Origin of the sequence: Allobosea lupini, from assembly GCF_900109525.1 — a bacterium.
Taxonomy (GTDB): Bacteria; Pseudomonadota; Alphaproteobacteria; order Rhizobiales; family Beijerinckiaceae; genus Allobosea; species Allobosea lupini.
Window position 1 is genome coordinate 1 of record NZ_FOAN01000017.1, and the last position, 53,322, is coordinate 53,322.

General features: G+C 67.3%; 57 protein-coding genes (1 of these 57 only partly in view). 25 read left to right on the top strand and 32 right to left on the bottom strand.

Translation table 11 applies throughout. From position 1 onward, the window contains the following. Positions 1 to 1,716 (bottom strand): DNA translocase FtsK 4TM domain-containing protein (locus BMZ21_RS28540; protein ID WP_208862396.1); only part of this gene is annotated, 1,716 nt, incomplete at its 3' end. Between the two features lie 176 nt (positions 1,717 to 1,892). Between BMZ21_RS28540 and BMZ21_RS28545 the strand changes: the two genes are divergently transcribed. Next, on the top strand, positions 1,893 to 2,234 hold the full coding sequence (locus BMZ21_RS28545; protein ID WP_091842989.1) for an antibiotic biosynthesis monooxygenase family protein: 342 nt from the start codon (positions 1,893 to 1,895) through the stop codon (positions 2,232 to 2,234). 67 nt (positions 2,235 to 2,301) lie between these two features. Here the strand turns inward: BMZ21_RS28545 and BMZ21_RS28550 are convergent, their stop codons facing one another. The 3 genes from BMZ21_RS28550 to tesB all read right to left on the bottom strand — a co-directional run bounded on the left by BMZ21_RS28550 (position 2,302) and on the right by tesB (position 5,246). After that, complete coding sequence (locus BMZ21_RS28550; protein ID WP_244544075.1) at positions 2,302 to 3,726, bottom strand: ammonium transporter; 1,425 nt, start codon at positions 3,724 to 3,726, stop codon at positions 2,302 to 2,304. An 80-nt stretch (positions 3,727 to 3,806) separates the two neighbouring features. Beyond that, positions 3,807 to 4,145: a P-II family nitrogen regulator gene (locus BMZ21_RS28555; protein WP_091842997.1), complete on the bottom strand. Its 339-nt coding sequence runs from the start codon at positions 4,143 to 4,145 to the stop codon at positions 3,807 to 3,809. Between the two features lie 234 nt (positions 4,146 to 4,379). After that, positions 4,380 to 5,246, bottom strand: a complete 867-nt coding sequence (gene tesB, locus BMZ21_RS28560; protein ID WP_091843001.1) for an acyl-CoA thioesterase II — start codon at positions 5,244 to 5,246, stop codon at positions 4,380 to 4,382. Between the two features lie 107 nt (positions 5,247 to 5,353). On the opposite strand from tesB, the gene BMZ21_RS28565 reads away from it, so the two are divergent. Then, positions 5,354 to 6,610, top strand: a complete 1,257-nt coding sequence (locus tag BMZ21_RS28565; protein WP_091843004.1) for a ubiquinone biosynthesis hydroxylase — start codon at positions 5,354 to 5,356, stop codon at positions 6,608 to 6,610. A 129-nt stretch (positions 6,611 to 6,739) separates the two neighbouring features. On the opposite strand, the gene BMZ21_RS28570 is transcribed toward BMZ21_RS28565, so the two are convergent. Together BMZ21_RS28570 and BMZ21_RS28575 are read right to left on the bottom strand one after the other, a co-directional pair. After that, positions 6,740 to 6,949, bottom strand: coding sequence for a Trm112 family protein (locus BMZ21_RS28570; protein ID WP_091843007.1), 210 nt, complete (start codon positions 6,947 to 6,949; stop codon positions 6,740 to 6,742). 19 nt (positions 6,950 to 6,968) lie between these two features. Next, positions 6,969 to 11,807 carry an NAD-glutamate dehydrogenase gene (locus BMZ21_RS28575; protein WP_091843010.1) on the bottom strand — a complete coding sequence of 1,613 codons (4,839 nt, stop codon included), beginning with the start codon at positions 11,805 to 11,807 and terminating at the stop codon, positions 6,969 to 6,971. Between the two features lie 178 nt (positions 11,808 to 11,985). Between BMZ21_RS28575 and BMZ21_RS28580 the strand changes: the two genes are divergently transcribed. Next, positions 11,986 to 12,579 carry a peroxidase-related enzyme gene (locus tag BMZ21_RS28580; RefSeq protein ID WP_091843167.1) on the top strand — a complete coding sequence of 198 codons (594 nt, stop codon included), beginning with the start codon at positions 11,986 to 11,988 and terminating at the stop codon, positions 12,577 to 12,579. Positions 12,580 to 13,007: 428 nt separating this feature from the next. After that, the gene (locus tag BMZ21_RS28585) at positions 13,008 to 13,376 is read left to right on the top strand and encodes a DUF2794 domain-containing protein (protein WP_091843013.1); all 369 of its coding nucleotides are present in this window, start codon (positions 13,008 to 13,010) and stop codon (positions 13,374 to 13,376) included. Between the two features lie 181 nt (positions 13,377 to 13,557). On the opposite strand, the gene BMZ21_RS28590 is transcribed toward BMZ21_RS28585, so the two are convergent. The 3 genes from BMZ21_RS28590 to BMZ21_RS28600 form a co-directional block, all read right to left on the bottom strand. Then, positions 13,558 to 14,334, bottom strand: coding sequence for a Bax inhibitor-1/YccA family protein (locus BMZ21_RS28590; protein WP_091843016.1), 777 nt, complete (start codon positions 14,332 to 14,334; stop codon positions 13,558 to 13,560). A gap of 217 nt (positions 14,335 to 14,551) precedes the next feature. After that, positions 14,552 to 17,146 carry an ABC transporter permease gene (locus tag BMZ21_RS28595; RefSeq protein WP_091843019.1) on the bottom strand — a complete coding sequence of 865 codons (2,595 nt, stop codon included), beginning with the start codon at positions 17,144 to 17,146 and terminating at the stop codon, positions 14,552 to 14,554. Position 17,147: 1 nt separating this feature from the next. Beyond that, complete coding sequence (locus tag BMZ21_RS28600) at positions 17,148 to 17,855, bottom strand: ABC transporter ATP-binding protein (protein ID WP_244544071.1); 708 nt, start codon at positions 17,853 to 17,855, stop codon at positions 17,148 to 17,150. Positions 17,856 to 18,039: 184 nt separating this feature from the next. On the opposite strand from BMZ21_RS28600, the gene BMZ21_RS28605 reads away from it, so the two are divergent. The 4 genes from BMZ21_RS28605 to BMZ21_RS28620 all read left to right on the top strand — a co-directional run bounded on the left by BMZ21_RS28605 (position 18,040) and on the right by BMZ21_RS28620 (position 20,734). Further along, positions 18,040 to 18,633, top strand: coding sequence for an arylesterase (locus BMZ21_RS28605; RefSeq protein ID WP_244544072.1), 594 nt, complete (start codon positions 18,040 to 18,042; stop codon positions 18,631 to 18,633). A 73-nt stretch (positions 18,634 to 18,706) separates the two neighbouring features. After that, entirely contained in the window at positions 18,707 to 19,762 is a 1,056-nt protein-coding gene (locus BMZ21_RS28610) for an aldo/keto reductase (RefSeq protein WP_091843031.1), read from the top strand. Positions 19,763 to 19,850: 88 nt separating this feature from the next. Further along, the gene (gene thpR / locus BMZ21_RS28615) at positions 19,851 to 20,429 is read left to right on the top strand and encodes an RNA 2',3'-cyclic phosphodiesterase (RefSeq protein WP_091843034.1); all 579 of its coding nucleotides are present in this window, start codon (positions 19,851 to 19,853) and stop codon (positions 20,427 to 20,429) included. Between the two features lie 2 nt (positions 20,430 to 20,431). Next, a complete protein-coding gene (locus tag BMZ21_RS28620) occupies positions 20,432 to 20,734 on the top strand; it encodes a 4a-hydroxytetrahydrobiopterin dehydratase (RefSeq protein ID WP_091843037.1) in 303 nt (100 codons plus the stop codon). A 98-nt stretch (positions 20,735 to 20,832) separates the two neighbouring features. Here BMZ21_RS28620 and BMZ21_RS28625 read toward each other — a convergent pair whose 3' ends face one another. The 3 genes from BMZ21_RS28625 to BMZ21_RS28635 form a co-directional block, all read right to left on the bottom strand. Next, a complete protein-coding gene (locus BMZ21_RS28625) occupies positions 20,833 to 22,020 on the bottom strand; it encodes a GNAT family N-acetyltransferase (RefSeq protein WP_167561797.1) in 1,188 nt (395 codons plus the stop codon). 2 nt (positions 22,021 to 22,022) lie between these two features. Continuing rightward, positions 22,023 to 22,676 carry a DUF6875 domain-containing protein gene (locus BMZ21_RS28630; protein WP_091843043.1) on the bottom strand — a complete coding sequence of 218 codons (654 nt, stop codon included), beginning with the start codon at positions 22,674 to 22,676 and terminating at the stop codon, positions 22,023 to 22,025. A gap of 93 nt (positions 22,677 to 22,769) precedes the next feature. Further along, a complete protein-coding gene (locus BMZ21_RS28635) occupies positions 22,770 to 23,513 on the bottom strand; it encodes an RluA family pseudouridine synthase (protein WP_091843048.1) in 744 nt (247 codons plus the stop codon). Between the two features lie 71 nt (positions 23,514 to 23,584). On the opposite strand from BMZ21_RS28635, the gene ftsY reads away from it, so the two are divergent. Both ftsY and BMZ21_RS28645 read left to right on the top strand, forming a co-directional pair. Then, positions 23,585 to 24,757 carry a signal recognition particle-docking protein FtsY gene (gene ftsY, locus BMZ21_RS28640; RefSeq protein ID WP_091843052.1) on the top strand — a complete coding sequence of 391 codons (1,173 nt, stop codon included), beginning with the start codon at positions 23,585 to 23,587 and terminating at the stop codon, positions 24,755 to 24,757. Further along, positions 24,754 to 25,377, top strand: coding sequence for a septation protein A (locus BMZ21_RS28645; protein ID WP_091843055.1), 624 nt, complete (start codon positions 24,754 to 24,756; stop codon positions 25,375 to 25,377). The genes ftsY and BMZ21_RS28645 overlap by 4 nt, the downstream gene beginning before the upstream one ends. Before the next feature lie 68 nt (positions 25,378 to 25,445). Here the strand turns inward: BMZ21_RS28645 and BMZ21_RS28650 are convergent, their stop codons facing one another. Then, positions 25,446 to 26,231, bottom strand: a complete 786-nt coding sequence (locus tag BMZ21_RS28650) for an SDR family NAD(P)-dependent oxidoreductase (protein WP_091843058.1) — start codon at positions 26,229 to 26,231, stop codon at positions 25,446 to 25,448. A 172-nt stretch (positions 26,232 to 26,403) separates the two neighbouring features. On the opposite strand from BMZ21_RS28650, the gene BMZ21_RS28655 reads away from it, so the two are divergent. Beyond that, complete coding sequence (locus BMZ21_RS28655; protein WP_091843062.1) at positions 26,404 to 26,784, top strand: YkvA family protein; 381 nt, start codon at positions 26,404 to 26,406, stop codon at positions 26,782 to 26,784. A 136-nt stretch (positions 26,785 to 26,920) separates the two neighbouring features. Here the strand turns inward: BMZ21_RS28655 and BMZ21_RS28660 are convergent, their stop codons facing one another. Then, on the bottom strand, positions 26,921 to 27,892 hold the full coding sequence (locus tag BMZ21_RS28660; RefSeq protein ID WP_091843066.1) for an NADPH:quinone oxidoreductase family protein: 972 nt from the start codon (positions 27,890 to 27,892) through the stop codon (positions 26,921 to 26,923). A gap of 253 nt (positions 27,893 to 28,145) precedes the next feature. Here BMZ21_RS28660 and BMZ21_RS28665 point away from each other — a divergent pair, with 253 nt between their 5' ends. The 3 genes from BMZ21_RS28665 to BMZ21_RS28675 all read left to right on the top strand — a co-directional run bounded on the left by BMZ21_RS28665 (position 28,146) and on the right by BMZ21_RS28675 (position 30,542). Then, positions 28,146 to 28,742: a hypothetical protein gene (locus BMZ21_RS28665; protein ID WP_091843069.1), complete on the top strand. Its 597-nt coding sequence runs from the start codon at positions 28,146 to 28,148 to the stop codon at positions 28,740 to 28,742. A gap of 80 nt (positions 28,743 to 28,822) precedes the next feature. Beyond that, the gene (gene rlmN / locus BMZ21_RS28670) at positions 28,823 to 30,052 is read left to right on the top strand and encodes a dual-specificity RNA methyltransferase RlmN (protein ID WP_091843072.1); all 1,230 of its coding nucleotides are present in this window, start codon (positions 28,823 to 28,825) and stop codon (positions 30,050 to 30,052) included. 1 nt (position 30,053) lies between these two features. Continuing rightward, positions 30,054 to 30,542 (top strand): hypothetical protein, encoded by a 489-nt coding sequence (locus BMZ21_RS28675; protein ID WP_091843075.1) that lies wholly within the window; start codon positions 30,054 to 30,056, stop codon positions 30,540 to 30,542. Between the two features lie 119 nt (positions 30,543 to 30,661). Here BMZ21_RS28675 and ggt read toward each other — a convergent pair whose 3' ends face one another. Further along, a complete protein-coding gene (gene ggt, locus BMZ21_RS28680) occupies positions 30,662 to 32,422 on the bottom strand; it encodes a gamma-glutamyltransferase (RefSeq protein WP_091843170.1) in 1,761 nt (586 codons plus the stop codon). A gap of 182 nt (positions 32,423 to 32,604) precedes the next feature. On the opposite strand from ggt, the gene BMZ21_RS28685 reads away from it, so the two are divergent. From BMZ21_RS28685 to BMZ21_RS28695, 3 genes are all read left to right on the top strand, one after another. Then, positions 32,605 to 33,171 (top strand): LemA family protein, encoded by a 567-nt coding sequence (locus tag BMZ21_RS28685; RefSeq protein ID WP_244544077.1) that lies wholly within the window; start codon positions 32,605 to 32,607, stop codon positions 33,169 to 33,171. A 116-nt stretch (positions 33,172 to 33,287) separates the two neighbouring features. Further along, on the top strand, positions 33,288 to 34,097 hold the full coding sequence (locus tag BMZ21_RS28690; RefSeq protein ID WP_091843082.1) for a TPM domain-containing protein: 810 nt from the start codon (positions 33,288 to 33,290) through the stop codon (positions 34,095 to 34,097). 1 nt (position 34,098) lies between these two features. Next, the gene (locus BMZ21_RS28695; RefSeq protein WP_091843085.1) at positions 34,099 to 34,707 is read left to right on the top strand and encodes a TPM domain-containing protein; all 609 of its coding nucleotides are present in this window, start codon (positions 34,099 to 34,101) and stop codon (positions 34,705 to 34,707) included. A 19-nt stretch (positions 34,708 to 34,726) separates the two neighbouring features. Here the strand turns inward: BMZ21_RS28695 and BMZ21_RS28700 are convergent, their stop codons facing one another. The 11 genes from BMZ21_RS28700 to acnA form a co-directional block, all read right to left on the bottom strand. Beyond that, positions 34,727 to 35,479 carry a DUF1223 domain-containing protein gene (locus tag BMZ21_RS28700; RefSeq protein WP_091843174.1) on the bottom strand — a complete coding sequence of 251 codons (753 nt, stop codon included), beginning with the start codon at positions 35,477 to 35,479 and terminating at the stop codon, positions 34,727 to 34,729. Positions 35,480 to 35,547: 68 nt separating this feature from the next. After that, positions 35,548 to 36,576 (bottom strand): lipid A biosynthesis lauroyl acyltransferase, encoded by a 1,029-nt coding sequence (locus BMZ21_RS28705; RefSeq protein ID WP_208862397.1) that lies wholly within the window; start codon positions 36,574 to 36,576, stop codon positions 35,548 to 35,550. A 60-nt stretch (positions 36,577 to 36,636) separates the two neighbouring features. Then, entirely contained in the window at positions 36,637 to 37,659 is a 1,023-nt protein-coding gene (locus tag BMZ21_RS28710) for a zinc-binding dehydrogenase (RefSeq protein WP_091843088.1), read from the bottom strand. Positions 37,660 to 37,672: 13 nt separating this feature from the next. Then, the gene (locus BMZ21_RS28715; RefSeq protein ID WP_091843092.1) at positions 37,673 to 37,957 is read right to left on the bottom strand and encodes a type II toxin-antitoxin system RelE/ParE family toxin; all 285 of its coding nucleotides are present in this window, start codon (positions 37,955 to 37,957) and stop codon (positions 37,673 to 37,675) included. Continuing rightward, entirely contained in the window at positions 37,954 to 38,205 is a 252-nt protein-coding gene (locus tag BMZ21_RS28720; protein ID WP_091843096.1) for a CopG family ribbon-helix-helix protein, read from the bottom strand. The genes BMZ21_RS28715 and BMZ21_RS28720 overlap by 4 nt, the downstream gene beginning before the upstream one ends. Positions 38,206 to 38,302: 97 nt before the next feature. Further along, a complete protein-coding gene (locus BMZ21_RS28725) occupies positions 38,303 to 39,049 on the bottom strand; it encodes an SDR family NAD(P)-dependent oxidoreductase (protein ID WP_091843100.1) in 747 nt (248 codons plus the stop codon). Then, the gene (locus tag BMZ21_RS28730; protein ID WP_091843104.1) at positions 39,046 to 40,329 is read right to left on the bottom strand and encodes a beta-ketoacyl-ACP synthase; all 1,284 of its coding nucleotides are present in this window, start codon (positions 40,327 to 40,329) and stop codon (positions 39,046 to 39,048) included. Before BMZ21_RS28730 ends, BMZ21_RS28725 begins: the two co-directional genes overlap by 4 nt. Positions 40,330 to 40,340: 11 nt before the next feature. Further along, positions 40,341 to 41,471 carry a beta-ketoacyl-ACP synthase gene (locus tag BMZ21_RS28735; RefSeq protein WP_091843107.1) on the bottom strand — a complete coding sequence of 377 codons (1,131 nt, stop codon included), beginning with the start codon at positions 41,469 to 41,471 and terminating at the stop codon, positions 40,341 to 40,343. 1 nt (position 41,472) lies between these two features. After that, complete coding sequence (locus tag BMZ21_RS28740) at positions 41,473 to 41,934, bottom strand: 3-hydroxyacyl-ACP dehydratase FabZ family protein (protein ID WP_091843110.1); 462 nt, start codon at positions 41,932 to 41,934, stop codon at positions 41,473 to 41,475. Positions 41,935 to 42,041: 107 nt separating this feature from the next. Then, positions 42,042 to 42,323 (bottom strand): acyl carrier protein, encoded by a 282-nt coding sequence (locus BMZ21_RS28745; protein WP_066473700.1) that lies wholly within the window; start codon positions 42,321 to 42,323, stop codon positions 42,042 to 42,044. A gap of 192 nt (positions 42,324 to 42,515) precedes the next feature. Further along, complete coding sequence (gene acnA / locus BMZ21_RS28750; RefSeq protein ID WP_091843113.1) at positions 42,516 to 45,227, bottom strand: aconitate hydratase AcnA; 2,712 nt, start codon at positions 45,225 to 45,227, stop codon at positions 42,516 to 42,518. A gap of 236 nt (positions 45,228 to 45,463) precedes the next feature. On the opposite strand from acnA, the gene ccmA reads away from it, so the two are divergent. Together ccmA and ccmB are read left to right on the top strand one after the other, a co-directional pair. Beyond that, positions 45,464 to 46,084 carry a heme ABC exporter ATP-binding protein CcmA gene (gene ccmA / locus BMZ21_RS28755; RefSeq protein ID WP_244544073.1) on the top strand — a complete coding sequence of 207 codons (621 nt, stop codon included), beginning with the start codon at positions 45,464 to 45,466 and terminating at the stop codon, positions 46,082 to 46,084. After that, on the top strand, positions 46,081 to 46,746 hold the full coding sequence (ccmB, locus tag BMZ21_RS28760) for a heme exporter protein CcmB (RefSeq protein WP_091843117.1): 666 nt from the start codon (positions 46,081 to 46,083) through the stop codon (positions 46,744 to 46,746). Before ccmA ends, ccmB begins: the two co-directional genes overlap by 4 nt. Positions 46,747 to 46,750: 4 nt before the next feature. Here the strand turns inward: ccmB and BMZ21_RS28765 are convergent, their stop codons facing one another. Continuing rightward, the gene (locus tag BMZ21_RS28765) at positions 46,751 to 46,954 is read right to left on the bottom strand and encodes a hypothetical protein (protein WP_143079837.1); all 204 of its coding nucleotides are present in this window, start codon (positions 46,952 to 46,954) and stop codon (positions 46,751 to 46,753) included. A gap of 227 nt (positions 46,955 to 47,181) precedes the next feature. Between BMZ21_RS28765 and BMZ21_RS28770 the strand changes: the two genes are divergently transcribed. From BMZ21_RS28770 to BMZ21_RS28785, 4 genes are all read left to right on the top strand, one after another. Then, positions 47,182 to 47,424, top strand: a complete 243-nt coding sequence (locus BMZ21_RS28770) for a hypothetical protein (protein WP_091843186.1) — start codon at positions 47,182 to 47,184, stop codon at positions 47,422 to 47,424. Positions 47,425 to 47,533: 109 nt separating this feature from the next. Continuing rightward, entirely contained in the window at positions 47,534 to 48,292 is a 759-nt protein-coding gene (locus tag BMZ21_RS28775; RefSeq protein ID WP_091843125.1) for a heme ABC transporter permease, read from the top strand. Beyond that, complete coding sequence (ccmD, locus tag BMZ21_RS28780) at positions 48,289 to 48,462, top strand: heme exporter protein CcmD (RefSeq protein WP_091843129.1); 174 nt, start codon at positions 48,289 to 48,291, stop codon at positions 48,460 to 48,462. Before BMZ21_RS28775 ends, ccmD begins: the two co-directional genes overlap by 4 nt. Further along, positions 48,459 to 49,055, top strand: coding sequence for a DsbE family thiol:disulfide interchange protein (locus BMZ21_RS28785; protein ID WP_091843132.1), 597 nt, complete (start codon positions 48,459 to 48,461; stop codon positions 49,053 to 49,055). Before ccmD ends, BMZ21_RS28785 begins: the two co-directional genes overlap by 4 nt. Before the next feature lie 10 nt (positions 49,056 to 49,065). Here the strand turns inward: BMZ21_RS28785 and purQ are convergent, their stop codons facing one another. The 4 genes from purQ to purC form a co-directional block, all read right to left on the bottom strand. Next, the gene (gene purQ, locus BMZ21_RS28790; RefSeq protein WP_091843137.1) at positions 49,066 to 49,761 is read right to left on the bottom strand and encodes a phosphoribosylformylglycinamidine synthase subunit PurQ; all 696 of its coding nucleotides are present in this window, start codon (positions 49,759 to 49,761) and stop codon (positions 49,066 to 49,068) included. A gap of 3 nt (positions 49,762 to 49,764) precedes the next feature. Beyond that, positions 49,765 to 50,007 carry a phosphoribosylformylglycinamidine synthase subunit PurS gene (gene purS, locus BMZ21_RS28795; RefSeq protein WP_091843141.1) on the bottom strand — a complete coding sequence of 81 codons (243 nt, stop codon included), beginning with the start codon at positions 50,005 to 50,007 and terminating at the stop codon, positions 49,765 to 49,767. A gap of 65 nt (positions 50,008 to 50,072) precedes the next feature. Then, positions 50,073 to 50,606, bottom strand: coding sequence for a hypothetical protein (locus tag BMZ21_RS28800; protein WP_143079838.1), 534 nt, complete (start codon positions 50,604 to 50,606; stop codon positions 50,073 to 50,075). Between the two features lie 62 nt (positions 50,607 to 50,668). After that, a complete protein-coding gene (purC, locus tag BMZ21_RS28805) occupies positions 50,669 to 51,463 on the bottom strand; it encodes a phosphoribosylaminoimidazolesuccinocarboxamide synthase (RefSeq protein WP_091843148.1) in 795 nt (264 codons plus the stop codon). A 344-nt stretch (positions 51,464 to 51,807) separates the two neighbouring features. Here purC and BMZ21_RS28810 point away from each other — a divergent pair, with 344 nt between their 5' ends. Next, a complete protein-coding gene (locus tag BMZ21_RS28810) occupies positions 51,808 to 52,131 on the top strand; it encodes a DUF1476 domain-containing protein (protein ID WP_091843151.1) in 324 nt (107 codons plus the stop codon). A 144-nt stretch (positions 52,132 to 52,275) separates the two neighbouring features. Then, a complete protein-coding gene (locus BMZ21_RS28815) occupies positions 52,276 to 53,061 on the top strand; it encodes an HpcH/HpaI aldolase family protein (protein WP_091843191.1) in 786 nt (261 codons plus the stop codon). Positions 53,062 to 53,065: 4 nt separating this feature from the next. Here BMZ21_RS28815 and BMZ21_RS28820 read toward each other — a convergent pair whose 3' ends face one another. After that, on the bottom strand, positions 53,066 to 53,322 hold the end of the coding sequence (locus tag BMZ21_RS28820; RefSeq protein WP_091843154.1) for a DNA-3-methyladenine glycosylase family protein. 385 nt of this gene lie beyond the right edge of the window; 257 of the gene's 642 nt are visible here — the last part of the coding sequence; its start codon lies off the right edge, out of view — the gene reads right to left on this strand; the stop codon is at positions 53,066 to 53,068.

Consider the following 53,322-nt stretch of genomic DNA (forward strand, 5'->3'; position numbering starts at 1 on the left):
CTCCATCTCGCGCACCGCCCATTTCAGCGCGACCACCGCCTTCTTCGGGTCGGTGACGACGGGGGTGAGCAGATGCGGGATGCCGTCATAGACGGAAAGCTCGAGCATCTTGGGATCGACCATGATCAGCCGGCACTCCTCCGGCTTCAGCCGGTAGAGGATCGACAGGATCATGGTGTTGATCGCCACCGACTTGCCCGAGCCGGTGGTGCCGGCGACGAGCAGATGCGGCATGCGAGCAAGGTCCGCGATCACCGGCTCGCCGCCGATGGTCTTGCCGAGGCAGAGCGCGAGCTTGTGCTTGGTGCCCTCGAAATCCTGGGAGGCCAGCAGTTCGCGCAGGAAGACGGTCTCGCGCTTGGCGTTGGGCAGTTCGATGCCGATCGCGTTCTTGCCCTGCACCACCGCCACGCGCGCCGACACCGCACTCATCGAGCGCGCGATGTCGTCCGCCAGCGAAATCACCCGCGACGACTTCGTCCCAGGCGCAGGCTCGAGCTCGTACAAGGTCACGACCGGGCCGGGGCGAACCTGGCTGATCTCGCCGCGCACGCCAAAATCCTCGAGCACGCCTTCCAGCAAGGTGGCGTTCTGCTCCAGCGCGTCAGTCGAGATGGTGTTGGCCGGGATCTTCTTCGGTTCGGCGAGATAGGTCAGCGGCGGCAGCTCGAAACCTTCGCGATCGAGCAGCGAGGGCTGGGCTTCGCGCGACAGGCGCTTGCCGGGCTTGGGCGCGCGCACCGGCGCGGCGACGCGCGGCGCATTGAGATCGCGCACGTCCTGCGCCTCGAAGGGCTCGTCATCGTCGTCGTAGGCCGGCCGGGCGCTTGGCGCTGCCTTGGCAGCAGCCGGGCGCACGAGCTCGGGGGCGACGACAGGGGACCGGTAGGCCTCCGGATCGCCGGTGAGGTTCGGCTCGCGGCGGACCCGTCCGGTCTGGGCCGGAACGGGCATCGCGCCCGCGCTAGCGGAAGCCGCCTGCGGCGGGCGCGGCAGGCGGCGCAGGATCGCGGCCTTCAGCGCCATGGCGCCATGGGCGACCCAGCCGATCAGGATGACCGAGAACCCCGGTTCGTCGTCGCGACGCTCCTCGCCATCGGCGAAGGGCGCATCGTCGTCCTGGTCGAGTTCGGGATCCTCGTCGGTGACGAAGCCGAAGCCGGCGGCGGCGGTGACGGAGAGGATGGCGATGCCGGCGAAGACGAAGGCGACGAGGCCGCCGAGCGCGGTGCCGCCGAGGCCGACGATGTTGCGGGTGCCCTGCAGCAGCGCGTCGCCGATCACGCCGCCCATCCCGGTCGGCAGAGGCCAGCGCGGCGTCGCCGGCAGGGCGCTCGCCACCGCCGCGCTCGAGACGATGCCGACAACCCAGAGCACGAGCTTGAGGGCGCTGCGATCGAAGAGGTGGAAGCGAATCAGCCGGAGCGACCAGAGCAGCGGCGGCAGCAGCAATGCGACGACGCCAAGGCCCAGCAGCTGCATGGCGAGATCGGCGATCATCGCGCCAGGCCGGCCGAGCAGGTTGTGTACAGTGCCGCGCGTGGCGTTGTTGAGGCTGGGATCGTCGACCGACCAGGTCGCGAGGGCGACGGCGACAGCCACCATCAGCGCGAGCATCGCGATGCCGCCGATTTCTGCGGCGCGGCGCGACAGGAACTCGCGCACCGGATCGGGCAGGCGGTCGATCAGCGATGAGGAGCGTCGGATCGTGCGCATCGGGCCGTGTCTGCGGGCATCAGGAAGGCGGCGAACGCCACCTGTCGAACCGGCAGGTTAGGAAGGTCCGGTTAAGGCCCGCTTAACCTTGCACTGCCGCCGCGGACTGTCAGGAGATCGAGGAACGATCGGCCTGGCCAGGGCATTTTTCAAACAGCAACCGCAAGGAGGGCACGATGGGCAATGGCGACGACAGGATCGCAAGAATTGCCCGGATCTGGCGCGGCCGCACCGTGCCGGACAAGGCCGATGCCTATGCTGCTTATCTGCTGGAGGTCGGCGTCAGGCCGCTGGCGAAGAAGGCGCTGGGTGCGCAGATGTTCCGCGAGGACCGCGAGACCGAGAGCGAGTTCGTGACGATCTCCTATTGGGAGAGCGTCGAGGCGATGTCGCGCTTCGCCGGGCCCGATCCGCGGAAGATCCATCACCTCGAACGCGATGCCGAATTCCTGATCGAATTGCCGGAGAAGGTTCAGGTGCTGGAGATCGTGCTGGACCGCGCGACGAGCCGCGACTGAGCGGCCCAACGAAAAGCCCCGGCGGTCTCCCGCCGGGGCGATGATTCCTGGGAGATGAACCCCTGGTTCAGTCGTGATAGGCGCGCTCGCCGTGCTCGGCGATGTCGAGGCCCTCGCGCTCCTGGTCGGCGGGGATACGCAGCCCGATGATCACGTCGACGACCTTGTAGAGGATTGCCGAGCCGACGCCGCTGAAGACGAGTGTGAACAACACCGCCTTGAGCTGGGCCATGAAGGCCGTGCCGAACTCGTAGGTCGCAGCGACCAGCTCACCAGGCTTGGTCGAATAGTCGGGGATGCCGGCGCCGCCGAGCGCCTGGTTGACCAGGATGCCCGTGGCCAGCGCGCCGATGATGCCGCCGACGCAGTGGATGCCGAAGACGTCGAGCGAGTCGTCGTAGCCGAGCGCGTTCTTCACGGTCGAGCAGAAGACGAAGCAGACCGCGCCGGCGACGAGGCCGAGGACGATCGAGCCCATCGGGCCGGCGAAGCCCGCCGCGGGGGTGACGGCGACGAGGCCGGCGACCGCGCCCGAGACCATGCCGAGCATGGAGGGCTTGCCCTTGACCGCCCATTCGACGAACAGCCAGGCCACCGCCGCCGCCGCAGTGGCGACGAAGGTGTTGATCATGGCGAGCGCCGCGGTGCCGTTGGCTTCGAGGTTGGAGCCGGCGTTGAAGCCGAACCAGCCGACCCAGAGGAGAGCGGCGCCGATCAGCGTCATGGTCAGCGAGTGCGGCGCCATCAGCTCCTTGCCGAAGCCGATGCGCTTGCCGATCAGGATGCAGCCGACGAGGCCCGCGATACCGGCATTGATGTGCACGACGGTGCCGCCGGCGAAGTCGAGTGCGCCCCATTTGAACAGCATGCCGGCATCGGCGTTGACCGCATCGAGCGCCGCCTGGGCTGCGGCCTTGCCGTCGGTGCCGGCATCAGCCAGCGCCTTGGCGGCGTTGCCGACGGCGTCGGGCCCGCCCCAGTACCAGACCATGTGGGCCATCGGGAAATAGATGAAGGTGACCCAGAGCACGGTGAAGAGCAGCAGCGCCGAGAACTTCATGCGCTCGGCGAAGGCGCCGACGATGAGGGCCGGCGTGATGCAGGCGAAGGTCATCTGGAAGGCGATGTAGACATATTCCGGGATGACGACGCCGTTGGAGAAGGTCGCAGCGGTCGAGTTGCCGTCGACGCCGCGCAGGAAGGCCTTGGAGAAGCCGCCGACGAAGTCGTTGAGGCCGCCGCCATTGGTGAAGGCGAGCGAATAGCCGAAGACGACCCACATCAGGCTGACGATGCAGACGATGGCGAAGACCTGGGTCAGCACCGAGAGCATGTTCTTGGAGCGGACGAGGCCGCCATAGAACAGGGCCAGGCCGGGCACGGTCATGAGCAGGACGAGGATCGTCGAGCTCATCATGAAGGCGACGTCGCCCTTGTTGGGCACTGGGGCGGGCGGCGCGGCCGGGGTTTGCGCCAGCGCGGCGCCGGCCATTGCGGCGAAGGCCAGCCCGACCAGCCCGGCCCGGTTAAGGGTCTTGGTGTTCATCGTAAAACTCCTGGGAAGGTCGGGGATCAGAGGGCGTCGCCGTCGGTCTCGCCGGTGCGGATCCGCACGGCCTTCTCGATCGACGAGACGAAGATCTTGCCGTCGCCGATCTGGCCGGTGCGGGCGGCGGCGGTGATGGCTTCGATCACCTTGCCGACGAGGTCGTCGGTGACCGCGACCTCGATCTTGATCTTGGGCAGGAAGCTCACGGCATATTCGGCGCCGCGATAGATTTCGGTATGGCCCTTCTGGCGGCCATAGCCCTTCACTTCGGTCACGGTCAGCCCGTGCACGCCGATGGCGGTGAGCGCGTCGCGCACCTCCTCCAGCTTGAACGGCTTGATGACGGCCATCACGATCTTCATGGCTGGGTTGTCCCCCGCTTGTGCGCCGCCGGACCGCGATCCAAACGACGTCGTTGCGCCTCTCGCGCCCTTTCGAGCCAGGCGCGTCGGGGGATGCCTTTCAAGCCGCGTGCCAACCGGTGGATGTGGCGCGCGAGCGGGCAATGCCGCGATTCCGCCATGATCCGGCGGGGTTCAGCGCATAAAGATGATCAATAATTAGGCAGATGCCGCGAAAGCAGGCGATAAGCGCATTCAGGCGCGATCGGGCCGCGGTCGGATCAGGCCTTCCTGCGCGACCGAGGCGACGAGATTCCCGTCCCGATCGAAGATCAGCCCGCGCGAGAAGCCGCGCGCACCGGAGGCCGAAGGGCTGTCCTGCGCGTAGAGCAGCCAGTCGTCGGCCCGGAAGGGGCGGTGGAACCACATGGCATGGTCGAGGCTGGCGCTCTGGACGCGCCGGTCGAAGACGCTTGTGCCGTGAGCGATCAGGCTGGAATCAAGCAGCATCAGGTCGGAGGCATAGGCGAGCACGCTCTGGTGCAGCGCCGGCTCCTCGGGCAGTGTCTGGGACGCCCTGACCCAGACATTGAATTTCGGTTCCCGCGGCCCATCCGCCGCGTAGCGGCTCATCTCGACGGGGCGGATCTCGATCGGCCGCTCGCGCCGGTAATAGGCGCGCACCGCCTCGGGCATATGTGGCAGCACGTCGCGTTCCATGCCGTCGCGACCGGGAAGCTCCTCCGGCATCGGCACGGCAGGCATGGGCATCTGATGGTCGTAGCCGGGTTCGGCGATCTGGAATGAGGCCGACATCGCGAAGATCGCCGCATCCTTCTGCAGCGCCAGCACGCGCCGCGTCGAGAAGGAGCCGCCATCTCGCAGGCGCTCGACCTCGTACACGATCGGAATCGCCGGATCGCCCGGCAACATGAAATAGGCGTGCAGCGAATGCGGCTGGCGCGCTTCGACGGTCTTGCAGGCGGCATAAAGCGCCTGGCCGATCACCTGGCCGCCAAAAACGCGGGTCCAGCCATTGTCGGGGCTGCGACCCTGGAACCGGTTGTGTCCGAGCGGTTCGAGATCGAAGATCGAGAGCAGGGTGTTGGCGGCTGATGTCATCGGCAGGGACCGGGACGGCCCGGGCTTGCAGCCCCGGCCGGCTATGGGCAAGACGAGACAGCATCAGCAACGAGCGACTCGGCCGCGTCAAGCGGCGCGATGCGAGGATGGCGACAGTGCAGAGACCCGAGAATGCGAGCCAACGCATCGTCATCGCCGGCGGCGGCGTCGCCGGGCTGACGCTGGCAGTGGCGCTGAAGCAGGCACTGGGCGAGAGCTTCGATGTGATCGTCGCCGATCCGACGCTGGCAGGCCCGCCGCGCGCCGACGATCGCGCCTATGCGGTCGCGGCGGCGGCCCGCAACATGCTGGAAGCGCTCGGCATCTGGCGTCTTGCGGAAGCCACCGCGACGGCGATGACCGAGATGATCATCACCGACAGCCGCACGCCCGATCTGGTGCGGCCGGTCTTCCTGACCTTCGACGGCGAGATCGAACCCGGCCAGCCCTTTGCCCATATGGTCGAGAACGGCGCGCTGATGGCGGCACTGCTTCAGGTCGCGCGCGCCAATGGCGTCGAATTGCGGCCCGAGAGCGTCCGTTCAGGCATGGAGAACGATGGTGCGATCGCCGTTGCCTTCGCCGGCGGCGAAAAGCTCGATGCAGCGCTGCTGATTGCTGCCGACGGCGCCCGCTCGAAATTGCGCGAGCAGGCCGGGATCGGCTGGGTCGGCTGGTCCTATCCGCAATCGGGTATCGTCGCGACAATCGGCCATGAGCGGCCGCATGACGGGCGGGCGGTGGAGCACTTCCTGCCGTCCGGGCCCTTCGCCATCCTGCCTTTGGCCGATGGTGGGAAACTCGGCCATCGCTCTTCGATCGTCTGGACGGAGCGCAGCGAGAACGTCCCGGCCTTGCTGGCGCTGGACGAGAGCGACCTCGTGCTCGAGGTCGAGCGCCGCTTCGGCCTGGAGCTCGGCGAGATCGCCCTGGAGAGCCGCCCGGGCGCCCATCCGCTTTCCTTCGGCGTGGCGCGCCGTTTCGTCGCGGACAGGCTGGCGCTGCTCGGTGACGCCGCCCACGTCATCCACCCGATCGCCGGCCAGGGACTCAATCTCGGGCTGAAGGACGTCGCGGCGCTGGCCGAGGCGATCGTCGACGCGGCCCGGCTCGGCCTCGATGTCGGCGGCTCCGAGGTGCTCGAAGCCTATGAGAGGGGCCGGCGCTTCGACACCGTGGCGATGGGCGTGGTTACCGACGGGCTCAACCGGTTGTTCTCGAACGATTCGACCCCGTTACGATTGGCACGCGATCTCGGCCTCGGCCTGGTCGAGCGCATGCCGGGGCTGAAGCGCTTCTTCATTCGCGAGGCGGCCGGCTTGGCCGGGCCGACGCCGCGGCTGCTGAAGGGCGAGATGCTGTAGAATCAGCCGTCATGCTCGGCTTGACCCGAGCATCTCAGGCCGGAAGGAGCTCCGGTCGGCAATACCTCGTGATGAGATTCTCGGGTCTGCGCTTCGCTTCGCCCGAGAATGACCCGGGCACTACCGGCATTACCCTTCCAGCTGGCGCGCCTCTTCCGGCAGCATGATCGGGATGCCGTCGCGGATCGGGTAGGCAAGCTTGGCGGCGCGGCTGATCAGTTCCTGGCGTGCAGCGTCGTATTCCAGCGTCGCCTTGGTGACCGGGCAGACGAGGATTTCCAGTAGCTTCGGGTCGATTCGCGTCACCGCCGGCACCGTGCCTTCCTCGTCCGTATCCATCACCACCTGTCTCCAGACCTCATTTGCGGGGCAGATCGGCCAGCATGCCGGCCGCCACCATCAGCTTTGGCAGGGAGAGGCCCGACATGGCAATGGCCGAAACGGTGGCACGGGTGCGTTCGGCATCGGCGCCGCGCTCGGCCAGCCAGTCCTTCAGCGCGTCCGGGCCAGGCTTGCCGGTCGCGATCTCCTGCGTCAGCCCGGCATGGCCATCGGTCAGGGTCTCGACCGCGCGCTGGCGGGCGAGACGCTCGTAATCGTCGGTCGCCGGGACGGCTTCAGCAGCTGATCTCAGCGTCGAGAAGCCGAAGACCGAATCGGTCCCGAAATGAATCCGGGCGACCTCGACGATGTCGCGCTTGGTCCGGCTGGCGATGTCGACGATGTCGGTCGCCTCGGCGAGCCAGGGCAGGCTGGCGACGCGGATCGCCAGCGCTTCCGGCACGCCTTCGGCCGTGAGTGCGGCGATGCGGGCATTGCGGGCCTGGGCGGCCGCCTCGGGCAGCAATTCGCCGAGTGCGCCCTCCAGCGCCGCGACGCCCTTGGCATAATGCGCCACGGTCTGCTCGATCGCGCCGGGCTTGGCGACGCCGCGACGCAGGAACCAGCGCATCCGGTCGACGACCAGCTCCTGTGCGGCGGCATAGAGCCCGGTCTGCGTCTTGCCCGGCAGCTTGGCGTCGAGCGCGTCGATGGCGCCGTTCAGCGCGATCAGGTCGAAGGCATCGCGGGCTACGGCATAGGCCGCCGCGATCGCCGGCGCCTCGGCGCGGGTCTGGTCGGCCAGCATCGAGACGATGGCCGGGCCGCCGCGGTTGATGATGGCGTTGGCGAGCTGGGTCGCGACGATCTCGCGGCGCAGCCTGTGGCCGGCGATCTCCTTGGCATAGCCCTCGCGCAGAGGCTGCGGGAAATAGCGGACGAGCTCGCTCTTGAGATAGGGGTCGTCGGGGATCGCCGAGTCGAGCAGCGCGTCGTGCAGAGCGAGCTTGGCATAGGCGATGAGCACCGCGAGCTCCGGCCGGGTCAGGCCTTCGCCGCGCTTCTCGCGTTCGATCAGCACGGCATCCGAGGGCAGGTACTCGACGCCGCGATCGAGCCGGCCCTCCTCCTCCAGCCGAACCATCAGCCGGCGCAGATGCGGGCTTGCCTGGATTCCCTGCGCCTCGGTGAGGGAGAGTGCCAGGGTCTGCAGGTAGTTGTTGCGCAGGACGAGCAGGCCGACCTCGTCGGTCATCTCAGCCAGCAGGGCGTTGCGCTTCTTCTCGGGCAGGCGGCCATCGCGAACGGGGTCGGCCAGCGCGATCTTGATGTTGACCTCGACGTCGGAGGTGTTGACGCCGGCGGAGTTATCGATCGCATCGGTGTTGAGGCGCACGCCGTTGCGGGCCGCCTCGATGCGACCACGCTGGGTCGCGCCGAGATTGGCGCCCTCGCCGATCACCTTGGTGCGCAGCTCCGAGCCGGTGACGCGGATCGCGTCATTGGCGCGGTCGCCGACCTGGGCATCGGTCTCGTCGCTGGCGCGGATATAGGTGCCGATGCCGCCGAACCAGAGCAGGTCGACCGGCGCCTTCAGGATCGCGGTCATCAATTCGGCCGGCGTGGCCTGCGCCTTGTCGAAGCCGATGGCCTGCCGGACCTCGGGCGAGAGCGCGATGCTCTTGGCCTGGCGCGAGAAGATGCCGCCGCCCTTCGAGATCAGCGATTTGTCGTAGTCCTGCCAGGACGAGCGCGGCAGGGCGAAGATGCGCTGGCGTTCGGCGAGGCTCTTGGCCGAATCCGGATCGGGATCGAGGAAGATGTCGCGATGGTCGAAGGCGGCGATCAGCTTGATCGCCGGCGAGAGCAGCATGCCGTTGCCGAAGACGTCCCCGGACATGTCGCCGACGCCGGCCACGGTGAAGGGGGTCGTCTGGATGTCGACGTCGATCTCGCGGAAATGGCGCTTCACCGCTTCCCAGGCGCCGCGGGCGGTGATGCCCATACCCTTGTGGTCATAGCCCTGCGAGCCGCCCGAGGCGAAGGCGTCGCCGAGCCAGTGATGCTTCTCGGCCGAGAGCGCATTGGCGGTGTCGGAGAAGGTCGCCGTGCCCTTGTCGGCGGCGACGACGAGATAGGGATCGTCGCCGTCATGACGGACGGTGTCGGGCGGCGGCAGGATCTTCTCGCCGTCGAGATTGTCGGTGAGCTCGAGCAGGGTGCGAATGAAGATGCGGTAGCTCTCGGTGCCCTCGGCGAGCCAGGCGGCGCGATCGGAGGCCGGCGGCAATTGCTTGGGAACGAAGCCGCCCTTGGCGCCGACCGGGACGATGACAGCATTCTTGACCTGCTGGGCCTTGACCAGCCCGAGCACCTCCGTGCGGAAGTCCTGGGGCCGGTCCGACCAGCGCAGGCCACCGCGCGCGACCTTGCCGAAACGCATATGAATGCCCTCGACGCGCGGCGAATAGACGAAGATCTCGTAGAGCGGCCGCGGCAGCGGCATGCCGTCGACCTGGCCGGAGGCGAGCTTGAACGAGATCGTGCCGCGCGGATGGCCGTCAGGCCCGATCTGGAAGAAGTTGGTGCGCAGCGTCGCGTCGATCAGGTTGACAAAGCGGCGCAGGATGCGGTCCTCGTCGAGGCTGGTGACGTCGGCGAGCGCGGCTTCGATGCGCTCGCGCTCGGCCTTCATCTGCTCGGCGCGCTTCTCGTCAGAGAGGTGCGGGTCGAACTTGGCGACGAAGAGCTTCACCAGCCCCGTGGCGATGCCGGAATGGCGGGTCAGCGCGTCGGCGATGTAGCCCTGCGCATAGGGCGCGCCGACCTGGCGCAAATAGCGGCCGAGCGCCCGCAGCAGTGCAGCTTCTCGCCAGGCAAGGCCGGCGGCAAGGACGAGCTGGTCGAAGCGATCGGATTCGGTGAGGCCGCGGAACTGCGCCATCAGCGCCGCCTCGATCGTCGGATCGAGGTTCTCGATGTCGATCTCGCCGCCGCTGGCGCGCTCCAGCGTCATGTCGTGCAGCCAGACTCGACTGTCGGCTCCGGCTCCGCCGTTCTGTTGCGGGGTGATGTTGAAGGTGCGCTCGTTGACGACGCGGAAGCCCATGTTCTCCAGCATCGGCACGCGCTCGGAGAGCGAGATCGCGGCGCCGCGCGAGAACAGCTTGAGATTGGCCCGCGTCGGGCCGTCGCCGTCGCGGCGGTAGAGATTGACGGCGCGCGGCCGCTCCGCCGACAGCTTCTGCAGCATGTCGACGTCGACCAGCGCGTCCTCTGCTGAATAACGCTCGCGATAGGCGGCGCCGAAGGCCTCGGCATAGCGCTCGGCGAGGGACCGGGCGGCGGGACCGGCCTTCTGCGCGTCGAGCGCGTCCTTGAGGCCGTCGCTCCAGGTGCGGACGATCGCGGCGATGCCGGCTTCCAGCGTGTTGCGGTCGATCTTGGGCGTGCGACCCTCGTCGCGCCCGATGATGTAGTGGGTGCGGGCGAGCGGCCCTTCCGGATAAGCCGGATAGGCGGCGGAGACGCGGCCCTGGTAGACGCGGGCGAGGAATTCGCCGACGCGCCGGCGCACCGTGGTGTCGTAGCGATCCTTCGGGATGAAGACGAGCGCCGAGACGAAGCGGTCGAACTCGTCGGCGCGGGCGAGCGCGCGGATGCGCGGCCGCTCGGTCAGTTGCATGATGTCGAGGGCGAAGCGCTCCAGCGTCTCGACATCGATCTGGAAGAGCTCGTCGCGCGGGAAGGCGTCGAGCACGTTGTAGAGCGCGCGACCGGAATAGCTCGACGGGTCGAAGCCGGTGCTCTTGAGCACGCGCGCGACCTTGAGACGCAGATAGGGGATGGAGCGGGCGCTGCCGGTATAGGCGTTCGAGGTGAGCAGGCCGACGATGCGCAGTTCGCCGTCGAGCCGCCCGTCGGGCGTGAACAATTTCACGCCGACATAGTCGAGATGGACGCGGCGGTGGACGCGGCTCTTGACGTTGGCCTTGGTGATGATCAGCGCCTGCGGCTTGGCCAGGAAGGCGCGGATCTCCGGCGTCATCACCACGAGCTCGCGATTCTTGCGCAACACCCGAACATCCGGGTCGCGCAGGATGCCGAGGCCAGAGGAGTCGACCGGGTCGGCGGCGGTGTCGCCACCCGCGAAGCGATAAGCGCGAACGCCGAGCAAGGTGAAATTGTCGCCGGCGATCCATTCGAGGAAATTCAGAGCCTCGGCGACCTCGTCCTCGGGCAGCGGCGGCGGATTGGCGCGATAGGACTGGATCACCTCGGTGATTCGCCCGCGCATCGCGGCCCAGTCGTCGACGGCGAGGCCGACGTCCACATAGACGCGGGCAAGACCTGCGGCGAGGCGCTCGCGGGCCTCGGCGGTGTCGATCCGGTCAAGATGGATATGGATCAGGCTCTCGCGTCGCGTGCCTTCGACCGCGCGGCCCGAGGCCTCGCCGGCAAGCGACTGGAAGGTGCCGTCATCCTTGCGCACCACGGCGAGGATGGGATGGGCGACGAGGCGGGGCTCGTAGCCCTGCTCGGCGAGCTCGGCCAGGGTCGAATCGAGCAGGAACGGCTTGTTGTCGTTGACGACCTCGAGGATGGTGATCTGGCGCTCGCGCCCATCCTCATTCACCGCCTCGTCGCGGAAGCGCAGATTGGGCTCGCCAGGCTTGCGGTTGCCGGTCAGGTGGGCGTAGGCGGCGTTGGCCGCGCGAGCCAGGAGTTCGGGCGGCAGTGCAACGAGATCCTCGGCGACGGTCCGGCCATAGAGCAGCTTGGGGAAGTCCGCGGGCATCGCCGAACCGAGCTTCTGGGCAGCCGCCTCGATCGCGGTGACGGCTGCGGCCGTGGCATTCGCTTCGCGCTTGGCCATAGTCTTCTTCCCCCTGCTATTTTGCCGAAGCGATGACATAGCTCACCGGCTGCTGCAACTTTCGTCGCATCGCAGCAGCCAGATTGCACCAATATGGCGCGGACGCGGCGAGTCGTGCCCAATCCGCGCGGATATCAGCGCGAGGAGTGCAGAGATGACGAAGAAGCATGACAAGGCGATGGTGGGTGAGCAGCCTGCAAAGCAGGACGCGCCGCCGGCCGTGATGGCCCTCTCTCTGCCGCGAGCCGAGCTTTCCGAGGCGATGCAGGCCTATTTCGCAAAATGCGAGGAAAAGCTCGGCTATGTCCCGAACGTCCTGGCCGCCTATTCCCATGACGACGCCAAGCTTCAGGCCTTCGCCACCTTCTACAACGATCTGATGCTGGCCCCGTCGGGTCTCTCGAAGCTGGAGCGCGAGATGATCGCGGTCGCCGTCTCCAGCGTGAACCGCTGCTATTACTGCCTGACGGCGCATGGCCAGGCGGTGCGCCAGCTCTCGGGCGACCCCGTGCTCGGCGAGATGATGGTGATGAACTATCGCGCCGCGCAGCTCTCGGCCCGCCACCGCGCCATGCTCGACTTCTCGGTGAAGCTGACGGAAGAGCCGCACAGGATCGAGGAGGAGGATCGGCAGGCCCTGCGAAACGCCGGCTTCGGCGAGCGCGACATCTGGGACATCGGCGCGGTCGCCGCGTTCTACAACATGTCGAACCGGATCGCCTCGGCGGTCGATATGCGGCCCAATCCCGAATATCACGGCGCGTCCCGGTAGAGCATCTCCGCGCGTCCGTGAAGCGCGGAATGCTCGACCTTTCCATTCTGACGCATTGTCTTCGCGCGAGCCGGTCGCCCCTTCGATCGACAATGCTCTGGGGCCCGGCCAAAAGAAAACGGCCGGCGGAAACCGCCAGCCGTGAGTTGGCTTCGACTCGTTGGCCCGGCCCGCCGCAGCGCCGGAGGGGCTGGGGGGCTGACGTGTCCGGAACCGGACAGGCCGGGCCGCCGAAGCAACGAATCGGAGTTGAGCCCCGTAACGGGGCGTTCGCTGGGCGCAAGCGCGGCAAAATCATGGCAATCACGCTGGCCGCGAAAAAGGATGGTAGGCCTGTCGTCAATCTGTCTTGCAGCGCCCTTGCCAGCGCTGGAGGGCGGGCGCATCATCCCTTGCCGGATCACCACCGGCCACGAAAAGGAGGCGTGATGAGCGAAAGCGAAACTCCGCCAGGTCAGCGAGCGGGCGAGGTCGTCGCCTTTCCGGCTGCTGCCGCGCCCTCCTCCGTCACCTTCGATCGCCGCGAACTGAACGAGTTGCTCAATCTTTACGGCCGCATGGTCGCCGCTGGCGAGTGGCGCGACTACGCCATCGATTTCCTGCGCAACAAGGCACAATTCTCGGTGTTTCGCCGCACGGCCGAGGTGCCGCTCTACCGGATCGTCAAGGACCCGTCGCTGGCGCGGCGACAGGGTACCTATTCGGTGGTGACCGCGACCGGGCTGATCCTGAAGCGCGGCGCCGAACTGAGCCGCGTGCTCAAGGTGCTCGACAAGCGGTTGAGCGTGGTGAGCTGAGCTGATCCACCAGAGCCTTTCCGCGATTCTTCGAATCGCGGAAAGGCTCTAAGTCCTTGTTCTGTCGCATTTTCTTCATGCGAACCGGTGTCCACTTCGCTCGAAGATGCTCTAGGCTCAGTCCAAAAGAAAAGCCCCGGCCGTGAGGCCGGGGCTTCTTTTGTTCAGGCTGTCGCCCTGATCACTCCTGCTTGGAGCCGAAGAGCGAGAGCAGCATCTGGAACATGTTGACGAAGTTCAGGTAGAGCGACAGGGCGCCGTTCACCGAGAGCTTCGCTGCCGACTCGGAGTCCATGTCCGAGTACAGGTACATTTCCTTCAGGCGCTGCGTATCCCAGGCGGTCAGGCCGGCGAAGACCAGCACGCCGATCACCGAGATGGCGAAGGAGAGCGCGCTCGAGGCCAGGAAGATGTTGACCACCGAGGCGATCACCAGGCCGATCAGGCCCATGATCAGGAACGAGCCGATGCCCGACAGCGACTTCTTCGTGGTGTAACCGAACAGGCTGAGGCCAGCGAAGGAGGCCGCGGTGATGAAGAACACCTTGGCGATCGATTCACCGGTGAAGACCACGAAGATCGACGACAGCGAGATGCCCATCACCGCCGCGAAGGCGAAGAACATGGCGCGCGCGGTCGACGAGCTCATGCTCTCGGCCTTGAACGAGAAGAAGAAGATGAAGGCCAGCGGCGCCAGCATCACCACCCACTTCAGCGGGGAAAGGTACAGCGCCTGGCCGAGCGGCGTCAGCGCGGTGACCTTGCCCGAGGGCGAGTAGCCGGCGATCGCCAGCATGGAGATGCCGATCGCCATCAGGCCGGTGATGGCCAGGCCAATGCTCATGTTGTTGTAAACGCCGAGCATGAACGAGCGCAGGCCCTGGTCCATCTCGACGGCGCTGGTCTGCTGGGCGCGGCCGGCGCCCCAGACCTGAGCGTTGCGGTCGAAATCGCTCATGGAGAGAGTTCCCCTTGAAACTTTGCCTGGCGGACATCGCCGTTGCGACACCCGCCGCCGCGCACCAACGTGGCGACATCGCAGAATATGAGGGGGATCAGGCGCCCTTACAAGAGGCAAGCATGGTTAGCGCCGCCCGTGGCATAGAAATTCGGTGGCCAGTCTATGCAACATTACCGTCCGTTCATGTTTATGTCAGACCGACTTGAGTCAGACCTCATAAATTCCTCAGATGAGAAGCGGGCGCCTTCGATAGTATTTGCAGCGTTCCGATCAATCCGAACAGGACGGTGACCACGACGGCTGCAGTCGCAGCGAGGATAGCGCCTGTCGGATCAGGGACGAAATCTATCTTCATCACTTGCGTGACGACGCCCCAGCCGGCCGCGGCACCTGCCAGGAGCCCGAACAGAGCAGACACGACACCGATCCCTGCGTATTCGAGGATGTACGACGAAAGTATGAAGCGGCGAGTCGCGCCGAGCGTCTTCAGGATCATCGCGTCATAGAGCCGCGCCCTCTGCCCGGCCGCCAGAGCACCGGCGAGGACCAGCAGGCTCGCGGTGATGGCAAGGCCCGAGGCGCCGCGAATCGCGCCGGCGAGCTGGCCGACGATGGTGTTGACCGCCTCCAGCGCGTCCTTGACCCGGACTGCCGTCACCGCCGGGAAGGCGATGGCAAGCTGGCGCATCAGCGCGGCGTCGTTGGCCACAGGCGCCGCGCCCTTGTCTGTGACGGTGGCGAGATTGGTGTGCGGCGCGCCGGCGAAGGTGTTGGGTGAGAACACCATGACGAAGTTGATGCCGAGCGAGCGCCATTCGATGTCGCGGAAATTGGCGATGCGCGCGGTGATATTGCGGCCGAGCACGTTGACCGTGAGTTTGTCGCCGAGCTTGAGGCCCAGTCCCTCGACGGCGCGGGCGTCAAAGGAGACCAGCGGCTCGCCGCGGTAGTTTTCCGGCCACCATTCGCCCGAGGCGAGCCTGGAGGCCTCGGGCATGGCGGCGGAATAGGTGATGCCACGGTCGCCCTCGAGCACCCAGGCCATCTGCTCGCTCGCCTTGATCTGCTCGGCCGGGACGTCGTTCACGCTGACGATGCGCCCGCGCATCATCGGCACGCGCTCGACATGGGCGCCGGGACGCTGCTCGGCGAGGAAGCGGTCGAAGGCGGCGGCCTGCGCATTGGGAATGTCGAGGAAGAAGAAGCTCGGCGCCTTTTGCGGCAGCGACTGGGTCAGTTGCCGGCGCAAGCTGACGTCGATGAAGGCGAGCGTCGAGAGCAGGGCCACGCCAAGCCCGAGCGACAGCACCAGCGAGGGTGTCAGCGCACCGGGACGATAGATATTGGCGAGCGCCAGGCGCAGCGCCGGCTGCCGGGGACGCCCGGCGCGCCGGGCCAGCGCCATCAGCCCCCAGGCGATCAGCCGCAACAGCAGGAAGATGCCGGTGGCGGCGCCGACATAGATCAGCGCGATGCGCCGGTCATAGGCGAAGACGAGCGCGACGCCGACGAGGCCGGCTAGCGCGGCCAGGAAGATCGCCCGGTAAATCCAACGCGGCTGGCGCCGGTCGGGCTCGATCTGGTCGCGGAACAGCGCCGAGACAGGAACGTCATGGGCGCGGCCGAGCGGGATGATGGCGAAGACCAGCGCCGTCAGCAGCCCGTAGAGCGCGGCGATGGCGAGTTCGACCGGTGCGAGCGTCGGCTCGAAGGGCAGGGGCAGGATGTCGGCGAGCATATAGCCGAGCGCGAAGGGCGCGGCGGCGCCGAGCGCGAGCCCGATCGCGATGCCGAAGCCCGCGACGAGCATGACCTCGGTCAGATGGATGGCGACGACCCGGCCGCCGGTGGCGCCGATCGCCTTCAGCGTGGCGAAGTCGAGCCGCTTGGCCTCGACGAAACGCCGTACCGCATTGGCGACGCCGACGCCGCCGACCAGCAGCGCGGTCAGGCCGACCAGGGTCAGGAACTGGGTGAAGCGCTCGATATTACGCTGGAAATTCGGGGCGGCGTTGGCGCGGGAGCGGACTTCCCAGCCCGCATTCGGCTGTTCGCGCGTGGCGCTGGCCAGGAGGGCCTCGAGGGCGGCATCGGTATTGGCGCCATCGGGCAGGATGACGCGCGCCGTCCAGCGCACCAGGCTGCCGGGCTGCAGCAGTTCGGACGCCCGCAGCGCGTCCTGCGAGAGGATCAGGCGCGGGCCGAAGCCGACGCCGGCGGCGATCTTGTCGGGCTCTGACGTCAGGCTGGCACGCAATTGCACCCGCGCCGAGCCGATCAGCACGGTGTCGCCAGGCTTGAGGTCGAGGCGGCCGAACAGGACGGGATCGGCGATGCCGCCATAGGCGCCGTCGCGCAAGGCCAGAAGATCGGCCGCCGGCTGGGCCGGATCGGTGCGCAGGTCGCCGATGCTCGGATAGGAGCCGTCGACGGCCTTGAGCTCGACCAGGGCCGCGCCCTTCTCGCCGGCATTGGCCATGCTGCGCAGGGTCGCGATGGTCGAGACACGGCCATGGCGAGCGAGGAAGGCATGTTCTTCGGCGGTCGGCTCGCGATGGATCAGGCTGAAGGCGGCATCGCCGCCGAGAATGCGCCGGCCTTCGCGACCGAGGCCTTCGCTCAGGCCACGCGAGGCCGAGGACACCGCGGCGATCGCCATGACGCCGAGCGCCAGGCAGGCGATGAACACGCCGAAGCCGCGCAGGCCGCCGCGCAGGTCACGCCAGGCGAGGCGCAGGGCCAGCTTCAGGCCGACCGGGCGCCGAATGGGAGCGGAAGGAGTTGTCGAGGGTTTGACGGGCGCATGCATCTCAGATCGCCAGCGCCTCGGTGCCGGTCTCGGTCTCGATCCGGCCTGCACGCAGGCGCACGGTGCGGTCGCAGCTTGCGGCGAGCGAGAGATCATGGGTGACCAGCACGAGGGTGGCGCCGCGCTCGCGCCGGAGTGCGAAGATCAGGTCGACGATCGAGCGGCCGGTGCTCTCGTCGAGATTGCCGGTCGGCTCGTCGGCGACGAGGATCGCCGGATCGGGCGCGACGGCCCGGGCGATGGCGACGCGCTGCTGCTCGCCGCCGGAGAGCTGGGCGGGGTAGTGATCCATGCGCTCGCCGAGGCCGACATTGCGCAATTCGGCCGCGGCGCGCTCGAAGGCGTCGTCGGCGCCAGCCAATTCCAGCGGCAGCGCGACATTCTCGCGGGCCGTCATGGTCGGCACGAGGTGGAAGGACTGGAAGACGATGCCGATATGGCGACCGCGGAAGAGGGCAAGCGCGTCCTCGCCGAGCGCACCGAGATCCTGACCGGCGACCCTCACCATACCGGAATCGGGACGTTCCAGCCCGGCCATGGTCATCAGCAAAGTCGACTTGCCGGAGCCGGACGGGCCGACAAGGCCTGTAGCCTGCCCCTGCGGTATCGCCAGCGAAACGCCCTTGAGGATATGGACGCGGGCGGCGCCGCGCCCCAGACTGAGCTCGACGTTGTCGAGTTCTATCACTGCCGGGGTTTCTTCGCTCACCGCCATGTTTCCGCTTTCATCCCATCCGATGTCGCCGCTTCGACCGCCATTTCGAGCCGAAGGGATCAGAACCGCCATGCGCCCTGCCGCCACCCGATATGGGCGCTTGCCGTCACGAATCCAGCTGTCGCCGCGCATTTGGGCGGCGATGCTGCTCGTCTTTGCCAGCCTGGGTTCTTTTTTGATGAACAGCGCGACTCACGCCCAGACCAAGCCTCTCAAGCTGGTGGCGCTCGGCGACAGCCTGACCGCCGGCTACAACCTCCCCGGCAGCGCCGCGTTCCCGACGGTGCTGGAGAAGCTGCTGCGCGACAAGGGGATTTCGGTCGAGGTCGCCAATGCCGGCGTCTCCGGCGACACCTCGCAGGGCGGGCTGGAACGGCTCGACTGGTCGGTGCCCGATGGGACCGATGGCGTCATCCTCGAGCTCGGCGCCAACGATGCCCTGCGCGGGGTCGATCCGGCGCTGACCGAGACGTCGCTTGACGCGATCGTGACCAGGCTGAAGGCGCGCGGCATCCCGGTGCTGCTCGCCGGCATGTATGCGCCGCGCAGCAACGGCCCGGACTATGTCGCCCGCTTCGACGCGATCTATCGGAAGCTCGCCGAGAAGCATGGGCTCATCCTCTATCCGTTCTTTCTGGACGGGATCGCCGGGGACCGGGTATTGAACCAGCCCGACATGCTGCATCCGACGGCTGAAGGCGTGCGCGTCATCGCGCAGCGCATCCTGCCGACGGTGGAGCGGTTCCTCGCCTCCCTGCGCCCGCGCTCCTGAGCCGAGGCGCATCCCGCCATTGTCCAGTCATGCGCGGCGCGTCCCGGCGCGCTCGTCGCCGGAGCCTTTCGCCATGGACTACCGCCATCTCGGCCGCACCGATCTCAAGGTTTCGGCGATCTGCCTGGGCACGATGACCTTCGGCCAGCAGAACACGGAAGCCGAGGGTCATGAGCAGATGGACTACGCGCTCGAGCAGGGCGTGAATTTCTTCGATACGGCCGAGCTCTATTCGATCCCGCCGAAGCCGGAGACGCAAGGCGCGACCGAGACGATCATCGGCAGCTGGTTCAAGGCGCGCGGCAATCGCGACAAGGTGATCCTCGCGTCCAAGATCGTCGGCCGCTCGACCAATGACTGGTTCCGCGACGACAAGGGGCCGACCCGGGTCAACCGCAGGCAGGTCGAGGAGGCCGTCGACAAGAGCCTGAGGCGACTGCAGACCGATTATATCGACCTCTACCAGATTCATTTCCCCGACCGGCCGATGCAATGGGGCTCGAATCCGACGCGATACAATCAGGCCGCATTCGCGAAAGCCGAGGACGAGACGTCGTTCGCCGAGCAGCTCGACGCCTTTGCCGCCATGGTCAAGGCCGGCAAGATCCGCCATCTCGGCCTGTCCAATGAGAGCGCCTGGGGCACGATGAGCTTCCTCGCTGCGGCTGATGGCAGCGACCGGCCCCGTATCCAGTCGATCCAGAACGCCTACAATCTCCTGAACCGCACCTTCGAGACGGCGCTGGCCGAGATCGCCATGCGCGAGGAGGTCGGGCTGCTCGCCTATTCGCCGCTGGGCCAGGGCTATCTGACCGGCAAATACCTGGACGGCGCCCGGCCGGCCGGGGCGCGCTCGACGCTGTTCGACCGGGGCCAGCGCTACGAGACCGCCGGAGCGGAAGAGGCGATCAAGGCCTATGTCGGGCTTGCCCGCGAGGCGGGGCTCGACCCCGCCCAGATGGCGCTGGCCTTCGTGACCTCGCGCTGCTTCGTCACCTCGAACATCATCGGCGCGACCAGCATGGCACAGCTCAGGACGGCGATCGGCTCCGCTTCGGTGACGATCTCACCGGAGCTGGAGGCGAAGATCGACGCGATCCATCAGCGAGTCGGCAACCCCTGTCCATGACGGGGAAGCAGAGCCGACTTGTGAACCGCGGCTGGCAGTGCAAGGCTGCCGTCTCGCCAGAGTCACAAATGCTTGGCACTGATTCGTCATGCCTAGGCTGTTCACCGCGCTAGAGATTCCCGCCGAGGTCGCCTCGGCCCTGACGCTGCATCGCGGCGGATTGGTCGGCGCCCGCTGGATCGAGGCCGCCGACTACCACATCACCCTGCGCTTCCTCGGTGATGTCGACCGGCGCATGGCCCATGACGTCGACAGCTTCCTCAACGATCTTGGCGGCGAGCCGCTGACGATCACGCTCGACCAGCTCGGCAGCTTCGGCGGCGACCGGCCGCGCGCGGTGTTCGCCCGTGTCCAGCCCTCGCCGAAGTTGAACGAGTTGCAGGCGGAGCTGGAGCGATTGATGCGGCGTCTCGGCCTGCCGCCGGAATCACGCAAGTTCACGCCGCACGTGACGTTGGCGCGCTTGCGGGACGTCTCGCCGGCCGACGTCGCGCATTACCTCGCCCTGCATCCGATCGTGCGGCCGATCAGCTTCACGGCGCGGCGCCTGGCGCTGATGTCGTCACGCGATTCGATCGGTGGCGGCCCCTATGTGCTGGAGGCGGCCTATCCGCTCGGCCTGCACTATCCGAACCGCCCACTCGGCGCGCTTTCGCAGCGGAGGTAACATTGGGACATGACCGCCCGAAGCGCCTGAGCCCGGAAGCCCGCAAGGAGGCGCTGTCGGTCCTGAGCGGCTGGGCGCTGGTCGAAGGCCGCGAGGCGATGAGCAAACGCTTCGTCTTCCGCGACTTCAACGAAGCCTTCGGCTGGATGAGCCGGGTGGCGCTGCTCGCCGAGAAGCTCGACCATCACCCGGAATGGTCGAACGTCTACAAGACCGTCGTGGTGACGCTGTCGACCCATGACGCCGGCGGCCTGACCGAGCTCGACGTCAGGCTGGCGCGCGCCATGGACGCGATGGCGAGCTAGCGCAGTTCCGCAATTCTCCGAATCGCGGAATGGCGCTGCATTTTTGTTTTATCGCATTTTCTTCACGCGAACCGGTGTTCACTTCGCTCGAAAATGCTTTAGCTCCCGGACCTTGCGAAACGTTGCACCCAGCCTGCCGGCAGGCGCTTGACGATCGCCTTGAGCGTCGGCCGCAGCTGCGGCAGCGCGAGGTCGCAGGCGAGCTGCCCGCGCCAGCTCAACGGCACGGTGAAGTCGCGGACCGGGACGGCTCCGTCGGCGTGCTCGCGCTTGTAGGGATCGGCGGGCGCCAGCAAATCGAAGATCGCGTTGCCGCGCGCCCGGGCGCTGGCGAAAGCGTGGTGGATCAGCACCCGGCCGAGGCCCTCGCGCTCGAAGGCGAGGTCGCTGGCGATGACATGGCCGAAGCTGCGGCCCTTGCAATCGAAGGACAGATCGATTCCGACCGGGCGATCGTCGCAGGTGACGATCGAGAGACGCAGGCCCGTATCCTCGCTCTGTTCGGCGGCCAGGGCGGCGAAGAAGCGCCCGAAGCGCGGATTCGAGACCGCGGGCGCAACGATGCCATGCTGGGCGAGCGCGTCGCGCTTCATCGCCACCGCCTGCTCGGCCAGGGCTCCCGCCTGGGGACCGGGTTCCTGATGAGCGAAGACGATCTCGCCGCGCTCGGCGAGCCGGCGCAGGCGGCGGCGATAATTCGAGCGGTCGCGCGCCGGGTAGGCGAGGCTCGGCCCGTCCGGCGCGACGCGCAAGGCGAGGTCGGCGAACGGCGCTTCCTGGCTCACCACCGGGACGACCAGCGCGAGCCGGCCGCAATGGGCGAGCGCCGCGTCGGCACGGACGAGCCGCAATTCGACGAGGTCGATCCCGTACCGGCGCAGGGCTTCCCAGCCGCGCTCCAGCCAGTGCTCGCGTCGCGGCCCGGGCTCGACGAGGACATCGCCGAACTGGGCCACCGGCGCACCCATCAGGCGCACCAGCTCGAGACCGAGGCGGCGCCGGCGCTCGAGCGGCCAGAGCATGACCAGGCGGCCGGACTCGCGGCCCACGACCAGGCAAAGGCGATCGCCGGCGGGCAAATAGTGATCGCACCAGTACCGCAGAAAGGCATGGCGCTGAAAAAGCTGCTGCGGCAGGCCGGCGCGGGCGAAAAGCGCATCCCATTCGGGCTTCAGGGCGAGGAAAGCGTCGCGGCCGGTCAGGATCTCGACGGAGAAGCTTGCCGCCACCGCGTCGCCCGGCGAGAGCGGTCCTTCCGTGTCCCGGCGCATGGACTTGGCGGGCATGCTCATTCCTGGCCGCGAAAGTGATCGATCAAGCGCTTGGCACCCGTCAGGCGGAACTTCGCGAGATAGGGCGCTAGCAGCAGCGGATGCCGGGCGGCGAAGGGCGCATCGTGCTCGACCATGTGACGGATGGCGAGGACCGGCAATGGAGCCCGCAAAGGCCGGAAATCGCGGTTCCACAAGCCGGGCGCCTCGGACGCCCCGTACATGAGCCCGATCATCCGGCCGCGCGCGAGCGAATAGATCCTATGCCGCTTCTGGACGCGTTGCAGCATGGCCACGCCGCGTTCGTCGCTGCAGTTCGGGAAGCCGACGATGACGGTGCGGAAATGCACCATGCCGGGTTTGCAGGGGATGGCGTCAAGCGCGCCGAAGCTGCCGCGGATCAAAGCGAAGGCGCGTTCCTCCTCATCGGGGCCGGCGGTGCAGATGGCGAGCCGCGCCGTGTCGATGCGGGCAGCCTGGCGAGTGAAGGGGCAGACGGCGCCGGTGCGGCCGAGATCGGGATGCTCGCGCATCAGATAGCTCTCGACCCAGCCCAAAAGCGTGGCGAGCGCGGCATTCGCCCCGGCATCGGCCGCGATGTCGACCCGCGCCTGCGCGAAGGTCAGCAGCGCATCGCGCGCTTCTGCCGTTCTCGCCACCGTGTCCAGCATGAGAAACCCCTAGGCCGATGCAACCGGCGATAGCAGGAACGCCTTAGAGAATGGTTGACGAGGTCTTGTCGCAAGCCATCGCGGCGTTAGGGTTTAGGAAAGCTTATCGTCCCCGGACCAGCCACAGGCCGCGAGCGCGGCGTGCATGTGGTTCGGCGGAGGAGCGGATGCCCGCACCGGCTCGCGCTTCGGATGAAGCGGAATCGCGACGCTCCGCGCATGCAGGTGCAGGCCCGGCCCGATCTCGCGTGGCGCCGTGCCGTAGATTTCGTCACCGTGGATCGGCCCGAAGCTGGCGGCGCAGTGCACACGCAATTGGTGGGTGCGGCCGGTCAGCGGTTCGAGCGCCAGCCAGGCAAGCCGGGTTCCGTCGCGCACGCCGCGGCCGAGCACGCGGTAGCGTGTCTGCGAGGGCAGGCCTTCCGGATCCGGTTTCATCCACCAGCCGCGCTCGGGCGAGCGTTTGGCCAGGGGGAGATCGATCAATCCTGCGTCCTCGGCGGGGTCACCCTCGACAACCGCCCAGTAGGCTTTCTCGATGCGGCCATCGCGAAAGAGCTGGTTGAGCTGCGCCATGGCGCGCGGGTGCCGGCCGAGCACGAGGCAGCCGGAGGTGTCCTTGTCGAGCCGGTGCGCCGCCTCGGGCCGGCGTGGCAGGCCAAAGCGCAGGGCGTCGAGATGGTCGGTCAGCACCGGGATGATGCGGCCTTTCGCCGCCGGGCCGCGATGCACCGGAAGCCCCGCCGGCTTGTCGATGACGAGCATCATCGCGTCGCGATGCAGCAACGCGAAGGGCAGGTCGTCCTGCGAAAGGGCTGGTCGCTCGGGCGTGGTCATGGCATTGCGCTAAACAAGGCCGCGAGGCCATGCAACCTGAAGCGTTGCCGCGCATCGCGGCAGGACGGGCGATGAGCGAGACCGAACCGAAGAGACGCGGCTTCTTCTCGAAGCTGTTCGGGCTGGACCAGCCGGAGACGCGGCCGCCGGAACCGGCGCCTGCTCCCCAGCCCGCGCCGCCGGCCGAGCCTGTGGCCGAGATCGTGCAGGAAGCAGAGCCGGAGTTGCCGGCCGCGCCGGAGACCCTGCTCAGCGAGCCCTCCCTCCCGCCGGTGGTGCCGCCGGAGCCGCAGCCTCAGCCCGAACCGGCCCAGCCCAAGCGCAGCTGGTGGCGCCGGCTTCGCGAGGGCCTGTCGCGGACGTCCTCGGCGCTGACGACCGGGATCAGCGACCTCTTCACCAAGCGCAAGCTCGACGCCGGGACGCTGGAGGATCTGGAGGACATCCTGATCCAGGCCGATCTCGGCTTGGCGACCTCGGCCCGCATCGCCAAGGCGGTCGGCGAGGGCCGCTATGACAAGCAGATCGAGCCGGAAGAGGTGAAGGCGATCCTGGCGCGCGAGGTCGAGGCGATCCTGACCCCGGTCGCTACCCCGCTTGCGATCGATGCCACCAAAAAGCCGTTCGTGATCCTGATGGTCGGGGTCAACGGCTCGGGCAAGACGACGACGATCGGCAAGCTCGCGGCCAAGTTCCGGGCCGAGGGCAAGTCGGTGATGCTGGCGGCGGGCGACACCTTCCGTGCGGCGGCGATCGAGCAGCTCAAGGTCTGGGGCGAGCGGACGGGCGCGCAGGTCGTTTCCGGGCAGCAGGGCGCCGATGCGGCCGGGCTAGCCTTCGAGGCATTGCAGAAGGCCAAGGCCGAAGGCACCGACGTGCTGCTGATCGACACCGCCGGGCGGCTGCAGAACAAGACGGGCCTGATGGATGAGCTGGCCAAGGTGGTGCGGGTGATCCGCAAGCTGGATCCGCAGACGCCGCATGCGGCGCTGCTCGTGCTCGACGCCACGGTCGGCCAGAACGCGGTCAGTCAGGTCGAGGCGTTCCGCCACACTGCCGGCGTCACCGGGCTGGTGATGACCAAGCTCGACGGCACGGCGCGCGGCGGCATCCTCGTCGCGCTGGCGGCGCAGTTCGGCCTGCCCGTGCATTTCATCGGCGTCGGCGAGAGCGTCGACGACCTCGAACCATTCTCGGCGCGCGATTTCGCCCGCGCCGTTGCAGGACTGGGAGAAGCGGCATGAGCGAGACCGCGGCGAGCCCGAACGCGGCGAAACCGATCAATCCGCTCGTCAAGCTCGCGCTCGAATTCGGGCCGCTGGCGATCTTCTTCTTCGTCAATTCCTATGGCGACCGCTGGTTCGGCGTCGCCGAGGATCGGCGCATCTTCGTCGCCACCGGCGTCTTCATAGCGGCCTCGCTGATCGCGCTGGCGCTGTCGAAGCTCGTGATGAATCATCTGCCGCGCATGGCGATCGTCAACGCCGTGGTGGTGACGGTCTTCGGCGGGCTGACGCTGGCGCTCGACGACGCCTTCTTCATCAAGGTCAAGCCGACGATCGTGAACACGCTGTTCGGCTGCATCCTGCTCGGCGGTCTCTATTTCGGCCGCTCGCTGCTGGCGCTGGTGCTCGACAGCGTGCTTCAGCTCGACGAGGAGGGCTGGCGCAAGCTCACTTTGCGCTGGGGCCTGTTCTTCTTCGTGCTGGCGGCGCTGAACGAGGTGGTCTGGCGCACGCAGACGCAGGATTTCTGGGTCGCCTTCAAGGTCTGGGGCGTGATGCCGCTGACCATGATCTTCGCGCTCGCGCAGACGCCATTGATCCTCAAGCACGAAATCAAGCGCGAGGGGGCGGCGGAGTAGAGCTTCCGCGCTGTCATTCCGGGGCCTCGCAGAGCGAGGAAGGCCGGAATGACAGGTGTGGCGCGGCCCTATTTCGGCGCCAGCCGGATTGCGCCGTCCAGGCGGATCGCGGTGCCGTTCAGCATGTCGTTCTCGACGATGCTCTTGACCAGGGCGGCGTATTCTGAGGCCCGGCCGAGGCGCGAGGGGTGCGGCACCGAGACGGCGAGCGAGGCGCGGGCCTCGTCGGGAAGGCCGGCGAACATCGGCGTCTCGAACAGGCCGGGCATGATCGTGACGATGCGGATGCCGACGCCGGCGAGATCGCGCGCGACCGGCAGGGTCAGGCCGACGACGCCGGCCTTGGAGGCGGCATAGGCGGCCTGGCCGATCTGGCCGTCCTCGGCGGCGACGGACGCCGTGCAGACGAAGACGCCGCGGCCGCCGTCCTCGGTGACCGGATCGAGCGCCGCGAGCGCCACCGCCGATTTGGCTATCAGGCGAAAGGTGCCGGTCAGGTTGATCGCGACCGCCTTCTCGAAGGTGGCGAGGTCGTGGGCCACGAGCTCGCCGGTGTCGCGCTTCTTCGAGACGACGCGGCGACCCGGCGCGATGCCGGCGCAGTTGACGACGATGCGGGCGACGCCATGGGCGGCGCGCGCCTTCTGCAGGGCGGCATCGACCGATTCCTCGCTGGTGACGTCGCAGGCGCAGAACAGGCCGCCGATCTCCCTGGCGACGTCCTCGCCGCGCTCGGCGTTGAGGTCGAACAGGGCGACCTTGACGCCATGGCTGGCGAGCATGCGGGCCGTGCCCTCGCCGAGGCCGGAGGCACCGCCGGTGACGATGGCGGCGATGGAGGAGTCGAGCTTCATGGCGTCCCTCGCGTCTTTTGACATTGCTGCATCGGCTTTAGAGGCGCGATGCTCGCCATCCAAGGGGGGTCGGCGTGCGATTCTGAGTCGGTCCCTTGTGCAGCCCTTCATGCGGGGCCACATTTTCGCATCGATGGCGGGCTAGAAATCTGGCGCGCCAAGGGAGAGAGGAATGAGCGACAGCTTCGGCTTCGGCCAGCGTTTCACACCCGACGAGATGGCGTCGATTCGCAAGAGCCTGCGTGACGAGGCGCGCTTCGGGTCCGAATTCATCGGCCGGCTGAAGCGGGTGGCGAAGCGCATCCCATTCGCCGAGGATCTGCTCGCGGCCTGGGTCTGCACGCGCGATCCTTCGACGCCGCGGCGGGTCAAGCTGACGCTGCTCGCGGCACTCGGCTATTTCGTGCTGCCGCTCGATGCGATCCCCGACGTCATGCCCCTGCTCGGCTTCACCGATGATGCCGCGGTGATCGCGGCGGCGCTCGCTGCCGTCGCGGGCTCGATCACGCAGCAACATCGCGACAAGGCCAAGGAGATGCTGGCCGATCTGTGAGCGTCTTCCACCTCTGTGGTCATCCCGGACAAGCGGCGAAGCCGCGCTGATCCGGGATCCATTCCTGAGCCTTTCCAATAAAGGTTCCGGAATGGGTCCCGGGTCTCCCTGCGGTCGCCCGGGACGACCTAGGAGTTCAGGGAACTAATACCACCTTGCCCTGGACTTTTCGGCCGGCGATCAGCGCCAGCGCTTCCGCCGCCCGCTCGAGCGGATAGGCGCCATGGACATGGGCGCGGATCTGGCCGGCGGCTGCCCAGGCGAGCAAGCGCTCCATATTGGCGCGGTGGCCGGCCGGATCGCGCCGGACGAAGTCGCCCCAGAAGACGCCGCGCAGGTCGCAACCTTTCAGCAGCAGGAGGTTGAGCGGGATCTTCGGAATCTCGCCGCCGGCGAAACCGACGACGAGATAGCGGCCGCCCCAGCCCATCGAGCGCAGGGCCGGCTCCGCCAGTTCGCCGCCGACCGTGTCGTAGAGCGCGTCGAGACCATTGGGAGCAAGGCGCCGCAAGCCAGCCCGAATGTCGTCTGCGGCATAGTCCAGCCCGTCCTGCGCGCCATGCTCACGGGCGAGCGCGAGCTTGTCCGGCGAGGAGGCGCAGGCGATCACGCGCGCGCCGAGCAGGGCGCCGATCTCGACCGCGGCAAGGCCGGCGCCGCCGGCGGCGCCCAGGATGGCGAGCGTCTCGCCCGGCCTGATCTCTCCGCGCTGGATCAGGCCGTGCAGCGCCGTGCCATAGGTGACGAAGAGGCCGGCAGCCTGGTGATCGCTCAGCTTGTCGGGAATCCGGATCGCAGCCTGAGTTGGAACCACGACGGTCTCGCGGGCCGCGCCATAACCGAGCCAGGCGGCGACGCGCTCGCCGACCTGCCAGTCGGAGACACCTTCGCCGACGGCGCTGACCACGCCGGCGCACTCGGCCGAGGGCGAGAAGGGCAGCGGCGGCTTCACCTGATAGCGGCCCTCGATCACCAGAGTGTCGAAGAAATTGAGCGCGGCGGCCCTGACCCGGATCGCGATCTCGCCGGGGCCCGGCTCCGGTTCGGGCAGGTCGCGGATCACCAGGGTCTCGGCCGGCCCCAGAGCTTCGCACAGCAGCGCCTTCATCGATCCTCCATCCCGTCCGGTCGCTTCTCTCGCATCCGCAGAAGGCTGGCACAGCCCGAAGCCGAACGGAACCGGGCGCAGCTTGCTCTAAACTATTGAAGCAGAAGGCGTCGTCCGATCGGGCAACCTGCAGCGGACGTTCGCATTTTCGCCAGGATCGTGACATCCTATCCGTCGCGTCGCGTCAATCCGGATCGCCGATCCCGCGCATTGTCCATTCGGCGTTAACGTTTTTGTTGGTTACTGGCGATCCATGATTCGCATTTCGGCTCCCTCTTCCGTCTGCCGCCCGGCTCTGGCCGCTGCCTTGCTCGCCTTGGCGGCTCTGACTCTTGCAAGCGCCCCGGCGCTGGCCCAGCGCGCCGCGAGCAAGCCGGCGCCGGCCAAGACGGCTGCGGCCGGAGGGCAGGGCCAGGCGCTGCTGCTCGAAACCGCCGGCAAATGGCAGGCCTTCTCCTCGCAGCAGGGCCGCTCCAAGATCTGCTACGCTTTGTCCAAGGCCGAAACCCGCATCCCTGCCAATCTTAAGGATGTCGAGGGCCTGCTGTTCATCTCCAGCCGCCCCGGCGAAGGCGTGCGCAACGAGATCAGCCTCGTGATGAATTTCGATCTCAAGGAAGACGTCGAGCATCAGGCGATCATCGGCAGCGAGCGCTTCGCGCTGGTCGCCAAGGGCCAGAATGTCTGGCTGAAGAACCCGGCCGAGGAAGGCCGCATGCTCGATGCGCTGCGCAAGGGCTCGGGGCTGGAGATCAAGGGCACCTCGAAGCGCGGCAACCCGACCAGCGACAAGTATTCGCTCGCCGGCATCTCGCAGATCGTCAAGCGGGCCGAGGACGCCTGCAAGTAGGATCATTTCGCGATCGGCCGCGCTCGTGCTATGAGGCGGCCAATTCCGGGCGGGACACGCCCGCTGCGAGCCGAGTTCCGATGAATCTCTCTGTTGCTGAAGCCGCCCTTCCGGCGGCCGAACCTGTTATGCGGCGGCCTTCTTTGGCTGGGCGCACGCGCGCCGGCCTGGATGCGGCCCTGGCCGAGATCGGCGTTCCCGAGAAGGAGCGGCGCATGCGCGTCGGCCAGCTCTGGAACTGGATCTACCATTACGGCGTCCGCGACTTCGCGGAGATGACGACGATCGGCAAGGGCCTGCGCGCGCAGCTCGCCGAGCGCTTCTCGCTCGACCTGCCGGAGGTCACCGCCGAGCAGATCTCCAGCGACGGCACCCGCAAATGGCTGCTGCGCATGGCGCCGACCGGTCCGCGCGATCGCGGCGCCGAGATCGAGTGCGTCTACATCCCCGAGGTCGACCGCGGCACGCTCTGCGTCTCCAGCCAGGTCGGCTGCACGCTGACCTGCACCTTCTGCCATACCGGCACGCAGCGGCTCGTGCGCAACCTCACCACCGAGGAGATCGTCACGCAGCTGATGGTGGCGCGCGACCGGCTCGGCGATTTCCCCAATCGCAGCGCGCCCGACGGCGCTTTCGTTCCCAATGATGGCGGGCGCTTCGTCTCGAACATCGTCTTCATGGGCATGGGCGAGCCGCTCTACAATTTCGACGGCGTGCGCGATGCGATCGGCGTGATCACCGACGACCAGGGCCTGTCCCTCGGCCGCCGGCGCATCACCGTCTCGACCTCGGGCGTGGTGCCGCAGATCGGTCCGCTCGGCGACGAGATGGGCACGATGCTGGCGATCTCTCTGCATGCGGTGCGCGACGACCTGCGCAACGAGCTGGTGCCGCTCAACAAGAAGTACCCGATCAAGGACCTGCTCGAGGCCTGCCGCAACTATCCCGGCCTGTCGAACGCCAAACGCATCACCTTCGAATACGTCATGCTCAAGGGCGTCAACGACAGCGATGCCGAGGCGCGCGAGCTGGTGCGCCTGCTCAAGGGCATCCCGGCCAAGATTAACCTGATCCCGTTCAACCCCTGGCCCGGCACGCGCTACGAGTGCTCGGACTGGGAGCGGATCGAGCGCTTCTCCGAGATCGTGTTCAAGGCCGGCTATGCCTCGCCGGTCCGCACCCCGCGCGGCCGCGATATCCTCGCCGCCTGCGGCCAGCTCAAGAGCGAGACCGAGAAGCTCTCGGCTCGCGCCCGGCTGATGCTGGAGCAGGGCGAGGTCGACACCGCGACGGCCGTGGCGACCCACTGACATGCTGCGCTGGCTGCTGCTGATCCCGTTCGCGCTGCTCTTCGCGATCGGTTCGGGCCTGGTCGCCCTGCTGATCGCCGGCGTCGCCTCGCCGGATCTCGGCCTGCTGATCGGCGGCGGCTTCGACCGGCTGATCTCGGCGCTGTTCGACCAGGCCGAGCGCGGCTTCGATCCCGGCCCTACGGCGGAGGCGGCGTTTTCCCTGCTCGGCCGGCTCGGCTTCGCCATCCTGGTCCTGCCGGTGGTGCTGGTCGCGATCGCGTCCGAGCTGTTCCGCTTCCGCAGCGGCCTGATCCAGAGCGGGCTCACCGGCCTGCTGGCCGCCCTGCTGCCGCTCGCCATGCTCGGCATGGCCAGGGCGCCGCGCGCCGGCGAGATGCAGGTCGTGGCGGCGCTCTTGCTGGTCGGCGCCGCCACCGGCTTCGTCTACTGGCTGATCGCCGGGCGCGGGGCGGGCGGGGAGAAGCGCGAGCCGCAGCGTCAGGCCTGACCTTGCGCGTCATGCTCGGGCTTGACCCGAGCATCTCGGGCCGGATGGGGTTCCAAGTATCGCGTTCTCGTCCTGAGATTCTCGGATCTTCGCTTCGCTCCGTCCGAGAATGACGGCCGTCAATCGCCGATCGCCACGCCCTCACGCCGTCCGTCGGCGCCGCCGAGATAGCCCTCCGGCGTCTTGACGATGGCCTGGATGCCGGAGGTCATCTCGATCAGCCTGACGTCGTGGCCCCTGGCTTCCAGCGCAGCTTTCCAGTTTTCCGCTTCGCTCCCCTTCTCGAGCTCGGTCGGCCCGTTGCGGTTGCCGAAATTGGCGAGATCGACGGCGCGCTGCGGGTCCATCTTCCAGTCGAGCAGGGCGACCAGCGTCTTGGCGACATAGCCGATGATCTGGCTTCCGCCGGGCGAGCCGGTGACGGCATAGAGCCGGCCAAAGGCATCGAAGACGATGGTCGGCGCCATCGAGGAGCGCGGGCGCTTGCCGGGCTCGACCCGGTTGGCGACCGGTTTGCCGTCCTCGGTCGGCGCAAACGAGAAATCGGTCAGCTCGTTGTTGAGCAGGAAGCCGCCCTTCGTCATCAGGCGCGAGCCGAAGCCGTCCTCGATGGTCGTCGTCATCGAGACGGCATTGCCGGCAGCGTCGATCACCGAGATATGGCTGGTGCCGTTCTCGACGCCATCCGAGGGCGCAAACAGGAAAGCGCGCTTGTTCGGCGGGGTGCCGGCACTGGCCTTGGCCATCGCCTTGTCCGGGCTGATCAGTTTTGCGCGCTCACGGATATACTCCTCGTCGATCAGACCGGAGATGGGCACGTGGACGAAGGCGGGGTCGCCGAGATAGAGCGCCCGGTCGGCGAAGGCGAGCTTTCCGGCTTCGGCGAACCAGTGGGCGGCTTCCGCGCCCGCTCCGGCACGAGCAATGTCCTTGGTCTCGAGCATGCCCAAGATCTGCTGCACGGCGACCGCGCCCGAGCTCGGCGGGCCCATGCCGCAGAGCGTATAGGCGCGATAGCGGCCGCAGACCGGGGCGCGCTCCTCGACCTTGTAGGCGGCAAGGTCGTCCAGCGTGATGTCGCCAGGATTGGTTGCATGGCCGGTCACCGTCGCGACGATGTCCTCTGCAATCGCACCCTCATAGAAGGCGTCGGCACCGCGCCCGGCGATGGCGCGCAGCGTCGTCGCGAAGGCCGGGTTCTTCAGGATCGCGCCGACCGGCTTGGGCTTGCCGTCGGCCTCGTAGAAATAGGTGGCGGCCCGGGCATCCTTGCCGAGATTCGTTTCCTGGGCGAGGAGCCCGTTGAGACGCGGCGAGATGGCAAAGCCCTCCTCGGCCAGTCTGATCGCCGGGGCGAAAACCTCGGCCCAGGGCAATTTGCCCCAGCGCTTATGCGCCTCCTCGAGCAGCCGGACCGTACCGGGCACGCCGACCGAGCGGCCGCCGACCACGGCATCGACGAACTTCATCGGCTTGCCGTCGGCGCCGAGGAAGCGCTCGGGCCTGGCCGCCTTCGGCGCGGTCTCGCGGCCGTCGAGTGTGGTCATCTGCCGGCCGGCCTCGTCCCAATAGACGAAGAAGGCGCCGCCGCCGATGCCGGAACTCTGCGGCTCGACCAGGTTGAGCACGAGCTGGATCGCGATCGCCGCGTCGGTGGCGCTGCCGCCGGCCCGAAGCATCTCGCGACCGGCCGCGGCGGCGAGCGGATTGGCGGCAGCGGCCATGTAGCGCTGCGCCGTGCCGAGTGTCTTGGCGGTGCGGCCGGTCGCAGCTTCGGGCGCGGGCGCCATGGTCTGGGCCGGGGCTGCGGTTGCAGCGGCGAGCCAAAGGCCGAGAGCGATGAGCGAGCGGCTACCGAATGCGGACGATGTATGCAGCATGGTCCTGTCCTCTTCGATTGCCGCGCAGACTAGCGCGCTTGCCGGCTTGCGCGCCATGCTTGCGGCGCTGGTTTGCTCTGCCGGGCGGCGCGGCTATGGTCGGCCTCCTGATTTGTTCGCCTACGCCGAAGGGGTTCGTCATGGTGCTCACGCAGTCTCCGGCAATTCGCCGTCCCCTCGTCATGCTGCTTATCGGGCTGTTCGGCCTGGTTCTGGCGGGCTGCGGCTACAACAACGTGCCGACGCTGGAGGAGAAGGCCAAGGCGTCCTGGGGCGAGGTGCAGAACCAGTATCAGCGCCGCGCCGACCTGATCCCGAACCTGGTCGAGACGGTGAAGGGCTATGCCCAGCAGGAGCGGGAGGTCCTGACCCAGGTGATCGAGGCGCGCGCCAAGGCGACGCAGGTCAAGGTCGATGCCTCCACGATCACCGACCCCGCCAAGTTCAAGGAATACCAGGACGCGCAGAACCAGCTCAGCGGTGCGCTCGGGCGCCTGATGGTGACGGTCGAGCGCTATCCCGAACTGAAGTCGAACCAGAACTTCCTGGCCTTGCAGTCGCAGCTCGAAGGCACCGAGAACCGCGTCGCGGTCGCCCGGCGCGACTACATCCAGGCGGTGCAGGCCTTCAATACGGAGATCCGGACCTTCCCGGGGGTGATCTGGGCTCGCCTGTTCTGGGGGGCCAAGCCGATGGAGAGCTTCTCGGCGACGGCAGGAGCCGAACGGCCGCCGGCGGTGAAGTTCTGAGCGTGTGATCCTGCGTGGTCCGGGTCTCTGCAGCCGTCGACATGCCGTCATTCTCGGACGGAGCGAAGCGTAGATCCGAGAATCTCGATCAGGAGATGCTCGGGTCAGGCCCGAGCATGACGGCCTTCATCCGGCTCGCTGTCCTGCTCTTCTGCCTCCTTTCCCCCCTCATCGCCATCGCTGCCGAGCCGAACTATCCGGCGCTGACCGGCCGTATCGTCGACAACTCGAGCCTTTTGGATGCCGAGGCCTTCAGCCGGATCGAGCAGAAGCTCCGCGCGCATGAGGAGAAGACCAGCGACCAGGTCGTGGTCGCGACGCTGCCCTCGCTGCAAGGCTACCCCATAGAGGAGTTCGCCAACGGCCTGTTCCGGGCCTGGAAGCTCGGCGACAAGGCGAAGAACAACGGCGTCCTGCTCATCGTCGCGCCGAACGAGCGCAAGGTGCGCATCGAGGTCGGCTACGGGCTGGAAGGGGCGCTGACCGACGCGCTCTCGAAGGTGATCATCACCACTGCGGTCGCGCCCAAATTCAAGAACGGCGATTTCGCGGGCGGAATCGAGGGCGGCGTCGATGCGATCCTCTCGATCCTGGCGGGCGATGCCGAGGAATGGCAGCGGCGCGCCCAGATTCGCAGCGACGAATCCTCCTGGACCGAGACCGCCGCGGTGATTTTTGTCATGATCATCGTGTTCATCCTGATTGTCAGCTTCATGCGCGAGCTCGGCCGTTCCTCGGGCGGGGCACGCCGGCACCGGACGCGGGACGGTCGTTGGATCGTCCTGCCGCCCTCCGGCGGCTCGGGCTGGAGCGGCGGCTCCTCCTCGGGCGGCTGGAGCTCGGGTTGGGGAGGCGGCTCGAGCTCGGGCGGTTTCTCGGGCGGGGGCGGCTCGTCCGGCGGTGGCGGGGCTTCGGGGGACTGGTGAGATGCTGAATTCCGATGATCGCGACGCCATCGCCGAGGCCGTGCGCGAGGCCGAACGGCAGACCTCCGGCGAGATCGTCGTCGTCGTCGACCGCGCTGCCGGCAGCTATGTCGCGGTGCCACTGGTGCTGGCGCTGGCGCTTGCCCTGTTCTTGCCCTGGCCGTTCCTGCTGATCACGAATCTGAGCGCGGCCAGCATCTTCCTGGCCCAGTTGATCGCCGCAGCGCTGCTGCTCGCGACGCTGCTCTGGTATGGCCGCGGCGGGCGCTTCGTCCCTGGTTTCGTCAAGCGCCGGCAGGCGCATGAGACGGCGCTGCGCGAGTTCACGGCTCGGGGGCTGACATTGACGCAGGGGCGCACCGGCGTGCTGCTCTATATCGCCGTGCAGGAGCGCTATGCCGAGGTGGTCGCCGATGCCGGAATCTCGGCCAAGGTCGATGGCGAGGCCTGGCAGAAGATCGTCGAGCCGCTGCTGGCGGCTGCGGCGCAGGATGCTTTGCGCGAAGGTCTGATCGCGGCGGTGCGCGATGTCGGCGCCGTACTCGCCGCCCATGCGCCACCTGCCGCCGACGATGTCGACGAGCTGCCGAACAAGGTGGTGATTCTGTAGGACCGCCTGCTTCGGCTGATTACTTGGCCGGACCGCGCGCGGCGCCGAGGATGGCGCTCTGGCGGGCGTAGAGATCGGCCTGGACCAGCACGACGTAAGAATCGGCCTTTGCGGCGGAGCGGACGGTCTCCAGCGGCACGCTCAGGGTCGCAGCCTGACCGTTCCATTCGCCGATCCTGCTGATGCCGCGCACCACATTGGCATAGGTCACGGTCTTGCCGGTATTCTCGCCGCGCTCGATCGGCACGGTAGCGGTTCGGCTGACCTGCAGCAGCCAGACGACGGCCGGCTTCTCGCTCGCGAAAGGCGCCTGGCCCAGAGCGACACGCAGCGCGCCATCCGCCTCGGACAGGTCGACCTTGACCGTAAAGCCGCTCTTGCCCTGCTCCTGGACGAGCTTGTCGATGCCGCCCTTGTCGGAGCCGACGATATGGGCAGCGCCGTTGACCACGGCCTGTGGCGTATAGATCTGGCCGTCGCCGCGTGCCTTGGCGTAGAGCTTCTGGCGCTTGCTGAAAACCTCCTGGCCGAGCGTGTCCTTCCAGCCGAGATAGTCCCAATAGGTCACCGGCAGGGTCAGGGTGATCAGCTTGGGGTCCTTGGCGAGCTCGGTGAAGAGCGCGTCCGCCGCGGGGCAGGACGAGCAGCCCTGACTGGTGAAAAGCTCGACCACCGCCTGCGGGCGCACCGCCGGCTGCTGGGCATGCGCCGGGGCACCTGCGAGGAGCAGGAGAGCAACGGCAGCAGCGATGTTGCTGGTGTGGCGGACCATCATTCGAACTCGACGCCTGTATAGAAGCAGGCGGTTACCAAAAGCGCTACTCTCCACTCAATTGGAAATCACGTTGCCTTGAAAACAGGCTTCTTTGGCGCCTGATCGCGAAAACGTGCCAGAGCCTCGGCGCTGATCAGGTTCGGGCGCCAGCGCCGGTGCATCCACAGCCACTGTTCGGGATGTTCCCGGACCCAGCCATCGACCACGGCGGTCATCATCGCCATGGCGCCGGTGACGTCGATCTCGCCGTTGGCATCGCGCGGCAGGTCCAGCGGCGGCGTCAACTCGATGCGGAAGCGCCGGTTCGGCAGGCGGATGACGCGCACGCCATGGACCGGGCATTCGAAGCGGCGGGCGAACTTGCCGAGGATCGGGTTGGTCAGCGCCGGCCGGCCGAGGAAAGGCACCACCACGCCGCGGGTGAAATGCTGGTCGATCAGCATGCCGAGATGGCCGCCATTCTCGAGCACGCCCTGCATGGCGAAGGCGGCGCCCTGCTTGGCGGCGGCGAGCCCGCCCATCGCGCTGGAGCGGATCTCGTGGACGACGGCGGCGATCGCCGGATCGTTCGGCGCGCGGAAGACGGCGGTGGTGTCGAGATCGTAGGTTGCCGCGCAGATCGCCGGCAGTTCCCAGTTGGCGAGATGCGTCGAGAAGATCAGGCCTGGCCTGTCGTCGTCCTTCAGCGCGATGAAATGCTCGATTCCGACGACCTCGATCCGGCCGTTCGGATCGGGATTGTGGTAGTCGTAATCGAACAGCGTCTTGAGATGGGCATATTCGGCGACGGTGCGGCCGAGATTCTCCCAGCCGCCGCGGACGATACGCCGTGCCTCTGCATCGGCGATACCCGGGAAGGCGGCGCGGACATTGGCATAGGCGACGCGGTTGACGGGGATCAGCGGGCTGATGCTGCGCATGAGCCAGCCACCGAGATCTGAGGCGCGCTCCGGTCCAAGCGCGCGCAGGAAGGCGTAGATCGTGCGGATAAGCCCGATCATCAGCGCAGCGCCGATGCGCGTCGCGAATTGCTTCAGCTTCCTCAAAATCCCAGCCCGGTCCGTCGGCGCAGCGTCCGGGCCGGACCTCGCCATTGCGGCGCGACTTGCGGGATTGTGGCCGGCGCGTCAAGTCGCGCCGGCTCAATGGGGCGCTCAGAGCGTGACGATGACCTTGCCGAAGACCTTGCGGCCTTCGATCCGGGCGAGGCCCTGCTCGAACTCGGCGAGCGGGAAGACCGAATCGATCACTGGCTTCATCCCGCTGGCCATCTTCTCCAGCGATTGCGCGATGTTCTCGATCCGGCAACCGAAGGAGCCGGTGATGCGATATTGCTGCTGGAAGAGCTGCATCAGGTTCATCGTCGTCGAGGCGCCGGAGGTCGCGCCGCAGGTGACGAGCCGGCCGCCGCGCTTCAGGCAGAGCAGCGAGCCGTTCCAGGTGTCGGCGCCGACATGCTCGAAGACGACGTCGACGCCCTTGCGCTTGGTCAGGCGCCGGACCTCGCCCTCGAAGCGTTCGGTCTTGTAGTTGACGACGAAATCGGCGCCGAGCGCCTTGGCCTTCTCACCTTTCTCGTCGTCGCCGACGGTGGTGTAGACGGTGCAGCCGATCGCCTTGGCCATCAGGATCGCCGCGGTGCCGATGCCGGAACCGCCGGCATGGACGAGGACGGACTCGCCAGGCTCGAGCCTGGCATTGTCGAACAGCATGTGCTGGACCGTGCCGAAGCCGATCGGGGCGCAGGCGGCCTCCTCGAAGGAGACGCCCGTCGGCGCCTTGACCACCAGCCGCTCGGGCCGGTTGATCAGTTCGCGGGCGAAACCGTCGATATGGAAGCCCATGATCCCGGCGACGTTCTCGCAGAGATTGTCGCGGCCTTCGCGGCAAGCCTTGCAGTGGCCGCAGGTCTCGGCGCCGTACATCGTCACCGTATCGCCCTCGCGGAAGCGCGAGACGCCCTCGCCGACCGCGACGACCTCGCCGGCCGCCTCGACGCCGGCCGCCTGCGGCATCTTGCGCTTGGCGAAGGCCATGCCGCGGAAGCCCCAGAGGTCGAGATAGTTCAGGCCGACGGCACGAACACGGATCTGGACCTCGCCGGGAGCGGGCGGGGGCGGCGGCTCGATTTGTTCGAGGCGGAGATCGCGGTCGCCATGGAGCTGGAGCGAGAGCATCGGTCTTGTTCTTTCAAAGCTGGTCCGGCCATTGCCGGGAGGTATGGAGAACCGCGAGGATTTCGACGCGACCGTCGCTGACGCGATAGGGTAGAATATAGGGCGTTCCGTTCACGACGAGCTCACGGCTCCCGTCGACACGACCCGGCCTTCCCATATGGGGATGCTCGCCGAGCTGTTTTCCCGCCTGCCTGAGGCGGCGCACGAGAGCCAAAGCGGCTGAGGCGCTGATCGGCGCGGCATAGTCCGCGATTTCATCAAGCTCGACCCGGGCGCGGGCCGTCCAGATGACTTTCATCGACCGGCGTTGATCATGGCTTGCAGCTTGGCTTCGATTGCGTCGAGTTCTTCGTCAGTCGCGAATTCGCCTCGGTCGGCTTCGGCGATGCCTTCCTTGATCCGCTGGATCTGCCAAGCATTCAGCTCGACATAGTCCTGGATCGCTTTGGCCACGAGCCAGTTGCGCGAGCGGTCGGTGTCGGCCGCCAGCGCATCGAGCTTGGCAAGGGTCTCGTCGTCGAGGCGGATGGTGAAGGCTGCCGTCATGCTGGTTCACTCCGGTTCACAATGAACATAGGCGGTTCGCGGCGCAGCGCCAAGCGTCGCGCGTTTCCATGTTTCACGTGAAGCGCTGGAGAGCCCTTTAACGGTGCACGCCGAGATGGGCGGTCAGGCCGCCATCGATCGGCAGGACCGTGCCGGTGATGTAGGTGGCCGGCGGGCTCAGCAGGAAGGCGGCGAGGCCGGCGACCTCCTCCGGTCTGGCAAAGCGACCGGCCGGGATCTGGCTTTCCATCTTGTCGCGATAGGCGGCATAGGGCGCCATCATGTCGGTATCGACGAAGCCCGGCGCGATCACGTTGACGGTGACGCCGCGCTTGCCGGTCTCGACCGCGAGCGTCTTGGCATAGGAGATCAGCGCGCCCTTGGATGCCGCATAGGCGGCATTGCCGGGATTGCCGCGTAGCGCTGCGACCGAGCCGATCGCGACGATGCGGCCTTCCTTCGCGCGGATCATCCCGCGCATCAGGCTTTTGGCGAGGCGGGTGAAGGCCCAGAAGTTGACCTGCATCGCCGCTTCGGCCTTGTCCTGCACCAGCATGGCGGCGAGCGTGTCATAGGGCTGGCCGGCATTGTGGACGAGGCCGAACCAGGTCTCGCCTTCGCATTGCTCGCAGAAGGCGTCGAGCGCGGCCTTGTCGGAGAGATCGAGCGGCAAAGCGCGCACCGAGCGACCAGGCACGGCTTCGGCGATCTCCGCAGCGAGGGCCTGCGCCTGATCGCCCGAAGAACGGTAGGTGAAATCGACATCGTGGCCAGCGGCCACGAGAGCCCGCACGATCGCGGCGCCGACGCCCTTGGCGCCGCCGGTGACGAGGACCCTAGTCATGCTGCGTTCGGTCCTGCCGTCAGGACGAGGCAGGTGTTCTGGCCGCCGAAGCCGAAGGAGTTCGACAGCACGGTGCGGACCTTGGCGTCGCGGGCCTCATTCGGGATGACGTCGAGCGCAATCGCCGGATCGGGCGTGTTGTAATTGATCGTCGGTGGTATCCGGCCATTGGCGATGGTCAATAGCGAGATCACCGCCTCGACCGCGCCGGCGGCCGTCAGCGTATGGCCGAGCATCGACTTGTTCGAGGAGATCGGGAGCCTTGCCATGCGCTCGCCGAAGACGGCCGAGCAGCTCATCGCCTCCATCTTGTCGTTCTCCGGCGTCGAGGTGCCGTGCGCGTTGATGTAGTCGACGTCGTCGGGGGTGAGTCCGGCGTCGGCCAGGGCGTCCTGCATGGCGAGGATCGCCGGCTTGCCGTCCGGGCTCGAGCGGGTGCGGTGGAAGCCGTCGCCGCGCTCGCCGCAGCCGGCGACGATGCCGAGAATGGTGGCGCCGCGCGCCAGAGCGTGGTCATAGTCCTCCAGCACCAGCGCGCCGGCGCCCTCGCCCATGACGAAGCCGTCGCGGTTCTTGGAAAACGGCTTGGCGGAGCCCTCCGGCGGATCGTTCTGGGTCGAGAGGGCCGAGAGCAGCGAGAAGCGGATCAGCGCCTCGGCATGGACCGAGCCATCGGTGCCGATGCAGAGCGCGGCCTCTGTCTCGCCTCTACGAATCGCCTCGACGCCCATCTGGATCGCTGTCGCGCCCGAGGAGCAGGCGGTCGAGAGCGAAATCGGCGAACCCTTGGTACCGAATTTCTCGGCGATGTGCTCGGCGACGCCGCCGAACAGGAAGAGCTCATGCATCGCCTTGTGCTTGTGGCGGGCGGCGACGCGCAGCAGCGCGTCATAGTCGGTCTCACCCTCGACGGCTTGGGCCAGTTCCTGCTTTTGCGGCCATTCCATCTCGACCGGCGGCACTGCCATGAAGAGCTCACCCGGGAAATCGCCGTTTACGCCTAGGCCGCTCTGCGCGACGGCTTCCTCAGCGGCGAGGGTGGCGAGCTTCTCGGAGAGCTCGGGGGCGGCGAAGGAGCCATCGAACAGGAAGTCGACGGTCGCGGCGATGGTGGTGCGCAGGCCGTCGGTCGGAAAGCGCTCGATCCGGTGGATGCCGGAGCGGCCCGCGGTCAGGGCCTCCCAGTTTGCGTCCTTGCCCTGGCCGAGCGAGGTGACGATACCGAGGCCGGTGACGGCGACGATCGGCCGGCCCTGGCTGTCGCGATGGTTTTCACCCATGACGCCTCTCCTCACGCCTTGACCAGACGGGCAGCGCCCTCGCCGCGCCAATGGGCGGCGCCGGTGACGATGGCCTCGTTTGCCGCGCCGGTCGAGAGCGCGGCTGCGGCGAGCGCGACCGAGACCGGGAAGGCGGCTTCGACGGAATGGCCAACGAGGTCGCCGGTGGCGATGCGGCGCGCGCCTGGCGCGGCCTTGGCAATGGCGGCGGCTTCTTCGTCGGTGATTTCGGCGCAGCCGGTCGCAGCCGATATCGCCAGCGCGTCGGCGGCGATCTGGCCGAAGCCGGAGAGAAGTTCGTCGAGTGCCTTGGCGACCGAGCCGGGCTGGCGGCGGCTGCGATGAGCGCCGGCATGGCTGAGACGCGCATGCGCCCTGGCGCCGCGCGCCGCGGCGCGCTCGGCCGCTTCGAGCACGAGGAAGGCGCCGGCGCTGCCGGTGATCATGCCCGGCGCCTCGCTGCGAGCGAAGACCGGTGCGAAATCGGCAGAGCGCAGGAAGCCGCCGAGCTCGAACAGCAGCAGCATGTCGCGGCGCTCGGCATTGTAGGCGCCGCCGACGAGGATGATGTCGGCCTGGCCGGCCGCGATCCGGGCCTGAGCGGTGCGGATCGCGTCGACGCCGGCCTGCTCCTCGCCCATCAGCGTGCGCGAGGCGCCGGTGATGCCGTGGACGATGCCGATATTGCCGGCGAGCAGGTTGGATAGCTGGGCCAGGAACAGCGTCGGCCTGAGATCACCCATCAGCCGTTCGTTGAGGAAGGCGCCGGGCTGGTTGGCGTTGCGCAGGCCGGCCAGGATGGCGGCATCGACCGCGTGGTCGCGCTCGCCGCCGCCGGCGGCGACGATGACCTGGAGCTGGCTCTTGGCTTCGGTGTCGTCCTTCAGGCCGGCGTCATCGAGGGCAAGGCCGGCTGCATAGACGCCGAGGCGTTGCCAGGGCTCCATCTGGCGCTGGTCGGACTTCTTCGGGATCTGCTTGTCGAGCTCAAGTGGCTTCAGCGGATGCAGCGGGTAGGGCGCGAAGCTCTGGGTATCGACGACGGGGGCCGTATCGGACGCGAGCGCCAGCGCATGCGCCTCGACGCCCTCGCCGAGGCTGGAGGCAAGGCCGATGCCGGTGATGACGACGTCGCGGGCCATGTCAGGCTGCCTCCGGGGAGAGACCGATGGCGGCGATGCGGCTCTGCATCAAGGTACGCATATCGGCGGGGAAAGGCATCAGGCGAAAGCGCAGCTCGGCATCGCAGATCGGCTTGCCGGCGATGGCGATCTTCGCCTTGGTCGCTGCGTAACCGGAGCCCTCGTGGACGAGTTCGGCACTGACGTCGAGCACCGCATTCGGTTCGACGAACGTGCGGAAGCGCGCCTTGTCGACCATCATCAGGAACGGCATCTGCGTCAGGCCGTTGAGCCCGAGCAGAAGATAACCGGAGGCTTGCGCCATGGTTTCGGTCAGCAGGACGCCGGGAACGAGCGGGTGGCCGGGAAAATGGCCTTCGAAGACCGGGCTTGTCGCCGGAACGGTCGAGCGGGTCAGGATCCGCTTGGCCGCCGGATCGAAGCTCTCGACCTTGTCGATCATGTCGAAATATTCGAGGCGCATGCGGTTCCAACCCGTCTCGCCGCGATCGGGGTCGTGCCCCGCTTGCGGCGTCTCAACGTCCAGCGTCGGCCCCGACGGGCCGAGATGCGCTCAGGCGGCCAATTTACTCAGGCAGCCTTGGCGGCGACGAGGTCGTCGATGCGCTTGCACAGGTTCTCGAGCACGAAATACTGCTCGGCCGGCGCTTTGCCCTCGTTGACCTCCTGGGTCCACTGCTCCAGCGGCAGCTTGATGCCGAAGGCCTTGTCGATCGCAAAGGCGATGTCGAGGAAGGCGAGGGAGTCGATGCCGAGATCGTCGATCGCGTGGCTCTGGGGCGTGATCTTCTCGCGGGGAATGTCGCAAGTTTCCGAAATGATGCCGGCGACCGTCTCGAACGTGGCGGACATGCGGGTGCTCCCGTCTTGGATGATGATGGCGGACGGCGTCCGGGCGCGTTCGCCCCGCGCCTGCCCCAAGCCCCCCGCCGAGGATGACTGTGACCGCCCCCTTACACCTGCGTGCAGGATAGGACAACCGTCACGACCAAAAGAGAGACGCCCGGCTTTTGGCCGGGCGTCCAGTATTGTCCTCGCCGAGCCTTAGGCGGCGATGCCGCGCAGCACGTAGTGCAGGATGCCGGCGTTCTTGAAGTAGTCGAGCTCGTCCAGCGTATCGATGCGGCAGAGGATCGGAACCTTCTTCACCTTGCCATCGGCATAGGTGATCTCGGCTTCGAGCGTCTGGCGCGGCTTGACGGTGGCGAGACCCTTGATCGTCACGCTCTCGTCGCCCTTGAGGCCGAGCGAGGCCCAGCTCGTGCCCTCCTGCAGGGTGAACGGCACCACGCCCATGCCGACCAGGTTGGAGCGGTGAATGCGCTCGAAGCTCTGGGCGATCACGGCCTTGACGCCGAGCAGGTTGGTGCCCTTGGCGGCCCAGTCACGCGACGAGCCGTTGCCGTATTCGACGCCGGCGAAGATCACCAGCGGCACCTTCTCGGCCTGGTAGCGCATCGCCGCGTCGTAGATCGGCAGCTCTTCCTTGCTGGGGTAGTGGATGGTGTAGCCGCCTTCGCGGCCGTTCGGGCCCATCATGTGATTGCGGATGCGGATATTGGCGAAGGTGCCGCGCATCATCACCTCATGATTGCCGCGGCGCGTGCCGTACTGGTTGAAGTCCGCGACGGCGACGCCATGCTCGGTGAGATAGGCACCGGCCGGCGAGGCGGCCTTGATCGAACCGGCCGGCGAGATGTGGTCGGTGGTGATCTTGTCGCCGAACAGGCCGAGGATGCGGGCGCCGACGATTTCGGTGACCGGAGCCGGCTGCTTGCCCATGCCGCGAAAATAGGGCGGGTTCTGGACATAGGTCGACTTGTCGTCCCAGGCATAGGTCTGGCCGGTCGGAGCCTTGACCTTCTGCCAGTTGGCGTCGCCCTTGAAGACGTCGGCATACTTCGCCTTGAAGATCGCCTTGGTGACGTTCTTGGCGATGAAGGCCTGGATCTCCTTGTTGGAAGGCCAGATGTCCTTGAGATAGACCGGCTTGCCGTCCTTGCCCATGCCGAGCGGTTCGGTCGTGAGGTCGATCTGCACGGACCCTGCCAGCGCATAGGCGACGACCAGCGGCGGCGATGCCAGGTAGTTCGCCTGCACGTCCGGCGAGACGCGGCCCTCGAAGTTGCGGTTGCCCGAGATCACGGCGCCGGCGATCAGGCCCTGATCGTTGATCGCCTTCGAGATCGGGGCCGGCAGCGGGCCGGAATTGCCGATGCAGGTGGTGCAGCCGAAGCCGACCAGGTTGAAGCCGAGCTTGTCGAGGTCCTTCTGCAGGCCGGCCTTGGCGAGATACTCGGCCACGACCTGCGAGCCGGGGGCCAGCGAGGTCTTGACCCAGGGCTTGACCTTGAGGCCCTTGGCCACCGCGTTGCGGGCGAGCAGGCCGGCAGCCATCAGCACCGACGGGTTCGAGGTGTTGGTGCAGGAGGTGATGGCGGCGATGACGACGTCGCCATGGCCGAGATCGAACTTCTCACCCTCGACCTTGACGCGGCGGGAGAGCTCGCCGCCCTTCTTGTAGTCCGTATCCATCGCTGCGGCGAAGCCGCTCTTGATCGCGCCGAGATCGGCGCGGCCTTCCGGACGCTTCGGGCCGGCCATCGAGGCCTGGACGGTATTCAGGTCGAGCTCGAGCGTGTCGGTGAAGACCGGGTCGGGCGTCGAGCGCGTCGCGAACAGCCCCTGGGCCTTCGAGTACTTCTCGACCAGCGCGACACGGGCGGCCTTGCGGCTGGTGGTCTCCAGATAGTTCAGCGTCTCGGCGTCGACCGGGAAGAAGCCGCAGGTGGCGCCGTATTCCGGGCCCATATTGGCGATCGTTGCGCGGTCGGCCAGCGTCAGATTGTAGAGGCCGGGGCCGAAGAACTCGACGAACTTGCCGACGACGCCCTTCTTGCGCAGCATCTGCGTGACCGTCAGCACGAGGTCGGTCGCGGTGATGCCTTCCTTGAGCTTGCCGGTGAGCTTGAAGCCGATCACCTCGGGCAGCAGCATCGACTGCGGCTGGCCAAGCATGGCGGCCTCGGCCTCGATGCCGCCGACGCCCCAGCCGAGCACGGCGAGGCCGTTGACCATGGTGGTGTGCGAGTCGGTGCCGACCACGGTGTCGGGATAGGCGACCTCCACCGTTTCGGTCTTCTTGCCCTTCTTCACCTTCTCCTTCGCCGTCCAGACGGTCTGGGCGAGGTATTCCAGGTTGACCTGGTGGCAGATGCCGGTGCCGGGCGGGACGACGCGGAAATTGTCGAAGGCGCCCTGGCCCCACTTGAGGAAGCGGTAGCGCTCGCCATTGCGCTGGTATTCGAGATCGACGTTCTGCTTGAAGGCCTTGGGCGAGCCGAACTCGTCGACGATGACGGAGTGGTCGATGACGAGATCGACCGGCACCAGCGGGTTGATCTTCTTGGGATCGCCGCCGAGCGCGACGACGCCGTCACGCATCGCGGCGAGGTCGACCACCGCCGGCACGCCGGTGAAGTCCTGCATCAGCACGCGCGCCGGGCGGAAGCCGATCTCCTTGCCGGCCTTGCCCTTGTCGTCGAGCCAACCGACGAAGGCCTCGATGTCGGCCTTGGTGACCGAGCGGCCGTCCTCGAAGCGCAGCAGGTTCTCGAGCAGCACCTTCATCGAGAAGGGCAGCTTGGAAATGCCGGCGAGGCCGTTCTTCTCGGCAGCCTTGAGGGAGTAATAGACATATTTCTTCGTGCCGACGGTCAGCGTCTTGCGGCACTTGAATGAATCGAGCGAGGCCATTTTGGCTTACATCCTGATCAAGGGGTTGCGGTCACGAGCCGAATCCCTCCTTGCGGATGAATCCGGTCGAAGGCCTGTTGCGCATGACGCGCACGCCGCCCCGGGAGTGCCCGAGCCCCGCGCCGGATCGGCGTGCGGCGTAGCCACGGGTTCTATAGATCAATTCCAAGAAGCTCGCTACAGGCTCGATATGCGTCAGATGAAGAGCTCATGACGCTTCGGAAGACAGGCTCGGCGTGACGCAGATTCCTTTCCAGAGATTCGCCCTGACAGCCGAGGGGCTCGCTTGCCGCCGCGGCGGGCGCGCGGTCTTCGGCGACGTCAGCTTCCACCTGGAAAATGGCACGGCGATCGCGCTCACCGGCCGCAACGGCGCCGGCAAATCGAGCCTGATCGCCATGGTGTGCGGGCGCCTGCGGCCCGAAGCCGGGGTGATCAAGCTCGAGGGGCAGGGCGACCTGCCGCCGGCCGAGGCAGTTCATCTGGTCGGCCACCGCGACGGGCTCAAGACCGCGCTGACCGCGGCCGAGAATTTGCGTTTCGCGCAGGATCTGCTTGGCCAGCCGGGCCTCGACCCGGCCGAGGCGCTCGCGACGGTCGGCCTGCCGCATGCCGGGTCGCTGCCGGTCGGCTATCTCTCGGCCGGCCAGCGCCGGCGCGTCGCGCTGGCACGCCTCCTGGTGGCGTCGCGGCCGATCTGGCTGCTGGACGAGCCGATGGCAGCACTGGATATCGGCTCGCAGGCGATGCTGTCGCAGCTCATGCAGGCACATCTGGCGGCGGGCGGCGCGATCCTGGCGGCGACCCACGGCCCGCTCGGCCTCGACGGCGCGCGCGAACTCAGGATCGGCCCGTGACCGGCGCCTTCCTTGCCATCCTCAGGCGCGATCTTGCTTTGGCTGTCCGGGCCGGCGGCGGCGGCGAGCTCGCGCTCGTCTTCTTCCTGACCGTCGTGGTGCTGATTCCGTTCGCGCTCGGGCCCGACCTCAACCTGCTGTCGCGGATCGGCCCGGCGATCCTTTGGCTCGGGGCGTTGCTGGCGACCTTGATCGGGCTCGACCGCCTGTTCCAGGCTGATGAGGAGGACGGCTCGCTCGATTTGATCCGCGGCGCGCCGCTGCCGCTCGAGCTCGCCGTCCTCGCCAAGGCGCTGGCGCATTGGCTGACGACCGGCCTGCCGCTGACCTTGGCCGCGCCGCTGCTCGGGCTGCTCGTCGCGCTGCCGGTGGAGAGCGTCCTGCCACTGACCGCGAGCCTTGCTTTAGGAACTCCGGCGCTGAGCTTCATCGGGGCGGGCGCCGCGGCACTAACCGCGAGCCTACGGCGGGGCGGCCTGATCCTGCCGATCCTGGTCGCGCCGCTGTGCGTGCCCGTGCTGATCTTCGGTGTTTCGGCTTCGGACGCGGCACGCGGGCCGATGCCGCTGCAGAGCCCGTTGCTGATCCTGGCTGCGTTATCGCTGATGGCGGCCGTGGTTGGCTGTGTCGCGGCGGCGGCAGCGTTGCGCCAGCCGGATTGAGGCGTCAGACCTCGGACAATTCACCCCGGTCGAGTTCCAGGGCGCAGCCAGATTGGGTTGCCAACCGGGCGACGGCGGCTGCGATGTCTTCGAGCGCGACATTCTCATCGATGAAACGGCGCTGGACGTCTTCGGCGACGCCGAAGACGTCGACGACCCGCGATTGACCTGCCTCCAGGCGCACGGCCGTCTCGATGTCGCGTCGCATGGGATCGGATAGCGTGATGAGCATGGCAATCCCTCCTACGACCCGATATTACGCCCAAGCTGAGTAGCGCTCAATAAAAAATATAATAATTTCAGTTATTTAGTAGATTGCGTCAGTGGAGGTTGAGTCGCTTGACGCTCAGGTGCCGTCGGCGACGCAGCCACTTGTGATTGAGTAACTCGCGCAAATATAGTCACTTACTCATTTCCAGCGCGATGGAGCGCGCCATGCCGGATTTGGAACGCGGCGAACGTTTGCAGATCATGCTCAGCGCGGACGAACTCCGTGCGGTCGAGAACTGGCGGTTCGAGAAGCGGATGCCGAGCCGCGCCGCGGCCGTCCGCGAATTGCTCAGGCGCGGCCTGAATGCCGAGGGCTTCGACGTCGCTGCCGACGGCGCTCGTTCAGGCAGCTTCAGCGTCCTCGACAAGGTCGATGGCGACGAGCCGGCCGTGCCGGAGAAGAACTAGCCTTCTTGCTAGCCTCATCGTCGCAGGTACCGCTCCTCGATTGTGAGCCGGGCCGGCGATTGCTACATGCTCTCTGGTCGAAAGAAGAGCAGAGCCGGCCACCACCGTCATGGCGAGCCTTACCGAACTGGCCAATCCGGCGCGCTTCATGCGCCTGTCGAGCGTCTTGCTGCCCTGGCTCGCGGGAGCGGCGGCGCTGCTGCTCACGATCGGCTTCTATCTCGTCTGGTTCGTCGCCCCCTCCGACTACCAGCAGGGCGAGACGATTCGGATCATGTACATCCATGTGCCGGCGGCCTGGCTGGCGCTGATGTTCTATTCGATGATGGCGCTCTCGGCGCTCGGCGTGCTGGTCTGGCGCCATCCGCTCGCCGACGTCGCCCAGCAGGCTGCAGCACCGATCGGCGCCTGCTTCGCGCTGATCTGCCTGCTGACCGGGTCGTTCTGGGGCAAGCCGATGTGGGGCACCTACTGGGTCTGGGATGCGCGCCTGACCTCGATGCTGGTGCTGTTCCTCATCTATCTCGGCCTGATCGCGCTGCGCCGGGCCATCGACGAGCCTTCGCGGGCCGGCCGCGCCGTCGCGATCCTGACGCTGGTCGGCTGCGTCAACATCCCGATCATCAAGTTCTCGGTCGACTGGTGGAGCACATTGCATCAGCCGGCCTCGGTGCTGCGGCTGGGCGGGCCGACCATCCATTCCTCGATGCTCTGGCCGCTGGTGATCACCGCGATCGGTTTCACGCTGCTGGCGCTGGCGCTGCATTGCGCCGCCATGCAGGCCGAGATCCTGCGCCGGCGCGTGCGCACACTGACGATCTTCGAGGCCGAGCGGCTCGACCGGCTCTCGCTGCAGGCGGCGCAATGACGGACGTGCTCGGACCCCATGCCGGCTTCATCCTCGCCGCCTATCTGGCTGCGGCCGTGATCCTCGGCGGTCTCGCCGCCGCGATCCTGCTCGACCGGCGCGCGCAGCGGCGTGCACTGGCGGCGCTGGAAGAGCGCGGCGCCGGTCGTCGTGGCGGAGCGTCGTCATGAGCGAGGCGTCCGTTTCAGCGCCGCGACGGTCGCCCTGGCTCTATGCGATCCCGCTGCTGGTTTTCGTGGCCTTGGCGGCGGTGTTCGCCAAAGGGCTGTTCTCGGGCGATGCCAGCAAGGTGCCCTCGGCCCTGATCGGCAAGCCGGCCCCGGCGGTCACATTGGCGCCGCTCGAAGGCCTGCAGCGCGATAGCCAACCTGTGCCGGCCTTCGGCATGGCTGATCTCGCCAAGGGCAAGGCGACGATCGTCAACGTCTTCGCCAGCTGGTGCGCGCCCTGCCGGGTCGAGCATCCCTTCCTCGTCGCCATGGCCGATTCGGCCGCGGTGAAGCAGGGCAAGGTCCAGCTCGTCGGCTTCAACTACAAGGACGAGGCCGAGAACGCCCGCCGCTTCCTCGGCGCGCTCGGCAATCCCTATTCCGCCGTCGGTGCCGATCGTGCCGGCCGCGCCGCGATCGACTGGGGCGTCTACGGCGTGCCCGAGACTTTCCTGATCGGGCCGGACGGGCGCATCCTCGACAAGCATGTCGGCCCGCTCGACGGGCAGGCGGCGTCACGCATGCTGGCGAAGGCGGCGGCGCTGGTGAAGTGACGGCCGCAGGTCAGGCCGCCTTCTTGCCGCCGACCAGGCTTTCGAACATGCCGCGGCCGTCGGTGCCGCCGACGAGGCCGTCGATCAGATTCTCCGGATGCGGCATCAGGCCGAGCACGTTGCGGCCGGGCGAATAGATGCCGGCGATGCCGTTGAGGGAGCCGTTCGGATTGGTCGCGGCAGTCACGTTCCCATCCGCATCGCAATAGCGGAAGGCGACGAGTCCCTCGCCTTCGAGCCGGGCCAGCGTTTCGGGATCGCAGATATAGTTGCCCTCGCCATGGGCGATGCAGACATCGATCACCTGCCCCTTGGCATAGGCCGAGGTGAAGGCGGTGTCGTTGCGCTCGACCTTGAGATGCTGGCGCTTGCAGACGAATTTCAGATCGGCGTTGCGGGCCAGCACGCCCGGCAGCAGGCCGGCCTCGCAGGCGATCTGGAAGCCGTTGCAGATGCCGAGAACGAGGCCGCCGCGCGCCGCATGGGCCCGCGTCGCGTCCATGATGTGGGCGCGGCCGGCGATGGCGCCGCAGCGCAGATAGTCGCCATAGGAGAAACCGCCGGGCAGGACGACGAGGTCGGTGCCACCAGGCAGCTCATGATCGCCATGCCAGACATGGTCGACCGTGGCGCCCGCCTGGCGCAGGGCCTTGGCGACGTCACCGTCGCGATTCGAGCCGGGGAAGGTGATGACGGCGGCGCGCATCGGTCAGGCTCCGATCTCGACCCGGTAGTTCTCGATGACGGTGTTGGCGAGGAGTTTCTCGCAGGCAGCCTTGAGGGCGGCCTCGGCCGCGGCCTTGTCGGCGCCGTCGAGCTCGATGTCGAAGACCTTCCCCTGGCGGACCGAGCCGACGCCGTCGATGCCGAGGGATTTCAGCGCGCCCTCGATCGCCTTGCCCTGCGGGTCGAGCACGCCGGTCTTGAGGGTGACGGTGACGCGGGCTTTCATCGTGATCTCCGGAACGGGGCGCTTGTCGGTTCGCTTAGCGGTGAATCGGTGCCGGCTCAACCATTTCAGCGACTCGCCCAGGTCGCGCGGGCGAAATCCTGGGCGGCCTGCGAATCGTCGGTCACGGCGATCGCCATGGACAGCGTGGTGTCCTTGCGCGCGTAGAGGATCGCGGTCGCGGCCAGGCGGCCGCCGTCCCTGGCGCGGATTTCGACGAGGATGCCGTCGGTGCCGTCCTGCTTGAAGCGCGAGACGGTGGTCGTGCTCTTCGGCTTCTCGGCCCGCTTCGCCTTTGGGCGCTTGGAGAACTCGCGTGCCAGCCGCGCCGGGTTGAGCGCAAGCGTCCGCGCCATGTCCGCGGCCTCGCTGCCTTCGAAGCTGAGCAGCGCGGCAACGCCCGGCCGCTCGCAGTCCTGCGGCGTGCAGAAGACCATCGCCTTCGGATTGATGCCGTCGTTGACGACCCAGTTCTGGATCGGCAGCGGTTCCCAGCCGCGCCCGGCTGCGAGCTGGACCAGGCCCGGCCCGAAATGATCGGCGCAGCCGGCGATCAGGATCATGCCGAGCGCGAGCGCGCCGAAACGCAAACGGGAGCGCAAGCGCCCCCGTCCGGTCGTCTGGGACTTGCTAGCCGTCATGCTCACAGCACGAGGCGCGACAATTACTGCACCAGCCGGGGGCCCGCCGGGCCCGGCTTTTCGTTCTCGCCGAGAATACCGAGGCGGCGCGCCACTTCGGTATAGGCCTCGATCAACCCACCCAGGTCGCGGCGGAAGCGATCCTTGTCCATCTTGTCTTTCGACCTGATGTCCCAGAGCCGGCAGGAATCGGGGCTGATCTCGTCGGCGACGACGATGCGCATCATGTCGCCTTCCCAGAGCCGGCCGCACTCGATCTTGAAGTCGACGAGACGGATGCCGGCGCCGAGGAAGAGGCCGGAGAGGAAATCATTGACGCGAATGGCAAGCGCCATGATGTCGTCGATCTCCTGCGGCGTTGCCCAGCCGAAGGCCGTGATGTGCTCTTCCGAGACCATCGGATCGCCCAGCGCGTCGTTCTTGTAGTAGAACTCGATGATCGAGCGCGGCAGCTGGGTGCCTTCCTCGATGCCGAGCTTGGTCGAGAGCGAGCCGGCAGCGACATTGCGGACCACGACCTCGAGCGGAATGATCTCGACCTCGCGAATCAGCTGCTCGCGCATGTTCAGGCGGCGGATGAAATGCGTGGGAACGCCGATATCGTTGAGATTGCTGAAGATATGCTCGGAGATGCGGTTGTTCAGCACGCCCTTGCCGTCGATCACTTCGTGCTTCTTGGCATTGAAGGCGGTCGCGTCGTCCTTGAAATGCTGGATCAGCGTTCCAGGCTCCGGTCCTTCATAGAGGACCTTCGCCTTGCCTTCGTAAATGCGACGGCGGCGGTTCATCGGGATATACCGTGGCTTGAGGAAATCCAAAGGGTCGGCCTCTCTCTGGTCGCGGTTGCCCGCGGCGGGATCATGGCCCTTTTCAGCACGCTCTCGCGCAATCTCGTTGCTCTGTCGAGTTCGATCCTGGCGCGCCGGTCCGGCTGGTTCATGCGGGCCCTGCTCCCTAGGAACCGGCCACACGTCGCGCTATATGGGCCTTTCGTGCTGCAAACGCAACAAAGCGCCTGAGGCGGGGTCGCGACCCCGGATTTGGCCGTGCCGGATCAGGTTGGACAGCTGGGCCTCTAGCCCGCACCGCCATCACATTGCTATATGGCGAAGCTGATATCGCGCCGCAGCAAGATTGCCGCTCCGAAGAGGATAAGAACCAGATGACCACCTTCGACCAGCGCAAGGACGCCTACGAGAACAAGTTCGCGCATGACGAGGAGCTCCGCTTCAAGGCGACGGCTCGGCGCAACAAGCTGCTCGGCCTGTGGGCCGCGGAGAAGCTCGGCAAGAGCGGCGCCGATGCCGATGCCTATGCCAAGTCCGTGGTGCTCGCCGATTTCGAGGAGGCCGGCGACGACGACGTGCTGCGCAAGGTCAAGGCCGATTTCGCCGCGGGCGGCGTCACGGTCGCGGACGATGAGATCCGTCGGACGATGACCGAGCTCCTGATCAAGGCCGCCGACGAGATCCAGGCCGGCCGCTGAACGACGCTCGGCCGCAGGGCGGACTTCATCGCATTGCGCCCTTGAGCATGGTGCATGCCGCATCGTTTGCCTTTCACCGCCGGTTCGGTCCAGGGTCCCTGGACCCGCCAGTGGTGAAGAGCGGGCAACCGGATGAATGCGCTCATGACCGCCGCCAAGCCGACCGTGCTGTCCTCGCTCGCCGATCGTCTCGCCAAGGGCGAGACGCTGCTGTCCGCGTGGTGCGGGCTGCCGGATCCGAGCATCGCCGCGATCCTGGCGCAGGAAGACTTCGACGCGGTCACGCTCGACATGCAGCACGGCCCAATCACGCTCGCCGAGGTGATCCGGGCGATTCCGCTGATCAACGCCGCCGGCAAGCCGGCGCTGGCCCGCATTCCGGTCGGCGAGTTCCAGAACGTCTCGAAGCTGTTCGATTCCGGCGCCTCCGGCGTGATCGCGCCGATGATCAACACGATCGAGGATGCGCGCCGGCTCGCGGCCTATGCCAAGTATCCGCCGCTCGGCGAGCGCAGCTGGGGCAGCTATGGCGGCCTCGGCGCTTCCGGCCTCGACCAGAACGGCTATCTCAGGCTGGCCAACAGCTTCTCGCTGACCTTCGCGATGATCGAGACCCGCGAGGCATTGGCGATCGTCGACGACATCCTCGCGCTCGAGGGGATCGACGCGCTCTTCGTCGGCCCGTCCGATCTCTCGATCGCGCTGTCGGGCGGCGCCTCCGTCAATGCCTCGGCCAAGGAGGTCGATGACGCGCTGCGCCACATCGTGGCGCGGGCCAATGCCGTGAAGAAGCCGGTCGCCTTCTATGCTGCGAGCGCCGAACGGGCCGCGGAAGGTGTCGCACTCGGCGCGCGTCTGGTCACCGTGATGAGCGATACTGGCTTTCTGCGTCATGCGGCGCAGGCTGCGCTGAAGATCGCGCGCGGCTGACGCTTCAGGCGTTGATGCCCTCGCGCGATTTCAGCGCGGCGTAATAGGCCCAGAGCAGGCGTGCGGCAACGCCTCGCCAGGGCCGCCAGGCTTCGGCGAGTTCCGCCAGTTCGGTGGGATTTGGCCGCAATGGCAGCCCGAAAGCGACCTTCGCGGCCTCCTGCACCGCGAGGTCGCCGGCGGCGAAGCCGTCGCGATGGCCGAGGCAGAACAGCAGGTAGACATCCGCCGTCCAGGGGCCGATGCCGGAAACGGCCGTCA

What these genes read in the sequence shown, in the direction of transcription:
- BMZ21_RS28545 (WP_091842989.1), top strand. Translation starts at nt 1,893, where the DNA reads ATGGGCAATGGCGACGACAGGATCGCAAGAATTGCCCGGATCTGGCGC.
- BMZ21_RS28550 (WP_244544075.1), bottom strand. Translation starts at nt 3,726, where the DNA reads ATGGCCGGCGCCGCGCTGGCGCAAACCCCGGCCGCGCCGCCCGCCCCA.
- BMZ21_RS28555 (WP_091842997.1), bottom strand. Translation starts at nt 4,145, where the DNA reads ATGAAGATCGTGATGGCCGTCATCAAGCCGTTCAAGCTGGAGGAGGTG.
- tesB (WP_091843001.1), bottom strand. Translation starts at nt 5,246, where the DNA reads ATGACATCAGCCGCCAACACCCTGCTCTCGATCTTCGATCTCGAACCG.
- BMZ21_RS28565 (WP_091843004.1), top strand. Translation starts at nt 5,354, where the DNA reads ATGGCGACAGTGCAGAGACCCGAGAATGCGAGCCAACGCATCGTCATC.
- BMZ21_RS28570 (WP_091843007.1), bottom strand. Translation starts at nt 6,949, where the DNA reads ATGGATACGGACGAGGAAGGCACGGTGCCGGCGGTGACGCGAATCGAC.
- BMZ21_RS28575 (WP_091843010.1), bottom strand. Translation starts at nt 11,807, where the DNA reads ATGGCCAAGCGCGAAGCGAATGCCACGGCCGCAGCCGTCACCGCGATC.
- BMZ21_RS28580 (WP_091843167.1), top strand. Translation starts at nt 11,986, where the DNA reads ATGGTGGGTGAGCAGCCTGCAAAGCAGGACGCGCCGCCGGCCGTGATG.
- BMZ21_RS28585 (WP_091843013.1), top strand. Translation starts at nt 13,008, where the DNA reads ATGAGCGAAAGCGAAACTCCGCCAGGTCAGCGAGCGGGCGAGGTCGTC.
- BMZ21_RS28590 (WP_091843016.1), bottom strand. Translation starts at nt 14,334, where the DNA reads ATGAGCGATTTCGACCGCAACGCTCAGGTCTGGGGCGCCGGCCGCGCC.
- BMZ21_RS28595 (WP_091843019.1), bottom strand. Translation starts at nt 17,146, where the DNA reads ATGCATGCGCCCGTCAAACCCTCGACAACTCCTTCCGCTCCCATTCGG.
- BMZ21_RS28605 (WP_244544072.1), top strand. Translation starts at nt 18,040, where the DNA reads ATGAACAGCGCGACTCACGCCCAGACCAAGCCTCTCAAGCTGGTGGCG.
- BMZ21_RS28610 (WP_091843031.1), top strand. Translation starts at nt 18,707, where the DNA reads ATGGACTACCGCCATCTCGGCCGCACCGATCTCAAGGTTTCGGCGATC.
- thpR (WP_091843034.1), top strand. Translation starts at nt 19,851, where the DNA reads ATGCCTAGGCTGTTCACCGCGCTAGAGATTCCCGCCGAGGTCGCCTCG.
- BMZ21_RS28625 (WP_167561797.1), bottom strand. Translation starts at nt 22,020, where the DNA reads ATGCCCGCCAAGTCCATGCGCCGGGACACGGAAGGACCGCTCTCGCCG.
- BMZ21_RS28630 (WP_091843043.1), bottom strand. Translation starts at nt 22,676, where the DNA reads ATGCTGGACACGGTGGCGAGAACGGCAGAAGCGCGCGATGCGCTGCTG.
- BMZ21_RS28635 (WP_091843048.1), bottom strand. Translation starts at nt 23,513, where the DNA reads ATGACCACGCCCGAGCGACCAGCCCTTTCGCAGGACGACCTGCCCTTC.
- ftsY (WP_091843052.1), top strand. Translation starts at nt 23,585, where the DNA reads ATGAGCGAGACCGAACCGAAGAGACGCGGCTTCTTCTCGAAGCTGTTC.
- BMZ21_RS28645 (WP_091843055.1), top strand. Translation starts at nt 24,754, where the DNA reads ATGAGCGAGACCGCGGCGAGCCCGAACGCGGCGAAACCGATCAATCCG.
- BMZ21_RS28650 (WP_091843058.1), bottom strand. Translation starts at nt 26,231, where the DNA reads ATGAAGCTCGACTCCTCCATCGCCGCCATCGTCACCGGCGGTGCCTCC.
- BMZ21_RS28655 (WP_091843062.1), top strand. Translation starts at nt 26,404, where the DNA reads ATGAGCGACAGCTTCGGCTTCGGCCAGCGTTTCACACCCGACGAGATG.
- BMZ21_RS28660 (WP_091843066.1), bottom strand. Translation starts at nt 27,892, where the DNA reads ATGAAGGCGCTGCTGTGCGAAGCTCTGGGGCCGGCCGAGACCCTGGTG.
- BMZ21_RS28665 (WP_091843069.1), top strand. Translation starts at nt 28,146, where the DNA reads ATGATTCGCATTTCGGCTCCCTCTTCCGTCTGCCGCCCGGCTCTGGCC.
- rlmN (WP_091843072.1), top strand. Translation starts at nt 28,823, where the DNA reads ATGAATCTCTCTGTTGCTGAAGCCGCCCTTCCGGCGGCCGAACCTGTT.
- BMZ21_RS28675 (WP_091843075.1), top strand. Translation starts at nt 30,054, where the DNA reads ATGCTGCGCTGGCTGCTGCTGATCCCGTTCGCGCTGCTCTTCGCGATC.
- ggt (WP_091843170.1), bottom strand. Translation starts at nt 32,422, where the DNA reads ATGCTGCATACATCGTCCGCATTCGGTAGCCGCTCGCTCATCGCTCTC.
- BMZ21_RS28685 (WP_244544077.1), top strand. Translation starts at nt 32,605, where the DNA reads ATGCTGCTTATCGGGCTGTTCGGCCTGGTTCTGGCGGGCTGCGGCTAC.
- BMZ21_RS28690 (WP_091843082.1), top strand. Translation starts at nt 33,288, where the DNA reads ATGACGGCCTTCATCCGGCTCGCTGTCCTGCTCTTCTGCCTCCTTTCC.
- BMZ21_RS28695 (WP_091843085.1), top strand. Translation starts at nt 34,099, where the DNA reads ATGCTGAATTCCGATGATCGCGACGCCATCGCCGAGGCCGTGCGCGAG.
- BMZ21_RS28700 (WP_091843174.1), bottom strand. Translation starts at nt 35,479, where the DNA reads ATGGTCCGCCACACCAGCAACATCGCTGCTGCCGTTGCTCTCCTGCTC.
- BMZ21_RS28705 (WP_208862397.1), bottom strand. Translation starts at nt 36,576, where the DNA reads ATGGCGAGGTCCGGCCCGGACGCTGCGCCGACGGACCGGGCTGGGATT.
- BMZ21_RS28710 (WP_091843088.1), bottom strand. Translation starts at nt 37,659, where the DNA reads ATGCTCTCGCTCCAGCTCCATGGCGACCGCGATCTCCGCCTCGAACAA.
- BMZ21_RS28715 (WP_091843092.1), bottom strand. Translation starts at nt 37,957, where the DNA reads ATGAAAGTCATCTGGACGGCCCGCGCCCGGGTCGAGCTTGATGAAATC.
- BMZ21_RS28720 (WP_091843096.1), bottom strand. Translation starts at nt 38,205, where the DNA reads ATGACGGCAGCCTTCACCATCCGCCTCGACGACGAGACCCTTGCCAAG.
- BMZ21_RS28725 (WP_091843100.1), bottom strand. Translation starts at nt 39,049, where the DNA reads ATGACTAGGGTCCTCGTCACCGGCGGCGCCAAGGGCGTCGGCGCCGCG.
- BMZ21_RS28730 (WP_091843104.1), bottom strand. Translation starts at nt 40,329, where the DNA reads ATGGGTGAAAACCATCGCGACAGCCAGGGCCGGCCGATCGTCGCCGTC.
- BMZ21_RS28735 (WP_091843107.1), bottom strand. Translation starts at nt 41,471, where the DNA reads ATGGCCCGCGACGTCGTCATCACCGGCATCGGCCTTGCCTCCAGCCTC.
- BMZ21_RS28740 (WP_091843110.1), bottom strand. Translation starts at nt 41,934, where the DNA reads ATGCGCCTCGAATATTTCGACATGATCGACAAGGTCGAGAGCTTCGAT.
- BMZ21_RS28745 (WP_066473700.1), bottom strand. Translation starts at nt 42,323, where the DNA reads ATGTCCGCCACGTTCGAGACGGTCGCCGGCATCATTTCGGAAACTTGC.
- acnA (WP_091843113.1), bottom strand. Translation starts at nt 45,227, where the DNA reads ATGGCCTCGCTCGATTCATTCAAGTGCCGCAAGACGCTGACCGTCGGC.
- BMZ21_RS28765 (WP_143079837.1), bottom strand. Translation starts at nt 46,954, where the DNA reads ATGCGACGCGACATCGAGACGGCCGTGCGCCTGGAGGCAGGTCAATCG.
- BMZ21_RS28770 (WP_091843186.1), top strand. Translation starts at nt 47,182, where the DNA reads ATGCCGGATTTGGAACGCGGCGAACGTTTGCAGATCATGCTCAGCGCG.
- BMZ21_RS28775 (WP_091843125.1), top strand. Translation starts at nt 47,534, where the DNA reads ATGGCGAGCCTTACCGAACTGGCCAATCCGGCGCGCTTCATGCGCCTG.
- ccmD (WP_091843129.1), top strand. Translation starts at nt 48,289, where the DNA reads ATGACGGACGTGCTCGGACCCCATGCCGGCTTCATCCTCGCCGCCTAT.
- BMZ21_RS28785 (WP_091843132.1), top strand. Translation starts at nt 48,459, where the DNA reads ATGAGCGAGGCGTCCGTTTCAGCGCCGCGACGGTCGCCCTGGCTCTAT.
- purQ (WP_091843137.1), bottom strand. Translation starts at nt 49,761, where the DNA reads ATGCGCGCCGCCGTCATCACCTTCCCCGGCTCGAATCGCGACGGTGAC.
- purS (WP_091843141.1), bottom strand. Translation starts at nt 50,007, where the DNA reads ATGAAAGCCCGCGTCACCGTCACCCTCAAGACCGGCGTGCTCGACCCG.
- BMZ21_RS28810 (WP_091843151.1), top strand. Translation starts at nt 51,808, where the DNA reads ATGACCACCTTCGACCAGCGCAAGGACGCCTACGAGAACAAGTTCGCG.
- BMZ21_RS28815 (WP_091843191.1), top strand. Translation starts at nt 52,276, where the DNA reads ATGACCGCCGCCAAGCCGACCGTGCTGTCCTCGCTCGCCGATCGTCTC.